Here is a 57,671-nt window from a genome sequence, read left to right on the forward strand (position 1 = left end):
TCACGTTATCGTAAACGCTACCAAAGATAAGGTTGGTATTTTGTCCTACCCAGCCCATACCATTTCGCAAGACACTGGTTGGCCACAACTGGCCGTCAATTTCTTGGTAAAACACTTGTCCAGTACTCGGTAAATACTGACGAGCAATAATCGATAATAGTGTGGTTTTACCGGCACCAGCCGCACCAATAACACCCACTCGCTCACCCGGCTTGATCTCTAGTGAGATGTCCTTCAATACAGGGCTTTGCGTCTCTGGATAAGAGAAGGTCACTTCATCAAGCCTCACCCCACCATCAAAGTCACCCTTGTCTATCACTTGGTGTTTCGACTCTTCCTGAGGCAGCTCCATTATCTGGTTCAAGCCTTCAACCGCCGAACGGGTTTGCTGAAATCTCAACATAAGAAGAGAAAGTTGATTGACCGAACTCGCGGCTCTGCCACTCAACATCACCACAGCAATCAAGCCACCCATGCTCAATAAGCCTTCAGAGATCTGATAAACACCGAAGATGATCAGCGTGATGGTGACAATCTGCTGACTTGATTGAATTGAGTGGGTCACGATATTTGAGTAATGGCGAGACTGAGTCTGCCATTGAGATAGCGAGGAGATCGTCTGCTCCCAACGCTTTTGAGTAACACCTTCAGCGTTGTTCTGCTTGATATCTGGAAGTGTTGTTAAACAATCGAACAGCTGTGCTTGTCTTTGTGTCGACAGACGCGCGGTTTCATCAAACGTCTTTTCTACTTTGCCCTTCATGGCAATGCTGAGCACGATAAGCACCAACATAATAGCGACAGGAATAAACATCATCGCACCACCAAGCCACCCGATAAGTAAAAGGAACAGCAAGGTGAATGGCAGGTCGACTAAGGTCACCAAAGAAATGGAAGTGAAGAAATCTTTTACGCTGTCGAAGTCTTGAAGCTGCCGTGCGAATGCACCTACCGATTGCGGTCGGTTTTCGAGCTTCATTCCAAGGACTTTTGAGAATAGTTGAGAAGACAGCTTATTGTCTATATAGCGCCCTGCCATGTCCGTCACAGAGCTTCGTGAGCTTCTCAATACCCAATCAAAAATAACCACGATACCAACGCCTGCGGCCAGTACCCAAAGCGTGTTAAACGCTTGGTTTGGTACCACACGATCGTATACGTTCATGGTAAACAGCGGAACGACTAGTGCCAATACGTTAATCAAGAACGAAGCGATAAACAGGTCTCGGTACCAAGGTTTCACTTCTTTGACCACACGCCAAAGCCAGCGCGTATTTGATTTACTATCACTGCGCTCATGTGCCTGAACACGGGCGTCATCAAGCGCTTGAGCACCGACTTGCCAAACGTACGATTCGACTTGTGCGACCAACTCTTTTAACGAGATAGTCTGACTAGAATCAGTTTCACAATCTAAAACATCAAAGTCATCACCAGCGCCTTGGGTAACAACTACGGGAGCTCCTGTCGCTGATTTCACAGCAACAACCGGAAACTGACATTGAGTCAGCAACTCTTTTTTTACATGACTCAGAGTCAACCCTGATTTCTCAATCGCTCTTGGGAAAAGGGACTCATTAAGCCTTCCTTGGTCTAAAGGTAGGCCAGACACTACTTTGGACGGGTGGCTACGCACATTAAAATGCTCGCATAACCACTCCACACAACCTAGCCAGCTGTCTTTTTGTTCTACCAATCTAAAACTTCCTTTTATAGACTGTACATCTAACTTACAGCGTTAAATTATTGTCTTCTATCATTTTTTGTAAAATTTGTGCTTCTAATGCACTGCTGCTATCACCCTGATACAAATCGTCATACGTCACATCGGCGAGCAAGATATTTTGTTGGACGTCATCGTCTCCATTGGCCTTGATCGAAATCGTTACGCCTTCCGTTGATTCTTCTAGATCGAGGTACTGTGTCGCACCAATGCCCGTCGCGATACCTAAGCCACCCAGGATTCCTGACAAATCAATCGCATCCGTGTCTGGTGAGGCATCAAAATCTTGAACCACATCGAAGCTCGGCGCATCTGCACTGCCTAAACCTGAAGATTCAAATACAAAGCTATCCGAGCCTGTACCACCAATTAGCAAATCATTGTCATCTGTTGCGGTAATCGTAGAGTCACCTTCCGCCACAAACTCAACCGATACGGTTTGTGGGAGCCCAACCGCTTGGTTATTGCCAATTTCTGCTGATGGTTCAATCGTTAGATCAAATTGATCACCACTGTTGTAGCCCCCGGTAATCGCTAGATTAGGCACATCCGCTAATTCCACGACATACTGACCATCAACCATAGAACCATGCGAGAAAGTTAAACCTGCTGGGATGTCATAAATGGTAATAAAACCTTCTTCTGAATCGGCAGGGTTAACCAGAGAAAGGTCTAAACCAAGAGGAATCGTGCCGCTTGCTTCAGCGACAATTGATGGGTATTCAAGGCTTAGCAACGGAGCATCGGGCTCTGGTGTAATCACCAAGGTCATATCTTGTGAACTTGGTTCGCCAGTATCTGTGACCAAATTACCAAGCACCGTATTTTGGTCAACCGTTTGACCAGTGATCGTAATATCAAGGTTGCCCCAAGCGTCGCCAGCAAAGAACTCTAGCTCATCAACAGAACTTGCTTTAACGAGGATCGTAGCTTGTATAATGCCGCCAACATTAGTGAAAGAGCTTGTTTCAGAACCAATGCGAATTCTATCGAGCCCAGTTAAACCCGAAGGGTCCGAAGTCCCATTCACCGTGACTGTAATTAATAAGAACTCATCACTGTTGGTCTCGAAACTATTCGCATCAAGCGGAATAACAATGCCTTCATCTTCGCTTCCCGTCATCTGTTCAGGTAGGTCGAAGAATTCCACCTTGTCACCGATAGGATTCACCCCTACGGTAAATTCAGATTCGGTATAACGAATTTCTGTGGTACCGATTTCTTGAGTGATGGCCTCAAGCACAAGGTCCATATCACCACTGAAATCTCTTGGCGGCATAATAACTAAGTTAGCCAACTGGCTTGGATCTAATTGCCACTCATAAGTAGGGTTGCCGTTGAAGGTACCGCCATCTGCGCCGTTATTTGGAACCAACTCATATGAGTCCCCCACTTTTATCGCAACGACAGCCCCTTCAGGCACACCTTTTAGTGCCAAAGACATATTTTCAGAGCCATCTTGGTCAATCAGTTCTGCACTGAGTGAGGACAATGAGATATAAGTGTCTTCATCACCAATAATGTCTTGTGTGACCAAATTAGCCTCATCCGCGACTGGCTCAACAGTGATAGTCACCACTGTGGTTTTATCTTGCGTATCGGTTTCAGTAACACAATCAGCCTCATCGGTAATATTGGCTGTCACAGTCAGGGTAATCTCACCACTGTAATGTTCAGGAGGTGTGACTAACACATCACTCAATCGGCTAGGGTCTGTAACCGTCCATGTACCGTTACCATTATCAACCAACAAACCTGTATCTGAAGGACTTTCCGACAGCGTACCGCCGTTTGATACCGTGATGGTCAAAGAGTTAACGGTCTCTTTACCGGTCGCACTATTACCCTCACCAGTGATTAGCTGACCGTCTTCGACACTGTCACCTAACACAAGCTCGAGGTTAAGGTCTGTCGCTGTATCTTCTTTAATTGTAGTGGAGTCAGCTTCCACCGTAATGTCATCAACAACAGGTAGAACTTGAATGCTAATTGTCTGTTCTGTGGTGACGGTCTGACCGTTACATGGCGAGGTCTCAATGGTCTCTATCGTAAAGTCGATACAACCAGCAAAGTCTTCATCCAATCCGGTGAGGGTTAACTTTGACAAGCCATCAGCAGTAATCGAGTAACCAACAATTTCACCTGATGCATCATATTCTGCAATCACACCATCACCAGAAATTTCTACGCCTTCTGGCAGTGAGTCTGCTGGAATATAGAAAGAAATTTCATTGTCAGGGTCGCTCGCCACATCGGTATTTAGCAAGCCCGTTAAGTCGATATCTTCACCTTCGGGAGTCTTAATCTCACCATCAGGTTGAATTGGGCTAGGTGGTCCCACAGGGTCACAAGAGCCTCCACCGCCATCATGCCCAGTGATCTGAATTTGAAATGAGGTATTAATGTACTTCGAGTCTTCGCCATCTATAACACGAGCTCGGACAACGATATCTAAAACCGGCGTATCACTCGGGCTAGAGATTGTCATACCACTCAAGATCTCTTGGGCTAGTTCCTGAATAGAATCACTCGTCAGCCCATTGGCCGAAATAATCCAGTTACCTGAACCATCTTGGGCAGCACCATTAGGGTGATCGATAATCAAAGAATAACCGTCAGGCACATCGATCAAGATGTAATCTAAGTACTCTGAGCCATCTATATCAGCATCAACAAAAGTGACCGCGTCCGATACATTAACTGGAGAGCCATCATCGCTGATGTATATTTGCCCAGAACTTTCTAAACGAGTATCTAATTCAACTCTCGCATCGACAGTGACACTAATTGTACCTGAAATGTCTTTTACATCCGTTGCCCCTGTTGGCGAGGTGTCAGTCACTTCATAGGTAATTGGTATTGTGAACGTGCCACTCAAATCTTCGGTTGCGGTTACCGACAATCTGCCACTGTTTAAAAGGTCTGAAAGGGTTGGCGTTGTGCTATCTAATAGACTCTCTAAATCTAAACCTGAAGCAGGCACTTCAATCACACTGCCATCAAAGTAAAGAGTCAGATCAGCAGGAAGACTATCAATGACATACCCCGTCAAGGACTCACTGCCATCCACATCTTGATTCACCGATGGCTCTAGGTTCAAACCTATTTGGCTGTCTTCGATGCCTTGAGTGCTAACGACTTGACCATCTTCTTGATCAACGACAGGGGCTAGTTCTACCTTTAAGGTCATCGGAAATTCGCCTGAATCACCATCAGGTTCTGTTGATATAGCAATGACTGTGAGCTCTAATTCACCACTGAAGTCAGGTACTGGCTTGAGGTACAAGTCGTTCAGTTGAGCGTTAGAAACTTGGAAGACTGGCCCTGTGACATCATCAATATAAGCAATTGTTAGCGATACTGGCTCTCCCAACGCATCTACCAGCAAAGTGCCCTCAGGGATGTTAGTGAGCAGTATGTTGATCTCTTCTGACACATCGTCGTCCGAAGTTTGGACAACAAAATCCAGTCGGATCAAACCATCTTCATTAAGCACCGATTGATTGCTGATAACTTTAGTATCGCTATCGTATTCCCAGTGCGCATTGCCCCCATCCACAACGATCGGCTCATCTACCACACCTTTAAGGAAAATATTGATGGTTTCAGTGTCGCTAACCGCCGTCACATTAATAGGCGCTAGCGAGTCAATAGTCGATTCATAAGAGACGGCCGTTACCTTAATGTATAGGTCTTCTGTAAATGAACTGATGTCTTCTTTTGGTATTAAATAAGCGGTGCCGTTCTCTATCGCTTCTGCAGATACCAGATAAGTGTTAGGACCAATCAGATCAAATAACCCACCTTGAATTGACCATCCGTCTTTTACTTCAATTTGATAGCTTAAGGATTCGGAGCCATCGGTATCAGTCAGCGCACCACTAATTACGTTCTTCAGGAAAATGTTCTCATCTTCCAAACCTTTGTAATCTTTGACAGATAGAATTGGTTTATCCGCATCAGGAGAGATCTCTACGATGACAGTATGAACATTATCAGCCGTTTTATCGGCAGGATCAGCGAAGGAGTTTCCGGATTCAGTGGCAATTGCAGTAATTTCGAATTCAAATCGACCCGCTAAGTTTTCATCAGCTCTGATTTCCATTTTGTCGATTTGATTCTGAGTGTACTCCTTACCCTCTTTAACGACATTTCCATTCAAGGTGATATTCAGACCATCAGGAATACCACTTATCGTATAAGTCAGCGTTTCCGACGAATCTTGGTCAACGAGTTGAGCGGTAATATCAAGCTTAATAGGGTCGGCGTCATCTTCCACAGATTGATAAGTGAAGACCGAGTCAGACCAATCCGGTGCGTCAGCTACAGGTAAAACAGAAACAGCAATATCAGCGGTGAGCTCTTTTGGTACCGTGTCGGTACTAATGATGGCATTGATTGCCAAAATAACCGTCGACGTAGTATTAGATTCATGAAGCGCAGGGCGATAGGTTAACTGCCCGTTCGGCCCCGTAAACTGACTATCAATCATCGTCAGCTGGCTTCCAGATAAGGTGACCTTGCCGTCAACAACTTGAAGCAATACCCCATCAAGATACAAGCTACCGCCATTTAATGATGCTTCGGAGAACTCGATAGCGGTAACGGTTTCACTTTGGTCAATATCACCCGTTGAGACACTGACGACAATTATCGCATCATTATCTTCTGTGGTTTCTGAGTCTTCATAACGAATGAAACCTTCGTTATCGTCCAGAACAAGCTCTGCGTTACTGGTGACTTCATCGCCATCCGCATCTCGGACCAAGTAATCAATGTCATCAACGATCTTAGGATCATCTGGATCCGTCGTTACGTTAGGATTCGTAGTGAGCTGGTAGCTACCATCAGGTGAAAGCGTAAACTGTCCATAAGTCGATCCACCATCATAATCATTAATCAAGTTGATCGTGATTGGCGTGCCTGCATTATCAAACGTATAAGTAACATTACGATAAGTGAAGCTAACGATTTCTGCACCGTCGGCGCCAGCAAACTCTTCGGTTAAGAATTGCCCAGTAAGGTTATCACCCTCAACCATTTCAATAGAACCATCTCGAGCAGTTGGAACATCATCTTTTACGTTGACAGAATAAGTAGCAGGATCTGAGCTGTCTCCATCCGCATCGTTCACCACCAACTCGAAATTAAGCGCTAAGTTATTCTCGCCATTATTACCATATGCGTGATCTAGTGGTGCATAGAGATCAAACTCAGTGGTCCCGTCAGTATTAAAGCGAATCCTAAATACGTTATTGCCGTCAGTATCTTGCCCGTAATACCAACCATCAGAATCAACAGCTTGGAGGGAGATCGCTTTCCCAGCGCTAGTGTAGCTTAGTGCATCAAATGCTGCGGTGTTGACCGTGACAGAAACAACATCATCAGAGCCTTCAATAATACCTAAAGAAGGACTGCTATCTTCGACTCCAATTTGCTGACCATCTCCCAGCAAACCATCTTCATCGACTGAGATGCTTCCAGTCACCAAAATTTCAGGATCTTTACCGTCATAGATTTTAATATCAGACTCTTGCGTGTCTCTCGAACCATCGGAATCAATGGTGACGATAGAAGCTGGAATCGTCAGTTCGGTGTCTTTAGAACCTGAGCCATGATCAATGGACTGATACAGTTCAATAACGACGTCAACGCTTGTTGAACCATTGGCTTCAAGGCTGAAGCTATCTGGTAATTTGATTCTGAAAACAGCATCGCCATTACCAAGAACTGCATCAAAGGTACCATTACCGTTATCACGCCAAGTCAGCGCCTCACCATTGCTGGTTACCGCTACACCATCGCTATCAAGAACAGCTTGGCCCGTGGTCACATCCAGACCTAAGAAAACCAGAGGGTCATTGCCCGCGGTAACGGCTAAGCTCACGTTTGCTGTTGACCCAACTCCCGATGGAGTACTATCAGCAACAGGAATTTCACTCAATTCAACCATTCCAGAACCGATCGTTGGCTCGCCGCCATCAGTCACTGATACATTCAAGGTTAACTTGGTTTCATCGTTGTCATCATCTCTGGCGGTAACAACAAATGGAAGTTCGTCTGTAATGTTATCTTGGTCGAGTCCCTTAAAGAGTTCAAAAGTATAAGTAACATCAGTATCCGCCTCACCAGAAGGAGAGGTAAAGCTCAAGGTGAATGCTTTATTGTCAGCACTTTCAGAGCCAACATAGCCAATAAGTTCACTTCCATCCGCAGAGACCACATAAATGATCTGTACACCGCCACTAAATAACTGCGGCTGATCTGCAGCATCGAAAAAGACTGACTCGACAAAATCACTCCCGACGTTGAGATTAAAAATACCAGTATCAGAGACACTGCCACTAATAAGATCAGATTCGTCCACAGCAGCATTGCCAGTTGAAGTTAATACCGGATCAACCCCATCCTGGATAATCCAATCAAATTGCCCTTGCTCTAAAGCAGTACCATCTAAATCTTCCCCATCAATAGTAAGTGGTAAAGTAATAGAATCGTTGCTGATCAGGTGGTTTATAGGCTGCTCTAACACTAAAGTGACATCTGCTAGAACATCAATCCCACTGGCAACTGCGCTCAACGATAGCGTGAATATCGTTTCACCATTTGCTTGTGCGGTAATCGTTTTACCATCATTGGCTAACGTGTAAGTTAGAGGAAACTCCTCATCCCCAGTCGTCAAGCCCAGGGCATTTAACTGCACTAAGGTATTGGCATTAAATACAATCGAGGCGGGATCTGGATTGTCTGAACCTGCGGAAACAGTAAACTGACCGACGACAGTTTGTACACCGTCCGAAACATCCGTTTCAGTGGTAGTCGCACCTCCGTCTACTATTTGTCCCGCATCACCATCGAAAATATCGATAACCGCGGTGCCGTGACCAGAGTCCCCACTATTATCGCCAGCTACATAATCAAATGTAATACTCTGATCGATTGTATGATCCAGGTTCCTATCTGCGACAAAGTTCCAATGACCATTTGCAAATACTGTCAAAACCCCTTTCGCAGTATCAAATGAAACTGGAGAGCTTCCCGAAATATTTTTGACAACCCCATTGACCTCGACACTCGTGATAGTTAATGCTCCATCAAGGTCAAAATCATTGTCTAACACATTCCCCGACGTCGTCTTTCCTTCAACTACGTCGTAAGACTCGCCAAATATCAGAGGCTCGGAGTCTTTAATAACAATAGGCAAATGACCAATAACGAGCTCAGTGGTGCCGTCAGCATCTGTCTGTAACCCCTCAATTAACAGAGCCGTCTGAATTGAATCGAGCCCAGCCTGCTGGTCAATCGCCTTGTAAAAATTGATAATTACATCACTGCCAGAGATTGAGGCATCGAAGACTCTTACCCCATCGCTTCTCACTCCCATCAGACCCTGTTGGCCAGCGAAGACTGTAACTTCGATTGATCGTCCTTGGGATGTTAGAGACTCTAGGAGACCTTGTTCTTGGCTTAAAGAAAAATCAGCAAACTCAATCCGTATATCCGACGACTGGCTTTCATTCCCGAAGATCCCGACAATAGTTTCCGAAAACACCACAGATTCAGGAAGAATAATCGTTGGCATGTCATCGACGGCTTCGTTGCCGACGGTATTGAAAACTTTTGCGTCAATCGTCCATTCTGCAGATGAATCTAGGGCAGAAATATCAATATTTTCCACCAGCCAGTTACCCGCAGAATCAACAACACCTTCAAAGACTAGTGTCTGAGTCCCATCGCTTACTTCAATGTAAACCGGGAGCCCTTCTGCAACATTGGTTGTACCCTGCATGGTGGTAAGTTGGCCACTACGAAATGCCAAAATACTAAAGCCATCTAACGTATCAATATCAATAACTGGCGAAACAGTATCAATAACAATGACCCCTGCACTATTTACTGCATTCGCTGGGTTACCTGCGATATCAATAGTGTCAGCCTCAATAGAAATACTGCCATCTGCAAAGCTCGTTAAATCGACGCCTTCGACAGACCAAGCACCACTCACAACCGTTGCCGTTAGAACGATCACGTTGGTGGTGCTGTCTGAAATTCGGATGTTGACCGTTTGGCCATCCTCAACATTTTGTACCGTACCAAAGAATTTGGCAGATTGGATTTCGAAACTATTGAGAACACCATCGCCGCCATCATCAACACTTGCAGTGATGCTCGCCAGCGTATCTTTGACAATGGTGTCCGTCGCTGTGGTTGGGTTTCCGGCGATATCGATGGTGTTAGCAATCACCGACAGCTCCCCTTCCGCAAAACTTGAATAGTCTTGAAGGGTGAGAGTCCATGTACCACCCGATACAGTCGTTGTGTATTCTTGGGTGAGGCCTTGGCTATCAGTAATGGAAATGCTTATCGTCTGACCGTCTTCAACATTGGCAACGGTGCCGACTAGCGCTCCGTTGGCAATTTCGAACTGGTTGTAAAACTCATCACCAAAACCATCAAAATCGACATCGATTGTGGCTAGGGTGTCTTTGATTGTTGAGTCATTAGCTGCAATGCTATTGCCAAACTCATCAGCAATCACCGCATCGACCTTGAGATCACCCTCAGTTAATGAAGAGAGATCAACGCCGTTTACCACATAGGTTTCATCGATTGTGGTTGCCGTTGTGGTTACCGTATTACCATTAATGTCAGTGATCGTTAGAAGAACGGTACGCCCGTCTCGAACATCAACAGCGGTCCCCGTTATCGTGACTGAAGGTACTTCGAACTGGTTTTCGTACCCATCACCGCCATCTAAAATATCAACGGTTAATACAGCACTCGGTAAAAGTATGTCGAGGTTGCCTTCATTCGATGTTGTGTCGTCTTCAAAGTATTCTGTTGGTCGAGTATCAAAACCGGCTTCTGCCAGGGTTTCGTCTAGTGTAGATCGGACATAGGCGATAAAAGAGGCACTAGCGCTAGGTTGGTCGTTTGAAGCACTCGGCTGTTCTGGCGAGCTTTCAATGTTGTTTACAAGCTGTGTCACCACCTTTTCCAACTGTTGTTCTACAGCTTCTATTTGTGGTTCTGTCAGAGGTTGAGTCTGGTCCAAGTTTTGAGATTGAATACTCACCATTTGCACGCCATCGACCTTCGCTTGCGCAGCAGGTAATGGCTGCCAAGTACCGTCAGGAAATACCTGCCAAATTACCCCGCCAACTTCGATATATAAAATAGGATCCATCCTAAACCTCTTCCTTACACAACGCTGACATGAGAGCATCAATGCGCTCAATAAAAGACTAAAAAATCAGCAAAAACACTCTAATAAATACTAGCAAACAACAAATCTTTAACAGTTAATTAATTACCATTGATACGCTGTAAAGTAAACCGATATGCTGTGACTTTCATTCAGTTATATCTAACGTCACAAAATACATTCAGTGAATGTGTCATAATGTTGAAATTACTGGTTAATTTTCAAGGAATGTCATGACGGCAACGAACTACCTCAACCAACTGAATCACAAGTATCTTGCAACTCACAAAACCAAAGAAGACTTCTTTTGGGATACCTACATGGGCATCAGTGACGATCATGATGGCTCAACCCTCGCTCAAACTCAGTGGACCGAGTTTCTGAGCTCTGCTGAACAGATAAAGGCTATCGAAACCCAACTCAGTACCATCGACCAAATTCAAGATCCTCAAGAAAAAGAGAGCACCTTAACTGGGCTAAATGGTTGGTTAGCTACGTTCAAATCACATGCTATCGAATCGCAAGATTCACAAGCGCTAAAGGCCGACCTCATCAAGTTTGAAGGGGAATTGTTTGAGAAAAAGCAAAACCACGTGATGACTTACGTAAATGAAGTGGGACAAGAAACAGAAGGTTCGCTTCCTGTCCTAGGTTCAGCGGTGAGAAGTAACAGTAGTGAGCAAGTTAGACGTTCAGCACACCAAGCCTTATTGGGGCTAGAACAATGGCTACTTGTGAACGGCTTTATTGAACTCATCAAAAAACGTAATAAGTTTGCCCAATCTCTGGGGTTCAAAACGTTTTTCGATTATTCCGTCGTAAAAACGGAGCAGATGACCACTGAGCAACTGTTTGCGATTTTGGACGACTTTGAGGCACGTACCCGAGATAGTCACCAAAAAAGTCTCACCAACTTGGCTGCGCAAAAGGGTCAAAGCGCGCTCGAAGGCCATAACTTCACCTACTCTTTTGCTGGTGACGTGATGAATGACCTCGACCCTTACGTCCCTTTCTCAAAGTCATTGAGACGCTGGGTTGAATCTTTTGGCCGATTAAATATCGAATATTCTCAAGCCACACTGAAGTTGGATCTACTTGATCGTAAAGGCAAGTACCCAAATGGTTTTTGTCATGGACCTATTCCTTCGTTCTATGACCAAGACACTTGGGTGCCAGCTCAAGTCAACTTCACAAGTAACGCTAAGCCCGATCAAGTCGGAAGCGGCTATGATGGAATCAACACTCTGTTTCATGAGGGCGGACACGCGGCACACTTTGCCAACGTCAAAATGAACGCGCCGTGTTTCTCTCAAGAGTTTGCACCGACCTCAATGGCTTACGCGGAAACTCAGTCTATGTTCTGCGATAGCCTTTTAAATGATGCCGATTGGCTAAAACAATACGCAATCAATGATGAAGGTCAGCCAGTACCTGATGAGCTGATTAAAGCGATGATTGACAGCAAGCAGCCATTCAGAGCCTACCAAGAACGCAGTATTCTTGTGGTGCCTTACTTTGAACGAGCGCTGTATGAGATGGCTGAAGAAGATCTTACGCCTGAGAAGATCACAGAGCTCGCTCGTCGTAGCGAAAAAAGCATACTCGGTTTGGATTGCAGCCCACGTCCATTAATGGCGATCCCGCATCTGTTATCAGACGAAGCCTCTTGTGCATACCAAGGTTACTTATTGGCTCACATGGCGGTGTATCAAACGCGAGCTTACTTTACTGACAAGTTTGGTTACTTAACAGATAACCCTGAGATCGGCCCTTTATTGGCTAAGCACTATTGGTATAAAGGCAATAGTGTTAATCACAATGGAACAATAGAAAGCCTGACTGGAGAGGGTTTCAATGCCAAATACCTTGCTGATGAGTGTAACTTAACACCAGATCAAGCATGGGCAATTGAAGAGAAAAAGATCAAACAACTGGCTTCTCGTGAACGTGCACAAATCACCGATTTAAATGCGAAAATATCGATCGTCGACGGCGCAACTGAATTAGCGAATAATGAAGAGTCGAATGAACAAATGTGTGATGATTTTGAGCGTTTTATTGTTGAAAAATACGGACGATAATCAACGTTTCCAATTCACTATCACTCGTTGATTAAACCTTAGAAAGTAAAAAGGACGATATTAATCGTCCTTTTTATTTTCAATATTGGCATTACGCCGTAGCGCACGCCGAGCGTGTTTCGGTATCAAATTCAATATCAACCGATTCAACGCTTCTCAAAGACTTTCTATGAATGCCATATACTTGTCCAGTCAAAACAATATAAAACTTTTCAGTTTTCAGTAAGTTCCATGCTTCATCTAAAGATTCTGCGTAGACTTTGTTTTGTGAGTCTTGTGGACGAGTACCAGCAGCTCTTCCATGTTTACGTGCCAATTCGAACAATCCATTTCGATTAGGCTTGCACGTAAACAGAGTCTCATTGCCATAAATGACACCCTTGCCAGATATGCTCTTAACCATTTTGTTTCTCCAGATAATAATCCACTCGTAACGCTTGAGTGGCATACCACATGTCGAACAGTGGATGCTTAAGCTGCGCAAAGAAGAGAATATGGTGTAAAGACCGGGCAGCAATTACACCATGACGTTCAGTCTCAATATTCGAGTTTTAAAGTCTTAGGCTCTCAAGCGCGCCTAAGCCTCGACACTACTCTTAGAAGTAGTAGTAAGCAGCTGCGAATACGTGTGTTTCTTCGTCGTATTGCGTGTTACCAATTGAGCGTGCACCTTCGATATCTTGTTTAATATCAATACCCATGTCTGCGTTATCAGCAATACGGTACATAGCTGCAACGTTGATGTACGAAGAGTCGACATCTGATAGGTTATCTTCTTCGTTAGTATTGAAAGCGTAACCGGCTGCAATCGTTAGGTCATCAGACAATGTGTAACCGCCAGAGAAGTAGAAGCCTGTATTCTTCATCTCATCGTTTTGATCGATCCAAGAGTTAAGACCTAGCTTCATTGAACCTAACTTCATGCTGCCAGTTACTGTGTATACTTCGTAATCTTTCTCATCGTCACGAGCTTCGTAACCCGCGTATACGCTAAATACTTCTTGCTCGATACCGATGTAGCCGTTAACGCCTTTATCTGCGTCGTTATGGTCATCATCAGTCTCAAAGTAAGAGATTGCGTAAGCAATACTGTTAGTTGCGCCTTGGAACTTAACGACGTTGAATGCATCAGAAGCGTCGCCAGCAGAAGCACCAAACTCGTAAGTGTTATCACCAGCTCCGTCAATTTTATCTAGTGCCGTATCGTTTTCCCAACCGAATGAAGCGATACCGTAACCAGTGTCGAAACCTAACCACGCTTTATCAACATCTGTCGCTGGGCCTGTATCAATGCCATTCACCCAACCAGATGTTGCTGCGTCTTTCGCTGCAACGTTATTGTCAGTTGTGTAGTTCAGCATCATGTCTGTTTCGAAGTAACCAACAAAACGGTTGTTACGGTAGCTTACCGCCAGTGTTAGACCAGTCGCCCAGTCATCGTAAAATGCTTTTGAACCGGTGTCGTAGTAACCACCAACACCGAAAGAACCTGCTACTGAGAATTGATCTTTGTGCATAGAATCAAAAGCAAACATCTCTTCATTCTGGCTATTTTGGCTGCTTGTGTTTACAGCGAATGCTGAAGTTGAAATGCTTGCAATCGCAAGTGCTACTAATGTTTTTTTCATGATTACCACTACCTATATATTGATTCGGCCTTGTTAGTCCGGCCTTTTGGAGTGGCGCTATTGTTCAAAAATTACAGTTATTGATATACCGTAAAATTACTGAAATTTTATAGCTAAGATGAATTTGATTAAATAATTATATGTTGATATCGCTTTTATATTGAGAAATGTAAGCCGAGCGTAAAACCGATATCGGTAGTGTTATCCATATTGCGAATGTTCTCAACCATCAAGGCTTCTAAAGCAAGGCGGTACAAACGATAGCGATACCCCACAACCACCTCGTTGGAAGATTCAGAAAAGTCCGGGCACTGGTCGCCCATATACTGGCCTGCGTATAAGAGGACTTAAGCTCAATCGTACCCGCTCTATTTGGCTGAGCGTACGAAGCTGTGTAGAGAGCACGTTCGAGTGAATTGGAGATTGTGCGTAAACAAATATTGGGGAGGCGAATGCATCTGAAAAAGTCAGTACACAGAGAATTAGCGTCAATATTGCTCGCAGTATGCTCACTGTAACTAGCCGAAAAGAAATACCCGATTTTATTAAAAACACTGTTCAATTGATGCAGTAAATATACTGCTTATTGTCGCGCAACATAGAACTAAGAGTTATAAAAAGAATAAAATTAGAACCTATAATGTATATAAGAATCTTATCTTGCACTGCAAAGCTTGAACGAATATCTTCTGTGCCATTGAGTAAATGAATATGTTGATAAAGGTAAAACGTGTCCGCTGTTAACCTAAGTTTTGAACAACTATTAATGAAGCAATCCACTACGCTCATCAATAGTGATCCGAACAACTTTCATGCGACTTGGGCTGAGGCAAGTTTCGATGTACTTAATTGGTTTGGAATTGACCGCTTGACACTTTATCCCAACTCAATGGTATTGCTAGAAGATGGAAAAACGTGTTCCGTGTCCAAAGCACACATTCCACCAATTAATAAACAAAATTATGTTGGTGGAAATTACCTCGATTACTTAAAGCTTTTAAAAACCAGTGAAACTTATCTCGCTTTTACTAAGAGCGAACTCGTTTCAAGTAAAAATTACGTTCTAAAAAAGCTCTACAACGAAGGCGGAAGGTGGCACTGTATCATTCCTTTGCAGTTATTTAACCAACGTTGGGGCGCCCTTTCATTTACTAACTTTAATGATAACAATACAACTTTCGAGCTCGAAGACATTGAACGCTTAAAGCTAGTCTGTGAAATATGGCTTTGTTACTGGCAACATTCAACATTGGCGCGAACGTTAAAACAGAATGAAAACCTATTAGAAGATGATAGTGATAAATTGCTACTGCTCACTAAGAGGCAAACCAAAGTTTTGGCACTTATCGCTCAAGGCCTCAGTGCCAAAGAGTGTGCAGAGCAATTGCATTTGAGCTCAAGAACGATTGAGTCGCACAAGTATCGGATGCTCGGTCTATTGAATTTAAACAATCACAATGAGCTTGTTCAGTTCGCTTTACGTAATGGGTTAGGTATTGCTGAAAATGAAAACACCATTCGATAGCCCTGTTTATCCTTATGATTCAGCACGTAACCTACTCGTTACCTTCACTCAACGCGAACTTTATCTCATCAGATGAAAAACCTTTACGACTGAGCATCGCATAAGCCTTAGAGCGCTCTTTGTGGTCGTTAAGATCGTAAGACTTTTTCTGCAGCTGTTCTAAACAAGACGAGTAGAAGTCCAGTTGCTCTTCGTTGATTAATCGATCGATTAACGCAGATAGCTCGCTAGTGTCGATTTGTCGTTGTTTCAGCTCTTGCTGAATGGCAGTCAACCCCTTCCCTTTTCGTGCGTATTTCAACACTTCTTTCTCCAAATCAGCTTTCTCGGCCTTGATCTGAATATTACTCTTAAGCTCATGAGCTTGTGGATGCTGATCGATCGCGATTTTGACTTGTTGATAGCTGAAGCCACGTTTTTGCAGTGTCGCTACAAGCTTTTCACGGCTCATGGTAAAGCCTGAATAGTAATGATTGATTCGATCGATCAATATCATTTGTTCATCGATGTTTTTATCAGCAGATACCTTATGAATCGCATCGGAAATGACCGAGTCGGTTAGCCCTTTCTTCTTCAACTTTTCAATAATGTATCGCGAGCCAAATTCACCAAAGAAAGCTTGCTCGACAAATTGCTCTGCAAAATCCTGATCAGACTTTAGATACCCGTAACCTTTCAAGTTCCTTAAGGTTTCGTCAATCCAATCTTGATTGTCCGTTTTCACTTTCAGTTTCGCAGTCAACTCACTTTCTGTCATATCCCTCTGGGTTAAGTGCCACATGGCAGAGTTCATGACGCTTTCGATTCGTCGAGCTTTTCTTACTGTTGTTTTTTTTGTGTTAGGGTTTTGCTGTGAATCATCCATTCGATTTCAACTATCCAGACTGAGCCAGCCCCATGATAACGTAATTCTCAGTTGGGTGAAGGGAGATAAGAGAACGAAAATAAGATACGCCAACAAAAAATGGACGCCTATTCAGCGTCCATTTAATTACCACGTTAATCAATGAGTGATTAGCTCTCTTCGTGATTGTATACATGCACATCACGTTGAGGGAATGGAATAGTGATGCCCTCTTCGTCGAAGCGTTTCTTCACGGTTTCCGTCACATCCCAATACACATCCCAGTAATCGTCGGTCTTAACCCATGGTCTTACCACGAAATCGACAGAAGATGTATTTAAGGTATGCAGCTTGATCATGTGCTCTGGTTTTTTTAGCACTAGAGGGTGCGCAACAATGATTTCGTTTAATACTGCTTTCGCCTTATCAATGTCATCAGAATAGCCAATGCCAAATACCATATCGACACGTCGCACACGCTCTGCAGTGATGTTGTTGATCACATCACCCCAAATTTTATTATTTGGAATCACTAGGCGCTGGTTATCGATAGTCTGTACTGTGGTTGATACAAGGCTCATGTCTTTTACCGTGCCTTGAACACCAGCCACTTTCACCATGTCACCCACATCGTACGGGCGGTAGATCAAGATCATCAAACCAGAAGCAAAGTTAGATAGCGTATCTTGCAATGCGAAACCAATGATCACACCGGCAACACCGAAACCGGTTAGTAGTGGTGCTAGCTCTATCCCGATTTGCGACAGCGCGATAAGCAAACCGATAAACACGACTGCTTTCGAGGCAATTGATACAAAGAAGTCCTGCATCAATACACTGAAGTCCATTTTCGAATGCGACACACTCTTACGAACGGTTTTGCGCGCAACGTTCGACAGTAGACGCGTTACATACAAAATACCTAGGAACAGAGCCAGTTTAACAACGAATGATGGCGTGTTCTCGAATGCCCAAGCACTGAATGAACGAAGCCAACCATCTAAAAGCTCCAATGCAACATCAACGTCTAACACATCAGCATTAATGTCTCCCGTTGTCGCCAGCAACACTCGCTTGTATGAGGTCACATCGACGCCAAACGGTTCCATCAGAGAAATTGTCTCTTCTAAGCTGGCCACCATCACGCTCGTGCGTTCACTAAAGCGTTCAAGCTCCTTCTTAATAGTCACTTTCTCTTCTTCGTTAACAAAAGATAAGCGAGCTTCTAAATCTTGTCGCTGCGTATCTGTGTAGAGAATCGCGTTTGTTAAGTATTTAGAACGAGAAACTAGCGCCTTTTTAAGCGTATCTTCCGATGCTGTAACATCGACACCACGCTCTTTTGACCATGCTAATGTTTTAGCGAGCTGCTGGTAGTAGGTGTCCATCATTCCGATTCGTTTCTGAATGCGTAATTCAAGACGCTTCTTAACATCACCTTCAGCCGAACGGTTTTCTTTACTCATTGAAACGATTTTATCTTCGTTCAATGTCAGTAGCTTTTGTAAAAGTTCAACCTGCTGAGCCAGAACGGCATCCAGCCCTTCTTTCTTGTCTGAAGAGAGTTGTGTAAAAATCTCCTCACGTAGCCCTTGGTTTTTGCGTCTCAAAATATCTTCAAGAAAGGGTTTCTCAGCATCATGCGCCGTCTCTAATGTTGCCAGATCGAGCATAAGTTGATCTTGTACTTGTGTTATCTTATCGACACTTTGCGCGAAACTTCCGAACGCGACAAACGTCAACATTAACAATAGACAACGCCAAACCTTCATCATATTAATTCCTATTACTGTCTAAATTGACCCTATAAATAGTAGTAAAAAGAAGATGGATAACAAGCATTTAAACGTATGTTGTGTTAAAACTTCGCAAAATATCAGCCCGTATCTAATATTTGAGAGTTCCAATCCCTCTCCATGACCTGTAGAGTACGCATCCAACAAAGAATAACGACTGAGATCGGCTTTAGGCGCATGCTTTAAAACGCCTTATTACCCGGTATTGGTTACAGCAAGAGAATGAAAAAATGAACAACGAACTTGATGTAATTAAAACGCTTGAAGAACTAGAACAATTCCTAATTTCAGTAGAAGCTGGCGGTTTAGGCCTAGAAGGTGTTGAAGGCGTTGGTATGGCGACCAATAACTCTGACGGTCGTCACTTTGTTGCTGTATTCAATAGCAGCCACCAAGTTCTACTTGCTCGTTGGATCACTGACGAAGTATTTGAAAACGGCAAAGACCTAGTGCGTAACGGCCCACGCCGCAGTCACTAAAACGGCTAAGCAGGAAGTTAGAATACTAAGCTTCTGCAGCCACAGATAAGAATTGAACAGGCCCAATCAGATTCCAGGTGAATGATTGGGCTTTTTTTGTACCCGAAATCATCGCAAACGTTTATTAGCGACACCGTAAAAGAAATATTAAAAAAGATCAGATTCTTATGAACTTAACTCAAATCGCGGTGCCTTAACGTCTAGGTTTGGTGATGATACACCTTTGGGCTTTGACAGTTTTATGACTTGTAGCACGAAGCAAAGTTATCTAAGCTAGCCGCCGTGAAATGAGCTGTTTGATAACTCTGTGATTAAAAATAGTTCGTCAATTTAAAGACCAAGACCCGATACTAACTGACTCTATTACTGATTGATTTGCTAAGCACACCTAGTTTCTTTTTATCTCAACAAAACCGCCAACAAAAGCAATCGCTTTGGGCGCTTTTCCTTACCGGACTGGTTATCATAACTTGTCTGGCGAGTACGCTGTCTGCAAATAAAGTTACGTTTTCCAACTATTCTGTTAGTCAATCAACACGCCTTGGCACTGAAAGCAGTGATCCGCAAACCTCTATGGCTTCGTCCGAAAAAATGTCTGAGCTTTATTCCAGCGTATTCGGTTCTCAAGCATCTAAACCACTGTCTGCGCCAACTTCGAGCGCCTGTGACCTGAGCTCTAAAATGCTCACCTTCGCAACACCTAAAACTGGCTGGCTGATCCCTTTTATTCTTCTGATCGCTGTAGCATTCAGCCTTCCACCTCACATATCGAGATTATCTAGAGACAATCATCGCTCTGCTCGACCAACAAAGCACCGCTTACACTTAAAGCACTGTATATTTAGAGAATAAATAACCGGGCCATTACACCCTTTTATTTATTTTTTGGAGATACATTTGTGTACAACACACTTCTAACCAAGTTTGCCGATTGTTTGGCATTCTGCATGCGTACATGCGCGAAAACTATAGTCACTGCACTACTGCTAATGACGTCATTCACCGCTCTGGCACAAACGACCGGCTGGCTAAGCGTGCCTGAGCACCCGCCTGTAAAAATGCGCATGATGTCGACTGGTGAGCAGTCGGATGACGGTTCTAAGGTTCAAACCGTTCTTGATGTCGAGCTCGACGGTGATTGGAAAACCTATTGGCGTAGCCCTGGAGAGGGTGGCATACCGCCGAGCTGGGACTGGTCTGATTCAACTAACATCAAGTCTGTGGAATGGCATTGGCCGATTCCTAAGTATTACGAACAACTCGATGTTATGACGCTAGGCTACAAGCATCATGTGAGTTTTCCGATCACGCTGACATTGAAAGACAACACGCAACCAGCACTATTCAGGGCGTCACTCACCTTTCCGTCTTGTACCAATATCTGTGTCTTAACCGACTACGACATTGAACTGCCGATCGATCCTCATTCCTTACAACTTGATGAGCAAGCCATGTTCTTGTTCAACCAAGGCATGAGTCAGTCCCCACGTGAAGCCAACCGCACCTCAGTCAATGGACTATTTTGGGATAAAAGCAAGCAACAACTGGTAACGCAACTAACTAGCAAAGAAGGTTGGGATAAACCACAAGTGCTTATCGATGGACAAGAGGTTATTGATGACTTTTTCGCTCAACCAAAGATCCATATTACCGATAATACTCTCACGGCTGTTTTCGATGTCAGTAATTGGCTTGGTGAAGTCGACTTAACGGATCGCACGGTGAGTGTCACAGTATCGGACACGAACTTTGCCGAGGAGATGACTGCGCAAGTGGGCTCAGACCCGATAGCTTATCAAGAGAGCAGTAACGGCTTTATCGCGATGATCGGTTTTGCCTTAATTGGTGGCTTGATCTTGAATATTATGCCGTGTGTTTTACCTGTATTAGGGATGAAACTAAACAGCATCATTCAAAACCAAGGTGCATCAAATCGTCATATCCGACTTTCGTTCTTTGCTTCTGCTGCCGGTGTTATTACTTCATTTGCGTTGCTCGCTCTTGGTATGACGCTCTTAAAAGTAGGTGGTAATGCGATTGGCTGGGGAATTCAATTCCAGAACGTTTGGTTTATCGGTTTCATGCTCATCATCACCTTGCTGTTCTCAATTAACCTATTGGGTTTATTTGAGTTCCGACTGCCTTCAGGTTTAAACACCTGGGTGGCAACCAAAGGGGATGATTCACATTCAGGCCACTTCGTTCAAGGCATGTTTGCCACACTCTTAGCAACACCGTGTAGCGCACCATTCCTAGGAACGGCTGTCGCTTATGCGCTTGGTGCTAGCTACCAAGAATTATGGGCTATCTTCATCGCTCTCGGTATCGGTATGAGTGCACCTTGGCTGGTTTTTGCTGCCTTCCCACGTCTAACCAAGCTAATGCCTAAGCCTGGCCCTTGGATGTTCACAGTTAAGTTGATTTTCGGCTTAATGATGTTCGCTACCAGCCTATGGTTAACGAGTCTACTGAGCCCATTCATTGGAAAATTCCCAACGATCGTGCTTTCCGTTTTGATCCTAACAACAGTATTGATTTGGATTGGCAAGAAGCTCGGCACTAAGGTACTCGCTCCTATCTTGGCTACCACCACAATAGTATTTGGTGCAGCGCTTATCGTAGGCAGCGTCACTGCGGATAACTGGGCAACTCCGATTGTGGATGACTTACCTTGGCAGAAGTTAGATGCTAAACAAATTCCTCAGTTAGTTGAGGAAGGTAAAACGGTTTTTGTCGATGTGACAGCAGAGTGGTGTATCACCTGTAAAGCAAACAAGATCGGTGTGATTCTCCAAGATCCGGTGTACAGCCACCTACAGCAAGAAGACATTGTTTTAATGAAAGGCGATTGGACCACTCCAAGCGAAAGTGTCACCTCATACCTGCAAAGTAATGGGCGATTCGGTGTTCCATTTAACATCGTTTACGGCCCAAGTTACCCAAGCGGTATCCCTCTTCCCGTGATCCTCAATAGTGAAACCGTTGTTCAAGCCATCGATGCAGCGAGGTAGTTGATGAAGACTCAAAATAGTGCAAAGAAACCAGACACGACGGAAGACGACTCTGTGAAAAGCGAAACCAAAAAGCCAAGTCGCCTCAAAAAATGGGGCAAGGAACTCGTTTCAATGATACTGATCGTTGGTGTGGTTTCATTTGCGATGGATTTTTATCACAGCAGAAGTATGCCTCAAGGAGACGCGGTTCCAATCGTTGGACAGTCAATCCAAGGCGAAGGTATTGATGTTATTGAGCTAAGCAAAAACGGTAAGCCTGTCATCGTCTATTTTTGGGCAACTTGGTGTGGTGCCTGCAAATTTGTAAGCCCGACCATAAATAGCTTCAATGACTCCCATCAAGTGGTCTCTGTAGCGCTTTCATCAGGCCCCAACGAACGAGTTCAGCGCTTCATGGACGCCAAAGAGTATGACTTCCCGGTGATCAATGATCTTTCAGGACATATCAGTAGAGACTGGGGAATCAATGTCACCCCAAGTATCGTCATCATCAAAGACGGAAAGATTAGCAGTATCGCAACAGGCGTGACTTCTCCAATCGGACTTTGGCTAAGAACTTACTTTGCATAACTTATCTGTAAAACAGGCCATTGGGTCAATTTAAACCGACTAAAGAACATGAGCGCGAGCGCAACCCAATAGGCGCTCGCCATTACAAGAATTTGAGATTATTAACATGAAAAAACTTCTGATTAGCACACTGATTTTAGGCTCACTAATGAGCACAAGCGCTTTCGCAGAACTAAGCAAAGAACAAACACAGCAACTTGAGGAAATTAACCAATTCCTCAAAGAGAACCCTTCTACAATTTCGGGTCTACACACCAGCTTAGAGCAGTATGTTGCAGGACAAGCACAAGCAAAGAAAGCCCAAGCAGAAAGCCATGATTGGCTGTATAACAACGATGCCCATCCAATTACTGGAAACCCGGATGGTAAGTCGGTGATCATTAACTTCACCGACTACAACTGCCCATTCTGTAAGCGTTTAGAAAAAGGCTTGGTTCAATTAGCTTCAGAAGACAGTGATATCAAGATCATCAATGTTTACCTCTCGTTCAAGCAGCAACAAGTGAGCGGTCTTAATACCAATGCGGCGTTATATGCGATGAAAGTTTGGAAGGATAAACCAGAAGCTTTCCCGGAAGTTGATCGACTATTGATGGCGAAAAGTGGTATCCACACCAAGTCATCACTGCAAGCTGTCGCGAAAAAAACGGGAACAGAAGCACAATTAGAAACTACACCTGATCAAAGCCAAACACTGCTAACCAACCACCAAACGTTTAGTGCACTTGGTTTAACAGGCACACCAACATTGATGATGAATGGGCAAACCTTACCAGGGTATGTTCCTTACGATCGCTTAAAAGAAATTGTGGATGAGGCTTTTTAATCACGCTAATAGGTAAAGATAAAGCCACCCATTAAAAGCCCCAAAGGCCTACTTGTTTAACTCACAGTAGGCTTTTTTGTTTATAAGTATTTGATCGTAGCGGTTAGAGGTCATGACTGTAAGGTCATCATTTTGAAATAGAAAAACACTCTAAGTGTCACCGTCTCGCAATGGATTCTTAATCTATTCTCGTTAGCCTAAAAGCAGTTCTGTCGAAGAGTGCGAAGACGTGTTAACTCGAGACAACTGTCCTTTGACCGAGCTTAGCTCGGTCTTTTTTTAGGTGTTTCAAAGGTGATAGAGCAAGTGCCTAAAGGTGAAAGTCGATAGGAGCTAACTCAATAAACGACAGACAAGCGCACCTGGTTCTCTCAACGCATCCACGTTATAGCTAAGGACACGTCCAGCAGACGGCGCGTGATAACGACGGCACTCATTACCAAACGCATCATATTGAACAGCCAACAAGTCATCCTTATCTACACTTTGTAGAAGTTCAACTTGAGACAGCACAAATCCACCAATATCAGCACGAATCGACACCACGTTGTTGCCTTCAACCCAATCCATGCCAGGTAACTGCTTGTTTATCTGGTCACAGGCTTGATCAGATTCAAACATGTCATAGTAAGAGAGCATATTAAATACGCCGTCAACCGCTCTTTGAATCATATCGGGCTGAGTAAACTTACCCATCCCTACTTCAACCGTAATACTTGGAATTCCACTTCGATTCCAAACCGTTTCAAGAATGCCAGGATCGCCGGGATCATTGAGCACGCAGTCTGGCTGCATCAGTCTCGCCATCTCTAAACATTGGTCAATTCTGTAATCTGCAAATACATATAGCGGATATACCGCACCACGAGTTTGGGTATGTAGGTCGACGGCGAAAGTAGCATTGTGCTTGAGTAAACGCTCCCATAAAGAAGCAACAAAGCGCTCGGCTGCCAAGCCATGTGGGTCTCCGGGGAAAAGTCGATTAAGGTTGGCAGGGCAAGAACCTGGGTCCGAAGAGATGAAGTCTCGGCTATGATTCAGTAAACCTGATAGATTCACCGTTGGTACAACCGTCACGGTCCCTGTTAGGTCCTTCCCAAATAAGTCTCGGATAATTTGCTGGGCAGCCAGCACGCCATTGAGCTCATCACCATGAATACCAGCGGTGATCATTAACTTAGGGCCATCTTTGCTACCTTTAAAAACAGAGACCGGCATATTTTTTGGTTGTCCTAATCCATCGCTGGTGACTTGAAACCAAAACTGATGCTCTCCAATCGGCAAGTCTTCAACATTCAAAGAGCCAATAACCTGCCTACCTTGTAAAACATCGCCTAAGTACTCTGTTCTCATCCAACTTCTCCATGCTTTTGAACAAAATCTATTCTGTTGCCAGTTTTTGCATCATAGAGGATATCGTAACCAGTACAAGCAGTTAATCAGTCCTAGAAGCGCCACTCTAGCCAAAAACGCTTTCGAACTTATCACTAAGTCTTTCTAATCATGACTTCCCCTGACGTACCTCTTGAAGCACAAATTGTATAACTATTCACTAATTACTCAGTCTAATGAAATAAAAGTGCAATAAAATCAACACTTAAAAAAGTTCCCCATTCACGAAAATGTAATTTTATAGAAATCAAAGTTTAATTTAGCTGCTCTAAATTAACCTCATCTCGAAACGGAGAGCACATTGCTCACGGATTTTAAAATATAAGGTAAGTGATTATGAAAAAGGCAGTTCTGGCTTCTGCAGTGGTAGCAGCACTAGTTTCAGGTTCATCTCTAGCAGCAACAGTTTATAGCTCTGACGGTACTGAGCTTAAGATTGGCGGTCGTGCGGAATTCCGTGGCGACTTCATCGGTTCAGGTGGTGCCGAAGTTGAAGGTACAATGGAAGATAAAACTCGTTTCCGTTTAAACCTTGGCGGTAAAACAGAACTTACCGATACTGTTACTGCATTCGGTTTCTACGAAGCAGAGCAAAGCACTGGCGATAGCGAGTTTGATAACCGTTACATGTACGCTGGTGTGGATTTCGATGGACAAGCAGTCTCAGTAGGTCGCCAAGACATGGCTTCAGTCATCGTATCTGACTTTACAGATATCACTGAGTTCTCTGGTGTTCAACAAGTAATCGATGCAGCTTCGGATAAAGAAGATAGCGTATTTGCATACCGCGGTGGCTTTGATGCTCTTCAGTTAGAAGCAACTTACCAAGCAAACAGTGCAAAAGACACTGATGGCTACGGCATCTCTGGTGTTTATTCATTGCCAATCGGTCTAGACCTTGGTCTTGCATACTCTGGTCAGGATCTAGGTGCGGGTAACGGAAGCGCAAACCAAATCCTTGCAGGCCTAGCATATTCACTAGATAACCTTTACCTAGCAGCCACTTACTCAACAGGTGACTTAAACGACAAAGCCGTTGGCCCTATCGCTGAGTCATTCACTGCAATGGAATTCGCAGCACAATATAAAATCACTAAGCAGGTTTCTGCTGCAGCAGTATACACATACCAAGAAAATGAAGCGGCAAACGGTTCTACAGCCGACTCTGTTGATGGTATCGAGCTTGTTGGCTACTACAAACTAAACAGCAACTTCCGTACATATCTTTCTTACTACATCAATGGCTTAGATGAAGTGAAAGACGTAACTACAGGACTAACAACTGAAGGTGAAGATACGCTTCGCCTAGGTGTTCGCTACGACTTCTAATCTAAATTTACTTTAGGTAGACACTAAAAAGGTTGGGCAATTGCTCAACCTTTTTCATATTCGAATATTCTGACCAACTTCATCAATGCTTTTTTCTGGTTAAGTGGTGCTAAATCCGTATCATAGGCAAACCACATCAAATAATTAGAAACATCATGTCACAACACCATCCGATCCAAGGCGCTAGCTGGATGCTTACTGCAGGCTTAGCCTTTGCCGTAATTAACAGCCTGACTCAAATTGCTAGCATTCATTTCGGACTGACTTCTACTACCGTTGCCGTCATTCAATACGCCATCGCTTTATTAGCCATTCTTCCCTACTTGAAAACACTAGGCATTCGCCGTGCACTCAAGACCGACAACCTCAAACTGCACGTGTTCCGTGTCTTTTTATCGGTCATTGGTATCCAGCTTTGGATATGGGCGCTCGCTTACCCTGTGCCAATTTGGCAAGGTATCGCACTGCTGATGACCTCTCCGTTGTTTGCGACGATAGGATCGGGACTGTTCTTAAAAGAAAAAGTTGGTGCTGCACGCTGGGGAGCAACATTAGCGGGCTTCATTGGTGCAATGATCATTCTAGAGCCATGGGCAGAAGACTTTAGTTGGGCAACCTTATTACCTGTTGGCGCTGCATTCTTCTGGGCATGCTACTCGCTGATGGTGAAGAAACTGTCATCACAAGATAGCCCATCAACCATGGTGGTTTATCTGCTGCTGTTGATTACACCGTTCAACATCATGTTAGCCGTGCCTGACTGGCAAACACCAAGTGGCAGTACCATTTGGGGTATTCTGGCCGTTATTGGTGTTTTAACCGCCCTCGCACAATGGGCCATTGTAAAAGCCTATTCAGTAGCTGATGCATCCTTTGTCCAACCGTTTGACCATGCAAAATTACCTCTAAATGTTCTGGCTGGATGGCTAGTATTCAGTTGGGTACCGTCGGGGCGTCTCTGGTTAGGTGCGGCAATCATTATTGCGTCTGTTGCCTTCATTACCCACTGGGAAACAAAAAAACCAGCTAAAGCGAAGAAAATTTAGAAGGTTTGAAATAAATAGTTCTGCTGTCCGTTCTATATTGATAAGAGAATTTGAAGCGAGGTCGTAACCATGAAGAAACCAATCAAGATTACACTATACCGTTGGGCAGGCAGCTGGGGTCCATTTAAAGTAAACATCCCATGTGGAGAATGTACCCTTACCAAAGACATTCTGAAGGACACCTTTGAGAATGAACTGGCAGATGTCGATGTCGAACTAGAAGTGAAAGATTGGTTGTCTCACTGGTGGGAGCCTTTAAAACTCGGTGCATGGCACGCCCCTATCTTAGTTGTGGAAGGTAAGGTAGTCAGCCAAGGTGAAGCGCTTAACCGTGGTGTGCTCGTACAATCGGTAATCCAAGAGTGGACGAAACGAGATAGCCTAAAAGGCAATATTGTTTACGGCAAAGCAACCTGCCCATACTGCGTAAAAGCAAAGAAAATGTTGGATGAAGCGGGTGTCGAGTATACTTACCATGACGTGGTTAAAGATAGTGCAGCTCTATATCGAATGATTCCTGAGGTGAAAGCACACATCGGTCAAAAAACGCCAGTAACCGTGCCTCAGATTTGGCTTGATGGTAAGTACATCGGCGGGGCTGATAACTTGGAAGCGTGGATGAAGGAAAACGGTCTAGACAGCATTCCAAATAACGTCGTCGATTTATCTAACCAATCAACAGGCTAATCTTCCTCAAAGAATTTCAGTCACCCATTAATGTTTTTTGTGTCCATCCACAATAGACAAAGCGATAAAATCACCTATCGTATATACGAAAAAGGCCTTAAACTTCAAAGAGTTTAAGGCCTTTTAAAATTCCGTTTTGAAAAATGCTTACTTAGCCATTTTCTTCATCATTCGCTTGATGAATGATGCTTTTTTCGGCTTTGACTTGCCGTACATTGCTTCGTGCATCATATTTTTTGCTGCCATTTGACCAAGGTATGCGTGGCCTAGTTCGTAGTTCATGCTTATCTCCGCACATAATCAACTTTCTTGTGCGCGGATTTTACACTTAACACTTACAAAAACAAGATCTAAATCACACTTTATTGCAAGTTGATAACTTTATTTCAGAACGCCTTTCTTGGTTTAAGAGGTGGCTTGGGACATTAACAAAAAAGCAGCCACTTGGGCTGCTTTTTAACATGTTTCGCTTAATAGCATCGGCTTTTCAAGCTACAACCATTACTTACACTTGTTAGCTACGCTTTGGCTGTCGGTAAGTTTTACCAGCAATTTGATAAGTCTCTTTTTGCTTTAGTTCGAACATTGTTTCAAAGAACCAAGCGGCAAATTTGATCAAGTCATCGCCTTCGTTCATCACATGCTCGATGTACTCTTGCTCTTCGCCTTGTTCATTTTCTTGAAGCGTCACGTGGTAAATGCGCTTTTCGCCTTCCACTTCAGCTAGCGCAAATTGACCAGTCAGTGATGCGGCAGCCTCAGCGACTTCAGTATCCTCATTGGATTTTAATAGCTCAAGTGCCTGTGGCAGGCCATCTAGTGCGCAGATAGCTTTACCAGTACTTCAAATTCATTTTGCTGCATTTTTTATTACCTATTAAATGGACGCCGGTATTGTAGAAAACCATCTATCCAAATACAACGTCTTAAAGGTCGTATACACAAACATCAACACAGGAAACTAACTGTATTCGACTTCGGTATCGCTAAGCTTCTTTTTCATTCGTGTTGAAGACCACAACACCGAGCCCATACCCGCGCCGATCACCAGGTAAAACACACCAAGTTGTAGATGAGTCGTTACCCAACTCTCAACCAAGTACCCGCCTAACAGACCCGCTAAACACATTTGAATAGACCCAGATAATGCAGATACCGCACCCGCTTGTTTTTTATGTGGTTCCAACAACATACTAATAGAAAGAGGGAATGAGATGCCCTGTGCAATGGTCAGCCAAGTAAACGCCCATACTAAGTTAAAGATGGTTAATTCATGTGTCAGCAACCAAGCTCCAGACGCCAAAATGATCAAGATTGCAAAGCTCATTAAATGAGGCGTACTAAAACGACGATTCAAAACATTCAATGCCACACTGCCAATCAGCAAACCCGCCGAAGGAACAATCATCAAAGAGCCGTATTCCGCAGCTGTCAATCCTAATTGCTCCTGCATTAAGAATGGGAACAAGGATAACGATACCAAACTCGCCATGTAACTCATCCAGTTGTAACTAGCGCTACTTAACACTTGTCGATTGGTTATCAAACTTCCGTAGTTCTTAACGACTTGGCTCACTTGGAAACGACTCTTACCGTAGGGCAGCGTCTCGTGAAGAACAAAGTAACCCAAAGTGAATATCGCGAGTAGATAGAGTAAAACAAACAAGAACACCGCTTCCCAGCCAAGGTGGAATGATATCCAGCCACCGAACACAGGCGCTATGATCGGCATGATTGAAGCGGTAATCGAAATATAAGACAACGCTTTAGTAAGCTGAGCGCCATCATAACTATCGCGGAGGACGCTACGCCCGAGCACCGAGGCACTACCTGCCCCTAAGCCTTGTAACAAACGACCTACTTCTAGTGCTGTCATGTTGTCAGAAAAGACCACACAAACAACAGTACCAATCAAATAAACACCCTGACCTAACAAGAAGATAGGTCTTCGTCCAACTGCATCTGACATCGGTCCGTAAAATAGTTGAGATAAGCCAAAGCCCACTAAAAATAATGTGACGAGCAGCTGTACATCAACTTGAGTGACACTTAAGTCAGCAGCAATCAGCGGCAGTGATGGCAGATAAATACTGACACCCACTTGCCCAGTAGCAATGATCATCATTGCCAACAGTAATGGTGTTTTTTTAAAGGTCGATTGGCTCAAAAAATTTCCTTTTCGTTTGTTATTTGTTCAAAGATGAGTTTACATTCAGAGCCAGCAATTGATAATTAACCAAATTGGAATTTGATTAAGTCCCAACAGGAAAGAATATGGATTGGATACTTAACGTAAAAAGTTATGTAAAAGTGGTGGAAGAAGGCAGTTTTAATGGTGCTGCACGTAAGCTTAATACCACCAGCTCTGCGATCAGTAAGCGGGTGAACTGGCTTGAAGAGCGTATCGGAACTCAGCTACTTAAGCGTACGACTCGCTCGATTAGCCAAACCGAAGCAGGCGCACTCTTTTACCAACGAGCCAAAGATCAGCTCGATAACTGGCAGTCGATCATTGATGAGACCCGCTCGGTTAACCAGACCCCCGCAGGCCTATTAAAAATTGGGGCAACCATAGCGGTTGGGTCTAAATTTCTGGTCCAACACATGGACGATTTCTTAGAGAAGTATCCAGACATAAAAGTACAGCTGATTACCACCACTTCAGGGCAGCTGCCTGAACTTGGCTTAGATCTGGTAATAAGTCGTGAGCTCGAGCAACTCAACTCGTTAAGCTTTAAAAAAACACCTTTGTTCGAGCACAAAGCGGGTTTCTATGCAGCTCCAAGCTACTTGGCGAAACACGGCTACCCAAGCTGTGAACAAGATTTGGAACAACACAATTCGCTAATTTGGGGGGAGCGCCCTACTCGTGAGGTTACCTTAACGAAAGGGCAAAGAATTACATTGAATGGAAACTTTGCGACAACCAACCCTGAGGCTCTATTTCACGCGGCCAAGCGAGGCATGGGCGTGTTATTGACCATCAAAGCCATGATCAAAGAAGATCTAAAACAAGGGACATTAGTTCCAGTATTGCCAAATATCACCGCTGATGAGGTGATGGTTTACGCTTACTACCCTAAGCTTGATTACTCGCATACACGAACCAAACTGTTTTTGGATCACCTTAAAGATAGGCTAGACAAAGAACGTAGCACTCAGATTTTGTGAATCTAATCACAAATAAATTTGAAAAAATATGCATCGAGGACAATAATAAACAAGACACATATCACAATTGTACGCGGTGATTCTGGTTAACTATGGATGGTGACTATGACTCAACATACACAGAACGGCATAATAAACACAGAGCGCATTGGTCGCTTATTGAAGTTGGAAGGTGTCGACCTTCTTGAGTCTGCTGTGCTCACCTTACACCAAACCTTTGATACGCAGTACACCAGCATCATTGAGAAGAAGTACTTTCCAGACCAAATCGTTCCTCTCGTCATCGCGCACTCTGATCATGTTTTACACGATAAGATAAATGCACGTCACGGACATATCTACCAGCAGGCTGTTAATCAAAAACACCCGGACTGTTCGTTTGCTCAATATGTTGTTCAGTCTCTACCTACATCGGCCTTTCGGCAGGAGATCACTTCACAAAACTCTATCGCGATCCCGACTCGTACTCAGAGTGGTGAAGTGATGGGCGTACTATTTTCAACTTTCACGTCACCACTTAGTCCAACTCAGCAACAAGAGGTCATCAAACATCATCAGCTATTCGCTGACATCATTATCCATACATTAAGGGAGATGTGGTTCAACGACCGTTCTGAGCAACTGGTGAATCAACTTAGCTATGAAGTCTCGCACGACAGCTTAACAGGCTTACTCAACCGTAGCTGCTTGTCAGATACGCTAGAGTCAATCACTCAGCAAAGCGTGACGCCCTTTTCTGTTGCCTTACTCGATATCAACAGCTTTAAAGCTATCAACGACCAGCACGGAAACTATATTGGTGACAAAGTGCTACAGTTCGTTGCTGAGACGTTGCGCCGCACCTTACCTGAGAACAACCTTACATTTCGTACCGCAGGCAACGAGTTTGCTTTCATCACCTACCACTCAGACCCAATCGCCATTTGTGAGCAAATACTAGCGAAAATCAAACACGGCTACTCAAGCGTCGACATCAAGATCGATTTTGAGGTCAGTATTGGTATTGCCCGCTCAGAAGGAGACAACAAGGATGTCGAGCAGATCATCTTCAACACCAGCTTAGCTTTAAAAGAGTGTAAACAAAGCCCCGATACCCATATTCAATGTTATGACACCCATCTAAGGTTTCGCTACCAAAGAAAGGCGGAGCTCATTGCCGCACTGCGAAGTGAACTTGAAAACCCTATTTCCAATAACCTAACGCCAGATGGCAATGGCATGTACGTGGTTGCCCAGCCTATCGTCGGCCAGGGGGAAAAACGTTGGGAATACTTTGAGGTGCTGACACGCTGGAAAACCGCTCAGCATGGCGATATTTCTCCAGTGGAGTTTATTCAAGTAGCAGAAGAGTCTGGATTGATTGTTGAATTGGGTGAACGTATCATCGAGTTAGTGTGCCGTGCAAAGAAAACGTTAGAGCAAGGGCTAGGCTATAAAATCAAGCTCGGGATAAACTGCTCTGCCCACGAGCTTACCGACTCTAAACGTTATATCTCTTACCTTACTCGAACCATTGAGCAACATCACTTTGCAGCAAACGAGTTTGTTATCGAGCTAACCGAGACCGTATTGCTATCACCGACACAAGAGACAAAAGCCGCACTTAACTACCTCAGAGAGCAAGGTTTTACTATCGCTTTGGACGATTTCGGTACTGGCTACTCCAGTCTGAACTACATTCACAGCTATCCGATCGACTGCATTAAGATTGATGCTACTTTTATTCGCAATTTGCTGACTAACTCCACCTCTGAGAGCGTCGTTTGGTTGATTGTCCAACTGGCGCATCGACTGGATGTGTCACTCGTGGCTGAGGGTGTTGAGAAACGGGAACAGTTAGAAAAGTTGCACGCAATGGGTTGCGACAAGATCCAAGGATATCTCTACTCTCCACCAATGAGACCAGAAGCGATTGTCAGCTACGTGACACATTCTGAGCCACTCGCTTGAGCATACCTAGCGTAGAAAAAGCCCCTAGCCTTGAGAACAAAAAAGCCGCGATACATAGCCTTATAATTCAAAATTAGGCTCAATATCGCGGCTATTTCAATAGTGTGGTCTTAAAAAACTTACTAATGACGACTAAACGTCATTCATTAACTCTTGTTTGATTGCGCTTCTAATTCTTGCTGTAGCAAGGCATCCGCTTCGTCTCTCGCCGCGATAAACGTTGATTTTTCCTTTTTAGGCACAGAATCTGCCATTGGAATGTTCGCCTTCATCGCATCGACTGGACGACCGCGCTCAATCAATTCGTAATGCAGATGTGCGCCCGTCACACGTCCTGTTTTACCAGATAAACCAATACGTTGGCCACGAGATACTGTTTGACCTTTACGAACTAGAATCTTGCTTAAGTGCAGGTAACGCGTTTTATACGTACTACCGTGTTGAATCACTACGTAGTTACCTGCATAAGGGTGTTTACGCGTCATGATCACTTTGCCGTCGCCCGTTGCCTGAACTGGCGTACCAATCGGCGTTGCGAAGTCAGTACCGTTGTGAGGTGAAATTCGGCCTGTCACAGGGTGCAAACGCTTAGGGTTGAATTGAGAGCTTTGACGCCAGCTGCTGCTTACCGGATAACGCTGGAAAGCACGTTGCAAGCTATCACCGCTTGCATCGTAGTACTGCCCATCAGTATGTAAGTACGCAGAAACAACGCGGTTCTTGTTGATGATCTTAATCGCTTCAATTTCGCGCTTGCCAGTGGCAACACCATCGACAAACTGTGCTTTCTGCAGCACTTCAAACTTATCGCCAGCACGTAGGTCGCGGCTAAAGTTCAGCTTATCTTTTAGCAGCGTAACAATGTGGTCGATCTCAAGGCTATTCAAGCCAAGTTTGTTTGCTGAAACAGAGAAGCTGCCTTGAATGTCACCCACTAAAGGTTTTTGCTTCCACTCACCAGGAATCGAGATGTCTTCAAATTCATAAGAGCCATCTTCAAGCAGACGATAAACTACCTTGTCGGCAACGCTGAATTGAAGTTCCATTTTAGAAAGATCGCCAGTCGCTTCATCACGCCAAAAACGTAACGTATTACCAGGGCGAAGCGTGTCGAGTGCAAGGAAGTTTAAGTCGGTTTCCATCACACTCATCATCGATTTGTAAGAGAAACCAAGCTGAGTGAAAATGCTACTTAAGTTGTCACCAGTTTGAATTTGATACTCAAACGTTGGCGGTTCAATAACCACAACAGGAGAAGGTGACAAGATAGACTCAATCACAGTTGAGTCAGGTAAATTTAAATCGATCGTTTTGGTCAGATTCGATTGTGACGATTGCAAAGCAACACCAATTGCTGCAATAAGTGGCAGTCCTAAAATCGCAACTTTTTTTACAGGTGAAAGCTCAGCAAACGGAGAGGAAAATATTTTTGAATACACGGTAAACAGGTCTTTCTACGACATAAAGGCATAGGATATGCTTTTCAAACGCATAAATCATCAATGCATTGTCATAATATGACGCGAATCTTGCTCAGTATCGCTAAGTCATTGAGTTGCCGTGACTGAAACCGTGCTTATCTTAAAATAAGATTAACCGCTAAATTTGAAAATAAAAAAGCAGAAACGGCTAGCTTCTGCTTTATATTGATTTACGTTATTCCGTTTCGATCAATTAATAACCGGAGCGAATTCGTTGATGGTTCCAGCGAATAGCCTAGTGTACTTCGGCGACTCTACCAACCAACGTTTGGTAAAAATACTAATTTCAAAAATGAGCGATTAAGCACTCACCGTCGACACTAAACAGTTGTCTTCACCAAACTCATTTGGGATGTAACGATCGGCATTAGCATCGTTCACCCATTGCTGGTCGTCAACAAGGTAGCGGAATTGAAACTCGCCATCTTTAGGCAGGCGAGTTTTGAATTTGTAAACCTTCCCCTTCGCCAACTTTTTCATTGGTGTTGCTTTCCAATCAAGAAAATCAGCAACAATGGATACAGAATTCGCTTCTTGAGCCTCTAGCTCAAAAGTCACTTCCACTTCATCTTTCGTTTTAAAAAAACGTTTATTAATCATTCGCAAGCTCCATTTGTAAAGTAAGCAGACACAAAGCTATGAGTGTCTAAATTTCATTCATCTACCTAAGATAATATGTAATTTGGCTCACATAAACAACAGATCCTCACATTAACGAAAACGTTATTGCTTACCAATTGATTGCGTATCAAAAGAAAAACTCATTAACACCTTTTCAGATGGGGCTTCTACAAAAGATTGTTCCGCAGAATGCTGAGTAAAACCGATAAAACCTTCCCCGTTTTGTTTACCTTTTGCTTGAGTGACGTCCGGCTGAGCAACCTCTAAAGTTTGAATTTGTACGCGATCACCAAGGAAAAGTTGGTCAACCAATACCACACGGCTACGCTGTTGATCATGCTTAAATAAACCTAAGTAATAGAAGACCCCGCTGCCTTGGTTAGATACCCACATTGGCGCAACGAAAATGTTGGTATCTCCCAATTCAACACCCAACAACTTTTGAGTATCCACCGTCACCACACCTCGCTCCACGCCCGAGTCGTAGCGACCAGAGGCCAACGACTTAGCTTCATTGACTTCATTAATAAAGGCGTAAGCGTTCGTTTCAGGTACTTTGATTGTCCATGGGTTGGTCGTCTTCAAATCAAACACGGTTTCAACAACCGTGTCATAACTCACTTGAGAAGAAGGGAACTTCGCCAAGATCTCTTCATCAGTTAAACTGAAGCGGTATACGCCCGCCACCACCACGACAACCAACATCACAATTGGAATCAGTAAGATCAGGGGAATTGGTAAGATTTTCTTTTTCATGAGCAATTTTATTCTTTTGTTTTCATCCTGTTGTGCAGACCATAAAGGGCTTTAGTATAATTATCAATACAGGGCTAATCAGAACTGGAGCACGGATGGATATCAATCATAGTAAAGATAAAAATATCAGAAGTTGCGAATGTCGCTGCGGTGCGGTCAATCTCGTGTGTAGAGGAGAGCCTCAACGAACCTCTGTCTGCCACTGCTATGAGTGTCAAAAACGAACCGGCAGTGTTTTTGGTGTACAAGCTCGATTTCTAACAGAGCAAATTTCCTTGAGTGGAGAGGTAACCTCTTTTTCACGCATAAGCGATACTGGCAATGAAGTTACTTATCAATTCTGCCCTAAATGTGGCACTACTATGCTGCTCCAATCCGTTGCTGCCGCTGACTTTTACATCATCCCGCTTGGATTGTTTAAAGAACAAGACTTTCCGTTACCGAGCTTTTCTGTCTACGAAGAACGTAAACACGGTTGGGTCAAATTTGACCATCAAATGAGCCACTATAATTAGTAGCTTTCATCTGCCCAATATTGCGATTACATTTGCAAAGAAACTAACTGCAATAGTGTTGCCTAAGATCAAATATCCAAGCCCCACAGCGCTAGCGTATCTTTTCGCTAGCGTTATAATTTGCCCCTCTTTTTCAACCCAAGGTGAACAACATGATTTCTAAGCTACCACGTTGGGTTGAATACGGGGCTCTCCTACTAGCAGCCCTTGCTGGCAGCGTGAATGCTATCGGACTACTTGGCTTTCAACACCAAGCTATTTCGCACATTTCAGGTACAGTCTCTTTATTGGGGAGTAGCTTGCTCACTCCAACCTCTGCTTCAGTACATCTATTACTCGTCATCATGAGCTTTATGCTGGGCGCTGCTTTCAGTGGTTTTTTCATTGAAAACCAGGCTCTAAAATTAGGCCGTCGATACGGCGTTGCTCTGTGCATTGAGGGTGGCCTACTATTTTTAGCATTATGGGCACTGCTACAAGGCTACACATCCGGTCAGTACTTTGCTTCCGCGGCATGTGGCCTGCAAAACGCAATGATCACTACCTACAGCGGCGCCATTATCCGTACCACACACATGAGTGGGATCATCACGGATCTTGGGATCATGATTGGCGCGCGCCTCAAAGGTATGCCCTTTGACCGCCGTAAAGCCAAACTTCTGATGTTCATCGTCATGGGTTTTCTATTTGGCGGCTTAACGGGTGCTTGCTTATTCCAGCGCTTTGAAATTCTCGCTCTGGCTTTCCCTGCCTCTTTTGCCTTTTTTATTGCGTTTAGCTACTGGCTCTACCTGTCCTATCGAACTGATACACCAGTGAATTTATAAAAAACTGGCAATATATCCTCAAATTACGTAACATCCGCAACACTTTATTCTAAACTCTTAATGAGTTGCAGAATAACCATTGTGAATACTTAGCGATATTTGATGAATAGTATTGCAAGCGATATTAATACTGGGTAATCTTGCACCCAATGAGAAAATACGGACGTTTAGTGAATAAAAATGCCAAGGATGTGGCTTTTTTACGTGTAGAAATTCGAGAACAATAACATGTCTAACAACACGAATACTGCTCAAACAGAGAAATCTAAAGGCAGTTTCTGGGTTTTCTTAATCCCATCATTGATTGGTTTATTCCTTTTCATGGCACCAATCAGCTATCAAGGCGATCTCACCATCCCTGTAGCGATCTTAGCCAAGTCAATTCAAGCGGTTTTCGGTGAGTACCTAGTCTCTATCATCACTGCAATCGTCGCTTTCATGTCTGTAGCTTCCGTTTTAAGCACCATTTTCAAGCCTACATTCATTACATCGAATTCATTTTTAAACGGCCTTTTCAACCCATCTCCACTGTGGTTGTTGGTTCGTTTGATTGGTGGTGCTGCGGCATTCATGGCGTTCTTCCAAGTAGGTCCAGAGTTTATTTGGGAAGAAAACACCGGTGGTTTAGTGTTAGAAGGCCTGCTGCCTACACTGTTCTCAGTATTTATCTTTGCGGGTTTGCTACTGCCTCTTCTACTTAACTTCGGTTTACTAGAGCTGTTTGGCACCCTGTTAAGTAAAATCATGCGCCCAATCTTCAACCTACCAGGTCGTAGTGCTATCGACTGTATGGCTTCTTGGTTAGGTGATGGCAGCGTTGGTATCCTGCTGACAAGCAAACAGTACGAGAAGAAGTTCTACACTCAGCGTGAAGCTGCGGTTGTAGGTACGACTTTCTCAGCGGTATCTATCACGTTCAGTCTTGTGGTTATTGCTCAAGTAGAGCTAGAGCACCTGTTCTTACCTTTCTATGCAGCAATCTGTCTAGCGGGTATCGTTGCGGCGGTAATCATCCCTCGCCTACCACCTTTGAGCATGAAGAAAGATACTTTCATCGATGGCAGCAAGCCAGAGAAAGACGCAGATGCAATCCCTGCAGGTCACTCAACGTTCTCTTGGGGCCTTGAGCTAGCAGTAAACAAAGCATCACAAGTGAAGTCGGCTAAGTCTGTGTTTGGCGAAGGCGTTCGTAACGCTGTTGATATGGTCTTTGGTGTACTGCCTGTGGTTATGGGTCTTGGTACCATGGCATTGGTGATTGCGGAATACACTTCTGTGTTCTCATTCTTAGGTCAACCTTTCATTCCGTTCCTTGAGCTATTAGGTGTTCCTGAAGCGGTTGCAGCATCAGAAACCATCGTGGTTGGTTTTGCAGACATGTTCATCCCAGCGATCCTTGCAGCGTCTATCGATAACGAAATGACTCGCTTTGTAATTGCAGCAATGTCGGTAACTCAACTGATTTACATGTCTGAAGTAGGCGCTCTGCTTCTAGGTAGTAAGATCCCAGTGAACATCTTGGAACTGTTTATTATCTTTATTCTGCGTACTCTAATCACGCTTCCAGTGATCGCTGGTGTAGCTCACCTAATATTCTAAATTAGATGCTACTTATATAAGTAAATAATCAGACAGAATTATAAGCCTCACTTTTGTGGGGCTTTTTATTTGCACAAAATATATACACAGCGTTATTTGAATTTTAATCAATATATAAATTCTGCATATCATTTAATTTCATATTGTTTATTCACATCGCCTCTCGTTAATAGAAAACTGAACGCATAATCTGCAAATTAATACATTCTTAATTCTCCCTTAAACCCCGTCTATCTTCATTCCCCAACTCGTTGAACCCAATAATAAAAGTAACAAATATGTGATTTAGTGAATTTTGTATTGTTTGGGTTGTTGTATTTTTGTAGTCTATTTTGTGAAATTACATTCAAGTAAATTTCAATCTTGTCGATATATATAATTAGAAAAACACGATTAACTTTAGTCTTCGCAAAGCCTGTGAGAAGGGGAAAACTCAATGAAATTTAGCCATAAGGTGGTTGCTGCATCATCAGCCTTGCTGCTAGTGACAGTATCATTGCTTTCAATACAACAACTTTACACCGTTAGAAGTGCTGTAGAGAACCACGTCAATGCGAGTCTTAATGAGATGGTCTCGGGCGTAAAAAATACCGTCGTATCCGAGATGAATGCCAAGAAAGCTTTGGCGCAATCGACGACTGAAGTCATCGAGATAAACCCTCAAGACCGCACCTACGTTAAAACTATTCTAGAAAAACCAAAACTGAAAAACAGCTTTCTAGCGGTTGGTTTTGGTTATGAAGCAAACGGTTTCGTTATCGAGAATGATGACGGTTGGGAAGCAGGTCCGGATTACGACCCTCGAATTCGCCCTTGGTATATTGATGCTAAATCCCAAAACAGTTTAGTTGTTACCGCTCCTTATGTGGACGCATCAAGTAAGAAAGTCATTATCTCAGTAGGTACGCCAGTTAAAGACAACGGCCGCTTTACTGCAGGTATGTTCTACGACCTAGAACTGACCAACCTTGCGACCTTGGTTAACCAAGTAAACCTATTCGATGCCGGTTACCTATTCCTTGTGACTGCTGATGGCACAACGATTGCCCATCCAAACGCTGGGAATAACGGCGAAAAGCTTTCAAGCTACATGCCACAAGCAACCATTCGCGAAGGCTCTCAAGAGATCGAAGTCGACGGTAAGATGTTCCTAGTTAACTTCACTCATATCCCAAGTGAAGATTGGTACATTGGTGCCATCCTTGATGAAGAGATCGCTTACCAAACGGTCGAAGACTTGAAAAACAGCTCAATGATCTATTCTTTGATCGCTGTGATTCTTAGTATCGTTGCACTCACGGTTCTGATTCGTGTGCTAATGCGTCCACTCGATGCTCTTAACCAAGCGATTCAAGACGTGGCTAGTGGCCAAGGTGACCTAACTAAGCGTCTAGATACCAATACAGATAAAGAGTTCTCTGACCTAGCGAAAGGCTTCAATACCTTTACTGAAAACCTACAAAATCAAATCATTCAATCGAAAGCGATTGGTGTGGAGATTAAACGTGGTACTGAAATCACAGTAAAAGGTGCTGGAGAATCAGCAAGCGCGATGAACACGCAACTGCAAGAGCTAGAACAGCTAGCGACCGCAATGAACGAAATGGCAGTAACGGCAACAGAAGTAGCCAACAATGCTCAAGGCGCAGCGGCAGCAGCTCGTGAAGCCGACGACGCAACACTAGACGGTACTTCTGTAGTAAGTGAAACCACTCAAGCGATTGATAACCTATCTGAGCGTATCGACCAAGCAGTCGCTGAAGTACAAGTTCTAGAATCAGCAACAGCTAACATCGAGACAATTCTTAAAGTTATCAACGATATTGCTGACCAAACCAATCTACTGGCACTGAACGCGGCAATTGAAGCAGCACGTGCGGGTGAGTCTGGTCGTGGTTTCGCAGTCGTCGCCGATGAAGTTCGAACTCTAGCGCAGCGTACTCAAGAGTCGACAACTGAAATCCGAAACATGATTGAACAGCTACAAGCCGGTGCTAGCTCAGTATCTAACGCGATGAATCAAAGTAAAGATACTGCCACTGATGCCGTTGAACGTGCTCAGCAAGCAAACTCTTCACTGGACCGTATCCGTGACGCGATTCAGCGTATCTCTGATATGAACATTCAAATTGCTTCAGCAGCAGAAGAGCAGAGCTTAGTAGCGGAAGAGATCAACAACAACACAGTTAAGATCAAAGACCTTTCAACACAAGTGTCGACTGCTGCTCAAGAAGCGAATACCGCGATGCAAGTACAAACCGACAATGTTCGCCAGCAAGACGAGCTATTGAATAAGTTTACGGTGTAATTACTTTTGACTGCTAGGAACTAGGTTCTTAGCTTCAAATAAAAAGGCCCGCTACTCACTCGAGTATGCGGGCCTTTCTTTTGGTCTTTTCATCTTCTGCCTGAACTATTGATCTTTATGAGGCTCAGATTAGTTGGTTATCAACATCATGCATTGATTAGGCTCAACCTTGATCGTAACGGTGTTATCAACACACTCAATCACATCACCGGACAATAAATCCGTTACAGGCCCAGTCCAAGTCAGCGAAGCCGTTTTGCTGCGCTTCGACTTGTTGATCACAACAATGCCTTTGTCTCCACGAACAAACACCATCAAATCATCATTTGCTTCAACCACACGCATCGCTTCACCATGAACATGATTATGGAATTGAATCATGCTTTTCATGTAAGGCGCTTGCCAGTCGTTAAGCCAACGAGGCTGACCATTCTGATCCAAGATACCGCTTGTGCTTAATTCACTGTAAACCAGTGGCACACCGCCATCTCGACCAAGAATGAAGGCATGAGCCAAACGCTCGTCCACTTCATCCATTACATGCTCCAAAAACACCTCGTTGTTTGGAATGTCATGGGTTACTGCAAAGGTTATCGCTCTCATGTTCGACAAAGCTTGCCCAAAACAGTACGGGTTAATCAAAGATTTAAAGCTGCCCTGCTCTTCAAAGGCTTTGAAGATAGTATTGAACAGTGGGAAATCGTAAGCTCCTAAACGAGTGTGCTTTAGGTAAGGCTCCAGAAACAGTTGGTACTCTTCCTCTGTCGCGCCACCATCGGTGATGATCTCACCGAAGATGTGCATTTCTTCGCAGATATCATCCGTCCACACTTTGCGCAAGTGTGACAGTGTCATGTGCTTTGCAGCATCAATGCGGAAACCTTTCACACCAATCGCTTTCATAGCTTTTAGGTAAGCTCGCTGCTGCTCAACCACATTGTCGTTGTCTAACAGGGTTGGTAAGCCCGGATCGCTGGCTCCGCCAGTAATACGTCCATTCTGCACTTCCCATGTGTCTTTCCAGTTTTTGATTCCAAACGCTTCTACGAAGTCATTTTCATTAAATAACGACTCAGAAAGATCACCAAACAAACGGATAGATTCATAGTATTCAGGGTCTTTTTGGTAAGACGCCATATCTTGTTCATTTGGATAGGTCAGATCACTGCGGATGTCAGACTCGTTTGCCATGTGGTTGAACACCACGTCCACATAGGTACGCAGCCCATGTTGCTTTAACGTGTCTACCATCGCTTTAAAATCTTGTGTGTCACCCAACTGATTATCAATCACACGATAATCTTGTGGCTGATAACGTTGCCACCATTGAGTGCCAGACGCTCTATCGGCGCCCTTAGGGCCGCGCAACGACTTCATCGCTGGTGAAACTAAAACTGATTTATAACCCAACTCTTGGATCAGTGGGGCGTTCTTCATTACGTCAGCGTAGCACCAGTCAAAGGCATGCAAAATAACATCTGTCGCTGGGTTGCTTAACATAGCTGAACTCTCCATGTGGTTCTCCTAACAAACTCGTTTACAGCTTTGTAGGGCGTGTTGACCTTTCGTGGTTAAATTTCGTTCGAGATAAAAGCGTTTTAATCGCGGCGAGGGGGAAGTAGCCTAGTCATTCTAAGCAAATCTCCCTCAACAAAGAGTAAAACGCTTTTAGCCGAACCCTTCGGGCAGCGTTTGCTGGTCATTTCTACTACGTTATCGGCTTCTCATGTAGGCTAGCTACACATCAAAGCCTCTGCCTTGTACAAATACCCAGCAACTCGCTGCAAAAATCAGCTCGAAAGATCAACACGCCCTAGATAAAGGCAAAGGCTAAAAGGCAAAGCTGTTTAAATGTCCTCAAGAATGGCATTTATTATATGAGTTACTCATTAAAAACCCTCCTCCTCCCACCGATTAGTCACGGCGGATAGTTGAGGGCGTAGCAACAATTATCGCATAACGTCTGGGATGAATACTCAGCCATTATTCACTGATAAGTTACAAAAAAGGAGCGTATATACGCTCCTTTCTATTCCATCTAACACATATCTTACACTAGGTTCTATAAAGAACCTTAACCACGTGCCAGCCGAATTTCGTTTTAACCAGATGTGGGACCAGCGTCTCGCCAGAAAAACAAACCTTATCAAACTGAGGCACCATTTGACCTTTTTGGAACTCGCCTAAATCGCCGCCCTTTTTGCCCGATGGGCACGTTGAGTGCTTCTTCGCTAATGTTTGAAATTTAGCACCTTTTTTTAGCTGCTTGATGATGTCTTCTGCTTGTTCTTTGTGCTTCACCAAAATATGAAGCGCTGCTGCTGTTCTTGCCATGATAACTCTCAGTTTGTTGCTGTCTGCTTGCCGACTTGCATTCGTCGACAGCGAGTATTTAGCGTGATTTTAACCCAAGAAACACCATTCTTCACTCTATAACCAAAAACAACCGCCTTAAAGCCCCTAAAAACAGTAGAGTTACTTGCCGCGACTGCTATTTCCCTTTAAATTATTCTTTATAAATTAAGCGTGTAGTAAATAGGAGCCAATTATGGCCAAACCGATCAGTAAAGCGAGTCAGTCACAGGGAATGTTGATGTTCAAATTGTCCCTCACTCAAAGTTTTGCGATTGGCACGCTTAAAGTCAGGGAAATCGTGCCTTTTCAACCGATGACCCAAATTCCCTACTCTCACCACCATGTGATTGGCACCGTGACCATTCGCGACCTTACGGTTCCAGTGATTGATATGTCTGCAGCGATTGGCTTTCGCCCGATCACTCCCGCTGAATACAATGATTGTGTACTCATCGTGACCGACTGCTTAAGAACGGTCGTAGCATTCTTAGTTCGCTCAATCGATAAAATCATTGAATGTGATTGGAAGAGTATTGAATCGCCACCTGCGAGTGTCGGTCGTAATGTATTTGTGACGGGCATTACTCGTTTTGAAGATCGTATCGTGCAAATGCTCGATGTCGAACTACTGCTATCTAAGATCTACCCAGATTACGAGAACGCGCATATTCCAATGCTGACCGATGTAGAAAGGGAGCGCCTCAAGGCACTAAACATCTTATTGGTGGATGACTCTTTGATTGCGCGTAAGCAGCTATCTGACGCTCTCGACAGCATCAACATTCCTTATAGCATCTGTAATAACGGTTTGGATGCGATTGACCTAATGCGACGCCAAGCTAGCGTGGGTAAAGCGATTGACCTTCTTGTCAGTGACATTGAAATGCCGGGATTGGATGGGTACGAACTTGCATTTGAAGTACAAAACGACAGTGCATTGAGTCATGCTTACTGTATTTTGCATACCTCACTATCGAGTGAGATCTGTGTTGATCGTGCGAATCAGGTGGGTGCCCATGAAGCGCTTGAAAAGTTCAATGCGGGTGAGTTAATCGAAGCCATGCTACGCGGCGCAAAGGTCTTAAACGACGCCTCTACGGCTGCTTAGGGCTCTTCACGAAGCTAAACCAACATCAAGTTCAATGGTTTAGCTTCTTCAATTCTTAGTTTTTCATCTCTCAACAAAAATAGAGCTCGTAGCTAGTCTTTCTTTTTAGGCATCGAATAGCTCTTACTCACGAATTCCACTTCCTCTACCTCATTGACATGATTGGTGAAAGAAGCCAATGCATACAGTGTGTTCGCGACTAAGTTAGCGTATTTAAAAAGAATCGGATCCGGTGACTTTTTGCTTTCATGGTGCTCAATGCTCACCAAAGCGCGCACAACTTTCTTAGCCTGGCAACGACACAAATGAAGCTCGCTCGATACTCGATTTCCACCAGGTAATACAAACCCTTTGAAGCCACCTTCTAGCTGCTCACGGATATGGTGGTAATCTTGCTTAAGCTCGACCAGTTCGAATTCAGTAATCGCTAATTTCCCACGCACTGATCCATTTAAATGATAGATGTTCGGCTGTAGGCGTTGCAGGATCTCGCGAACTTGTGGTTCTAATTCCAATGAAAGAACCAATCCAACTCGGCAACAAAGCTCGTCCGACAGAATCTCAAAATCACAGATAGGACTGTCTTCATAAATAAACGGGTAACAGAACTCGTCCCAATCTCGACTTACTGGTTTCACGTAGCGATCCTTACACATAAATATTAATCAAACGCCAATATACCAAACTGTTTGATTTAGTCTGCTTTTTCTCACATCAACGCCCAGTGTGTTTACAACGATTTTTAGACGTAAAAAAGCCCTCACATTGGAGGGCTTCTTAAATAACCAGTTACATGAGGTTACTCGTTAGATACTTTTTTGTGGCCTTCTTGCAAGTGAACGAAATCTACTAGATCGTCACCCGATACTTGATATGCCTGACCAAAGCCTTTAACGAACAAGCCGTTCTCTGCTTTAAGATTGAACAGAGAGAAATCTTGAAGCTGGCTCAAACCATCGATGATCTCGCCGAAACGCTCTTGCATCTGGCCGATCACTTGAGTCCAAAGCTCTGTTTCACGCTCGACAACACTTGCTTGTGCATCAAACGTTAAACGCTTACGTGCGTAAAGCTGCTTTGAGCTCTCTTCATCTTCAATCATCATCAAAGAAACTTGTGGGTTCGCTTTCAAGTTACGAGCGTGACGAGCAATATCAGAAATTAGAACAAAGTAACCCTCTTGGTTTTGAACGAAGGGCGCGTAGCTCACGTTCGGGCGGCCCTCTTCATCAACCGTTGCCAGTTGAAGGGTACGACGCTCTTGGCGAAACTCTTTGATTTCTGGACCTAGGCGACCTTGTAGACGTTCTTGTTTTACTTGTTGTTCCATGGGTAATTCCTTACTTCGCTTTCTCTGATTTATTATGTTTGCTCGAGGTTGAGCGATCATTAGCAAACTAAACGATCCTCGAGCATTGATGTCTTATTAACTGCTGCTGATTTTTCTTAAGCTTGTTCTTTTAGTGCTTTGAACCGTTCTACTTGGTCGGCGATAAGCTCACGCTTTTCATTGCGGCCTAGGTAAATCTTGAAAATATTCTCACCCGTTTCACTGAAGAAACCAAAGTAATGGCTTTCACGACCCATGAACGCTTTGCTCACCAAACCGATCTGTTTGATGTTGTCGAGTTTCAGGTGACCATGAAGCTCGCCTTCTTTGCCCATAAGGTTGTAGTAACCACGCGCTACTTTGCCTTTCGGGAACGGCGCTTTTACTTCGAAGATTGAGCCGAATGAATGCACGATTGTGGTCACAGGGCCCCAACCCACTAAACCTTCTAGAATTTCTTGAGCACGGCTACCATCTAGCATCACTGCCATGTCGTTTGGAAAAGCAGCAACCACTTCTACCTCTGAAACACCGAGCTTCTCAGCAATCGCTGTAGGAAGCAGTTTTGGCTCTTCTTCTAGAATGCGAGCGACACGTTGTTCTAGAGTTTCTGTCATTTCTAATGTTGTATCTGTCATTGGATATATTTCCGTATAAACGAGTAATTTACGTAAGTTTTAAATTAAAAATTCGATATTAAGCGTGCTTCAAGCTTGCATGCGGGTGAACGCCCGAACCTGATGCTTTCTGCGCTGGGTGCATCGCTTGATATTCAGCGTTAAGCACTTGAATTACACTCTGAGCTAGGCTTACTGCCCAGAAGCTGCCAGCGATTGTGAGAGTCAGGTAGTCTTCAGATAGCTCAACTAAACCATTCTGTTCCCAGTGTTCGAACAGCGGTTTTAAATAGTCGAACGTCTCTTGTCCCATAAAGCTTGGTAGCGTACTCCGTCTAACAACACCAGAATCGAAACCTGCCTTTAACGTTGAGAACATCGGTTCCAAAGCACTCTGTTTAGTCATCATGGCAATAGGTAATTGGCCTTGCTTAATTGACTCCATGTAGCTGTCTAAAGTTCGATGTTGCATCACGCCGTGACCACCGATATTGCCACCGGCACCACAACCAATAGGCAAAACCTCTGCATAGGTTTTCGCTAAACTGTTGTAAATGCTGCGTTCACGGTTGTCGCGAGTCCAGTGATTTACGCTCAGCTGTTTAACTTTGTGCTTAGCCATAAACTCAACGCCCGCTAAATACATGCTTGCCTTATCGGGTGTGTTGGCCGGTGGCGGGATCTTTCCTTTCTCAACGAGGTTAAGCATAGGAGCACTGCCCCCAACAATCAGTTGGTAAAGGTCAATACCGTGTGCTCCCGTCGACATGTAGTCTTCCAGATCTTGTTGGAACACCTCCATCGATTGGTAAGGTAATCCATACAACAGGTCGAGAACGATCGGCGCTTGCTCAGTACGACTCAAAGAGCTGATACGCTCTAGAACCACTTCACGGTCATCTAAACGTTTCGCGCTGCGTCGTACTTTGGTGTTGAAACTCTGAATACCAAATGAGAAACGGTTGAAGCCACCTTCAAGTGCACTATCGAACATGTCATCACCGAATCGGTTGATGCGCCCCTCTAAAGTCATTTCAACATCATTGGCGAGTGGGAAGTGTTGGCGAATAGCCTTGCCTAATAGCTCGACTTGTTTAGGCGACAAATCGGTTGGAGTTCCCCCTCCGATATAAACGGCATGAAACAGCCCAGACTGTGCCCATGGTGTTTTGGCTTTTTGCTTGAGCTCGACCATCAATGCATCGAAATACTCGTCTACCAATTTGCGACTTGCCGCATTTTGGAAAAAATTACAGAAAGTACAACGCACACGACAAAAAGGTATATGGATATACAAGCAACGCTTATCCTGTTTTTTCCCTTCACTCAGCATTAATTCATCAAAGAGCTCCAACTTCTTGCTCGGATCAACCGGAATTGAGCTTCCTCCGGCGTGTGCAGAATGCTTTTTGGCAAACGCAAAACGAAGCGGATCAGGGCTAGAAACGCCCAAGATTGATTCGTCAAATTTATAAATATTAAGACTCATATAATCTCTCTAAACACTTACATAGCAAAGTCTGGAAGACTATTCGCTAAAAACTGAGAGAATCATAAATAGGCGCAAATGATAATGCAATTGATAATTGATCTTATTTAGATTCTAAGCAATAATCTGCTACAGAATTTAGATTTGGTAAAGGATTGAAAGTGAACGTTCCTAGGTATGTTATTGCAGGCGGCGCATCGTTAGTGATTCATGCGGCACTATTGTTTGTCGCTCAAGAATCCAAAGTATTTGCGATGCCTGCAGGTAGCCAATCGAACACGGTATCGATCAACTTCACTCCAAAGAGCATGCCTTCTCAAGCTCAACAAAAAACCGTCACCGAACCGGTTGAACCAGAACCAATCAAAGAACCTGTTTCAAAGGCTGAGCCTAAACCAGCGGAGCCAAAAGCCGCTGAACCCAAGCAAGCTAAACCAACACCTAAGAAAAAGGCGATCACCAACAAGCCACAGCAAAAAAAAGTAGAAAAAAAGATCGTTGAAAAGAAAGTCGAGAAGAAACTGGTTCAAAAGAAACATGTGACTGAGAAAAAGGTCGTGAAGAAAGAACGACCAAAAACAGAATCAACACCACAACCTGAAAAGTTAGCCGACAAGAAAGTCGATAAGAATATGGACGAGTCTGCCAACCAGCCTCAGGAAGTAAACCAAGGCGTCTCAAACCAAGAGCCAGTGTTGGTCACGAAGCCATCCTTTGCTGCTCGCCCTACACCGCCAAACTACCCTCGCCAAGCACGACGTCGTGGTATTGAGGGTGTAGCTACTTACGAGATCTGGCTAGACGCTGAAGGTAAACAAGTTAAACAAGCATTAGTAAATTCATCAGGCGCACTGATGCTCGATAACGCCGCATTAGAAGCCATTAAACAATGGAAGTTCTCACCTCACACTGTCAACGGCCGAGCAATCGCTCACCGTGTACAAATACCTGTTCGTTTTAGGTTGGATTAATCATGCAACAAATCAGTTACTTACAAGATCAACTTGGCTTAATGACTTGGCCTTTACTTATCTGTTCAGCACTCACGGCAATGATCATCGCTGAGCGAATCTTCCAAGTCATGCTCAGTATTGGTGTTGGCAAGCGCGCTATTCGCCGCGAGCTCAACCAAATATCACCAACCAACAGCCAAGAAATTGAAGCGCTTGCTCAGTCGATTTCAGGTAAACGACCGCTATTGTACAAGGGCGTGTCAATGTTGCTTGCTCACCACTCTTTCTCAAAAGGGTTACGTGAAGATGCTGCGGGGATCTGGCTACAAGAAAAACGCCACCAATTGCACGCAGGCCTAAGATTGCTTGGCTTAATCGGCGTGATTAGCCCACTGATAGGGCTGCTGGGCACGGTACTTGGCCTTATTGAAATGTTCAAAGGTGTTGCCGCGACTACAGGCAGCATCACACCAAATGATCTAGCAGACGGCCTTGGATTAGCAATGAGAACGACCGCTGCCGGCTTAATGATCGCACTGCCTGCTATTTCAGGTGCACAACTATTGGGCCTTTGGGCTGACCGAGTGCTTGCTCAACTAGAACACACTCTGAATTACGTAAATGTATGGCTAGAAGGCATGTCTATTCAAACAAACCAGTCTGGCGATGTAAATCATACGTCTGCAAGCCAAGCCTCTGTAGGTAATGTGAGCCAAGCATGATTAAAACGCCAAACTCATCCCATACGCAGAGCCTAACTCCAGACTTAACGCCGCTGCTCGACATCATTTTTATCGTGATGGTTTTTCTACTGCTTACGGCATCGGTAAAGCTGGAATCACTCGAAGTTGACCTACCAAGTTCGGACGTCAAAAACGTTTCAGAGGTCCACAAAGATTCGATTAGCGTCAATATCTTAGACCATGAACCTTACTGGGCTATCAACGGAAAAGAATACATTGACTGGGAAAACTTCAAGATTGCCTTGTTAGAAGAGACAGGCTCAACAGATAAAAAGCCGATCATCATTGGCGCGGATAAAGCCGCCAACGTGGAGAACCTAGTGAAACTGCTGTCTTTCCTTCAAGAGAATGGAATTCCTGCAACTCAATTACTCACTGACGATGGCTAGAGCGACACGCGATATTCAGAAGATTTGGCTCCTAGTAACTAAGACCAAGTAGTCGGATCTGAACCTCTCTATTGATTAGAACTCACATGCGAACGGACTGCTCACTGAGTTTCTTCGCGATACAAAAAGATATAAAGAACTTATTATGAATAACTTAAACGTGCTCAATAAATTAAAGACCAAGACACACCTCCTTTCAGTGGCCGCTATGAGCCTGGCATTGACTGCGCCAACCGCAATGGCTAACGACATTGAACAACCGCGAATCATCAGTGCTGGCAGCGCCGTTACAGAATTAGTTTTAGCGCTTGGCGCAGAAGAACAATTGGTTGGCATTGATGTGACCAGTCGTTTCCCTCAATCTGAAAAACTGCCTAAGATCGGCTACCACAGAAACCTGTCTGCGGAAGGTTTGCTTGCTCTAGAGCCCACCACACTGATTGGTTCTGATGAGATGGGACCGGACAACGCGATCTCTCAACTGAAATCTGCGGGCGTCGATGTCGAAATCGTGAACACCGAGGCTAACGTTGAAGGGCTACTAAAACGTATCGACCAAATCGCAAAGATCACACACACCGAAGATCACTCACAACAAGTCAAAGCCGATGTGAATCAAAAGATTGCTGCACTAAAAGCAAATCAAGTACCGAAGAATGAAGCAAAGAAAGTACTGTTCCTATTGCTGCACGAAGGTCGCCCTGCGAACGTTGCTGGCGGTGAAACATCACCAAATACGATCATTGAGTTGGCTGGCGGTATCAACCCAGCCGCTCAAAGCCTTACATCTTATAAACCACTATCAATGGAATCGCTTGTCGAGATGCAACCTGATGTCATTTTAGTGAGCGGCCGCAGTTACCAAAAAATGGGCGGCGCTGATGCGATTCTTAAGTCGTTACCTATGTTAGCGGCAACCCCTGCAGGTATGAACAAGCAAATCATCACTGTAAATGGCAGCGCTTTAGTGGGCGGACTTGGTCTGGAAAGCCTTTCAGAAGCAAAGCGACTAAACGCACTTATCTATCCGCTATAACTCGACTACCTATTCCAACTATTGCTGTAGCCTAGCTCCATCACCAACCCTATAGAACCATGTTGATGATGAGCTTTCTGGCTAGCAATAGACATAGAGGCCCTTTATGTTGCTACGATCCGTCCCCCTAAAAACAACGATGTTAGGCCTAGGTGCAACCCTAGCCTTTGTCGCGCTGTACTCAATCACTGTTGGGCCAATGAATATTAGTTTAATGGACAGCGCAACAAGCTTAATTCGTCCAAACAATGACTTAGCGCCTCACATCAATTTAGTCATTCAAGAAATTCGACTACCTAGAACCATACTATGCATGCTAATTGGTGCCATTCTCGCACTATGCGGTGCTGTCATGCAGGGGCTATTTCGTAACCCACTTGCAGAACCTGGCATCATCGGTGTGTCTGCGGGCGCAGCATTAGGTGCAGCATTGGCGATTGTTTTGTTTTCTGAGCTTTCACTTCAATACCCGGCATTCATGAACTTTGCCGCAGTGCCTGTATTTGCCTTTTTGGGTGGCGCTCTAACCACATTGCTGGTTTACAAACTTGGTACTGGCAAATTCGGCACCTCAGTGACTATCATGCTATTGGCAGGTGTGGCGATCAGCGCACTTTCAGGTGCAGGGATTGGCTTCTTAAACTTCATCGCAGATGATCAAATGCTACGTGATCTGTCGCTATGGTCGATGGGTTCTCTGGCAGGTGCCAAGTGGTCGGGTATCTTGCTCGCTGCTGTCACCCTCGTTGGGCTATTCGTCGTTTTCTACCGCCAAGCAATGTCTTTGAATGCCCTACTCCTTGGTGAATCAGAAGCGCAACACCTAGGCATTCCAGTTCAAAAACTGAAACGACAGCTGATTCTACTGACGGCAGCAGGTGTGGGTATCACAGTAAGCCTGTCTGGCATGATTGGATTTATCGGACTGGTTATCCCACATTTAGGCCGCATGCTGGCGGGTCCTGATCATCGAGTTCTGCTTCCTCTGTCAGCGGTTCTAGGCGCATTGCTACTAACGGCTGCAGACATGTTCTCACGCGTTGCTCTTGCCCCAGCAGAACTACCAGTAGGTATTGTCACTGCGATTATTGGCGCGCCCTTCTTCTTGTACCTACTATTCCAACAGAAAGGGAGAATCCTTTAATGTTTCCTGCAGCGTTAAAAGCGACCGATATTGAAGTAAAGTTCGGCAGCAAAAAGATACTAGATAGTGTATCCATAGAGATTGAAGCAGGAAAGGTAACCACACTGCTGGGCCCAAATGGAGCAGGCAAAAGCACACTGCTCAAAGCCTTATGCCAAGAGATATCCAGTACCGGCGACATTCAATATTTTGGGCATGCTAAAGACAAATGGCCTTCACATAAGTTGGCGAAACATCTCGCTATGCTTCCTCAACACAGCACGTTGACCTTCCCATTTCTGGCACACGAAGTTGTTGAGCTTGGTGGCATTCCACTGCAAGAGTCAAACAAGACGCTGACCAACATCGCGAATCAAAAGATGGACATCGCCGATGTATCCCACTTAGGAGAGAGGCTCTACCCTTCTCTGTCTGGCGGTGAAAAGCAGAGAGTTCACTTGGCTCGAGTACTCACTCAGCTCCACCACTCAGGCGATCAATGCATCTTAATGCTTGATGAACCCACCTCTGCATTGGATCTTGCCCACCAGCACAACACGCTAAAGATCGCGAGAGAACTTGCAGACAATCATAATGCAGCCGTTATCGTGGTGTTGCACGATCTAAACTTAGCCGCTCAGTATTCCGACCGATTGGTGGTATTGAAAGATGGCAATTTAGTGTGTGATGGCAGCCCTTGGGAAGCGCTCAAGCCGTCAATGATTGAAGATGTTTATGGATATAAAAGCATCGTAGAAAAGCACCCGACGATGAGCTTTCCTCAGGTACACCCCGCACAATAAACTCGATTTAGATCCTGCTCATTTTGAGCACCCTCTCCTAATAACAATTAAGTCACTATAAGCCTCGATTTTATCGAGGCTGTTTTATTGGCTCATAGCTTCTCTCTCGCCTTAAACTCAATTTTATTAGCAACCATAGCAATGAACTCCAAAACGCCTCACTAAGAGCGCTTGAGGCTCTATAAGTGAACATTATCAATTAGGGTTGCTTAGCTTTTCACAGTAAGGGCGAAGGAAGGGCATGAATGTAAACGGTTAAAAAGAAAAGAAATAACGACCTTGGATACAAAGAAATCAGATAAAGAAAGCGCGGTGAGTACGATGGAAAAAGAACAAGAGTACAAACGATAGGCACAAAAAAAGCTCCCGTAGGAGCTTCTTTCAGAATGCGTTGATTATTGGCTCATACGAATCAATGATTTACCAATCAACCACTCAAGTTCTTTACCGCTTGTATCGCCAAACTGAGTCTCGGTCAGCTTGTAAAGACGATCAATACCGTTCGCCGCAAATTCGTGCGCGCTTTCAGCAGTAACGATATGATGGAAAAGTAAACGTAAGATTGCTAGGAACTCCGCGTCTTCAAGCGCTTTAACCCAGCTAGCTGAAAATGCATCAAGACCATTTTCGAAATCAATGTGCTCCATGAACATCTTAAAGATTCGACCGTCTAGAGCAGCTGTGAAATCTGTTTTCTTTGGAAAGTGGTGGCTTATACCTGTACGAGAAACGCCCGTTTGCTGACTCAACGTCGTGTATGACATCTTGTCGTAACCCAACCTTAGTAACTGGTCTACAACGGCATCCATGATCTTCTGGATTGTGATTTCTGTATCTTCTTTACTACGCTTTGGCATATTCAGGCTCTTCTCTTTGTAAATCCATCTAACTCAATCAAATGAAGTCAGAATGAAAATTGTTATCAGCATTATGTGAGCAAGGCATTTTTTCGCAAGTATTTCCATTAAAATACCCGCCAGTACTTCGCATAAACAACTTTACAGTGCTGCCTCTTTGGGCACTTTGTCTAATTATTCTTCGAAAGTAACCTTACCGCTCTAAGTGGTTAATCTAAAATAACTACTTAGAATATCAAATACCCAACAATAAATTCATTGTATAAATACCTATCAAGCAATAGATAGTCTTATAAAATTAGTCACGACGCAACTAACTGAATGATATTCTAACAAATTAATGACACTGCTTTTCAACAAAACATGAGATAGATCACATACATATTTGTCGGCGCAAATGTACATATTCATTTAATCCCACAACAAACAACATAGCATACCAGTACAAATTAGTTCAAAGATTTTAATTTTTGTAGATACAGTTCAAATTGCTCGTTAGAATAACCTCAGATTTTGTAAGAGGATTATTTATGAGCCAAGATATTGGTAACAACGACGTATGTGAAGCTTGCGGCTGCGCGGGCGAAATCGGGTTCATCATCAAAGAAGGCGACGATGTTGCTGAGGTAACGGTTTACGGTAACTCAAAAGCCCTAATTGAAACTGAATTTGCAAAGTACGTAGAGCTAGCAAAGCAAGTATCTAGCAATGTTGAGTATGAAGCGTCAGAAATGACCGAAGAAAGTACTGAATTGCATGCACGCTTCAAGTTCGAAGTAAGCGCAGAAAAGATTATTTTCGAACTTAAGACTCGCTCTCTAGCGCGTTAATATAAGCATTTAAGCTCTTATATAAAGACGAGTAAAATTACTCGTCTTTTTTTATTTGTATCCAAGCAAGTGCCCCATTCGTTTCAAAATCGTTTTCCGCAGCACACTGAATCACAACACCAGAGACTTCGAGTACCGCTCCAATACTGTATGCCTTGTCATCGTAATAACAAACTCGTTGCTGTTGACCGCTTTGAGTAACGACCACCGCAGCCTTCCCCGGCGTTGAAATTACTTTATTCGCATTGGCAGGCATTGAGCAAAACATTGCACTTGCTACCAAGACGCTCTTAATTATTTGTATATTTACTCTAGTCATCCATTTACCTGCCATTGTCGCTGAATTTCTGATTAGCCAAACGATTTCTATTTTATCTACCGCCAAATGGGTAAAACACTGTGCGAGAATAATTTTTCCATTATAGTGTTAACGTCTATCGTAATAAGAAGCCTGTTATGCTCAGAATAATTGCACTTATTATTGGTTCTTTAACCATAACAAATGTCAGTGCAGAACCAATCGATCACTATCAAATATTGAACCATCTGGACAATTACGGAAACTTATATCTCCGAAATAAGCCTTACACAGCGCTTCCAACCGGTTTAGTGGTCGATGGTAATCTTAATATCGAAAACACCCCGATCACACGTTTACCTAAAGGGCTTGATGTTAACGGCAGCCTCAAGGCTTCTAATAGTCAGCTAACCAGAGTAGCAAGTGGTGTAAAAATCAAAGGCTACGCCGACTTCATGGGGAGCAAAATCACCAGCTGGCCTAAAGGCGTAAGAGTCGGCGGGTTCATTAATTTCACTGACACTCCATTGCAAAGGCTGCCCAACGGCCTGCGAGTGAGAGGCGACCTCAGTGTGATTCGCACCCCTTTAACCGAACTGCCGAATGGCATTGTGATTGATGGTGACCTGTATATCGGCGGCTCAGCAATTACTGCATTCCCAGAAACGATGACGGTGAAAGGCAATATCTATTTAGGTGGCAACACCGTCACGACTTGGCCAACAAATTTAGAACTTGGCGGTGCAGTGGCGCGCTAGCCTTGCCTGTGGCTTAGCCTCTTACCATCAAAAAGTATAAGTAAAAAACAAAAAAGGAGCTCAAGGCTCCTTTTTCAATTCAATCAATTAAGCGAAATCTTCGTTAACCAATGTTCTTCACTGGGTTCGCGTAGCTGTCGATCAAGTACTGACGCGCACCTTTTGGCAACGTTGCTAGCTTGTCTTCGAACTCTTTCTTAACCGTAGCTGTGATCGAGTCATCTTCTTTCTCTGCCGCCAGCAGGTTTACAGGGAACAGCTTGTAGTTATCATGGATCTGACGGTCAATCTCTTCAGCCAATGCTTCTGGAGTCTCAAAGTCTTGATCGATAACCTGACCAAATCCAACGTGGATGCGCCCTTTATTGCCCACGATACCTTGGATAATGCTCTCGATATCTTCAAATTCGCCTTTTTCGTAACTGCCGTTTACATCTTTTTCAAACAGCTCGATCGCTTTAGCCATATCACAAGGATCATTCTCATATGAGATAGAGACAGGGACAATCTTCAGTGACTTCACGTATTCAGGGAACGCCAGCTTCTGCTTACGTCCTTCAACATGAAACATTTTAAGGATGGCAGGATCAGTGAAGTCATTACCGTCTTTTGCACGGCCTTCTTTCTGAGCGATCCAGATAGAGTTACCAGTATCTAAAGAGTGCTTAATGTAAGAAGAGAGCTGGCCTAACGCTTTCATCATTTCACGCGGCCCTTTAAGCGAGCGCTTAACGATAAAGCTCTTATTCAAGCGCATCAACTCTGTCGCACACGGCTTCTTCAGAAGGTTATCACCGATCGCAATGCGACAAGTTTGGTGATTCTGTTGATGTAATGCGTAGTTCACCAACGCTGGATCCATAGCAATGTCACGATGGTTTGATACAAACAAGTATGCTTGATTCACATCCAATGACTCTAAGCCTGTGTACGTCACACCGTTTGTGGTGTTCGCTAGCGTGTCACGTAAGTACTTTTTCACTTCAATCTGAATGGATTCAACGCTAGTCAGCTTGCTCCACTTCATTTTTAAGTAAACACGTAGAATTGGGCTCATTAATGCTTGGAACCAAGCTGCGTGATTTGAAAAACGGTAGTTCAGAATCGCACTGATGAACTCTTCATCATTAATAAGACGGTTTAGTGCCGCTGGAATTTCATCATCGCCGTAAGGACGAATATCAACATATGGATCGGTTGGAGAGGTCATTTTTTCATTCATATAATAAAAAGCTGGCTCATTCTACGCGTTGTTTTGACTTCTCGCAGCTACAGAGCCCATACTTTTGACAAGGTCAGACCAGAAACAGTGAAAATCCCCTGTTATTGTTGGCATTCTTTAAGATTAACGGTAATCTTGACGCCCCAAAATTAAGGTACTATCTATGAACTTCGCTATTGAATATACATCGGCTTACTTTTCACACTTGGTGATCACACCACGCAAGAAAGTACTAAAACATAGCCTTGTATCGGTTCAAAGTGGCTTGGTTTTGATCAAACTGGGTAAGCAAGAGTACGCTGTTGAACCTGGCCAAAGCGTTTGGATTCCCTTTGACTGCTTAACTTCGTTGACTTACTTCCCAAACACTCAAGTTAGCCGTGTCGA

Annotated in this window: 46 protein-coding genes and 2 pseudogenes (1 of these 48 running past the window's edge); 25 read left to right on the top strand and 23 right to left on the bottom strand. The window is 44.1% G+C overall.

What is annotated here, in order from left to right; genetic code table 11:
* Positions 1–1,696: ABC transporter transmembrane domain-containing protein (locus tag OH460_RS23365; RefSeq protein ID WP_269999716.1), on the bottom strand; the 1,696-nt coding region annotated here is incomplete at its 3' end.
* Positions 1,697–1,730: 34 nt separating this feature from the next.
* A complete protein-coding gene (locus tag OH460_RS23370; RefSeq protein WP_269999717.1) occupies positions 1,731–10,910 on the bottom strand; it encodes a T1SS-143 repeat domain-containing protein in 9,180 nt (3,059 codons plus the stop codon).
* Between the two features lie 251 nt (positions 10,911–11,161).
* On the opposite strand from OH460_RS23370, the gene OH460_RS23375 reads away from it, so the two are divergent.
* Positions 11,162–13,009, top strand: a complete 1,848-nt coding sequence (locus OH460_RS23375) for a M3 family metallopeptidase (protein WP_269999718.1) — start codon at positions 11,162–11,164, stop codon at positions 13,007–13,009.
* A 91-nt stretch (positions 13,010–13,100) separates the two neighbouring features.
* Here the strand turns inward: OH460_RS23375 and OH460_RS23380 are convergent, their stop codons facing one another.
* The 3 genes and pseudogenes from OH460_RS23380 to OH460_RS23390 all read right to left on the bottom strand — a co-directional run.
* Entirely contained in the window at positions 13,101–13,412 is a 312-nt protein-coding gene (locus OH460_RS23380; protein ID WP_116871321.1) for a hypothetical protein, read from the bottom strand.
* A 193-nt stretch (positions 13,413–13,605) separates the two neighbouring features.
* Positions 13,606–14,637 (bottom strand): porin, encoded by a 1,032-nt coding sequence (locus OH460_RS23385; protein WP_269999719.1) that lies wholly within the window; start codon positions 14,635–14,637, stop codon positions 13,606–13,608.
* A 155-nt stretch (positions 14,638–14,792) separates the two neighbouring features.
* Positions 14,793–14,945: pseudogene (locus OH460_RS23390) on the bottom strand (DUF3187 family protein); the annotation flags it as partial.
* Positions 14,946–15,367: 422 nt separating this feature from the next.
* On the opposite strand from OH460_RS23390, the gene OH460_RS23395 reads away from it, so the two are divergent.
* A complete protein-coding gene (locus tag OH460_RS23395) occupies positions 15,368–16,162 on the top strand; it encodes a response regulator transcription factor (protein WP_269999720.1) in 795 nt (264 codons plus the stop codon).
* 31 nt (positions 16,163–16,193) lie between these two features.
* Here the strand turns inward: OH460_RS23395 and OH460_RS23400 are convergent, their stop codons facing one another.
* Both OH460_RS23400 and OH460_RS23405 read right to left on the bottom strand, forming a co-directional pair.
* The gene (locus tag OH460_RS23400; protein WP_061032233.1) at positions 16,194–17,027 is read right to left on the bottom strand and encodes a RecX family transcriptional regulator; all 834 of its coding nucleotides are present in this window, start codon (positions 17,025–17,027) and stop codon (positions 16,194–16,196) included.
* Positions 17,028–17,176: 149 nt separating this feature from the next.
* Complete coding sequence (locus OH460_RS23405; protein ID WP_269999721.1) at positions 17,177–18,781, bottom strand: mechanosensitive ion channel family protein; 1,605 nt, start codon at positions 18,779–18,781, stop codon at positions 17,177–17,179.
* Between the two features lie 251 nt (positions 18,782–19,032).
* On the opposite strand from OH460_RS23405, the gene OH460_RS23410 reads away from it, so the two are divergent.
* From OH460_RS23410 to OH460_RS23425, 4 genes are all read left to right on the top strand, one after another.
* Entirely contained in the window at positions 19,033–19,281 is a 249-nt protein-coding gene (locus OH460_RS23410) for a hypothetical protein (RefSeq protein ID WP_008215629.1), read from the top strand.
* 947 nt (positions 19,282–20,228) lie between these two features.
* Positions 20,229–22,292, top strand: a complete 2,064-nt coding sequence (locus OH460_RS23415) for a protein-disulfide reductase DsbD family protein (protein ID WP_269999744.1) — start codon at positions 20,229–20,231, stop codon at positions 22,290–22,292.
* Between the two features lie 3 nt (positions 22,293–22,295).
* Positions 22,296–22,865 carry a protein disulfide oxidoreductase gene (locus tag OH460_RS23420; RefSeq protein ID WP_269999722.1) on the top strand — a complete coding sequence of 190 codons (570 nt, stop codon included), beginning with the start codon at positions 22,296–22,298 and terminating at the stop codon, positions 22,863–22,865.
* A gap of 106 nt (positions 22,866–22,971) precedes the next feature.
* On the top strand, positions 22,972–23,691 hold the full coding sequence (locus OH460_RS23425) for a DsbA family protein (protein ID WP_269999723.1): 720 nt from the start codon (positions 22,972–22,974) through the stop codon (positions 23,689–23,691).
* 333 nt (positions 23,692–24,024) lie between these two features.
* Here the strand turns inward: OH460_RS23425 and OH460_RS23430 are convergent, their stop codons facing one another.
* Positions 24,025–25,044, bottom strand: a complete 1,020-nt coding sequence (locus tag OH460_RS23430; RefSeq protein WP_269999724.1) for a succinylglutamate desuccinylase/aspartoacylase family protein — start codon at positions 25,042–25,044, stop codon at positions 24,025–24,027.
* A 375-nt stretch (positions 25,045–25,419) separates the two neighbouring features.
* On the opposite strand from OH460_RS23430, the gene OH460_RS23435 reads away from it, so the two are divergent.
* The 3 genes from OH460_RS23435 to OH460_RS23445 all read left to right on the top strand — a co-directional run bounded on the left by OH460_RS23435 (position 25,420) and on the right by OH460_RS23445 (position 28,145).
* Entirely contained in the window at positions 25,420–26,412 is a 993-nt protein-coding gene (locus OH460_RS23435) for a porin (RefSeq protein ID WP_269999725.1), read from the top strand.
* 155 nt (positions 26,413–26,567) lie between these two features.
* A complete protein-coding gene (locus OH460_RS23440; RefSeq protein ID WP_269999726.1) occupies positions 26,568–27,458 on the top strand; it encodes a DMT family transporter in 891 nt (296 codons plus the stop codon).
* A 69-nt stretch (positions 27,459–27,527) separates the two neighbouring features.
* Positions 27,528–28,145, top strand: coding sequence for a glutaredoxin domain-containing protein (locus tag OH460_RS23445; RefSeq protein ID WP_128164883.1), 618 nt, complete (start codon positions 27,528–27,530; stop codon positions 28,143–28,145).
* A gap of 147 nt (positions 28,146–28,292) precedes the next feature.
* Here OH460_RS23445 and OH460_RS23450 read toward each other — a convergent pair whose 3' ends face one another.
* From OH460_RS23450 to OH460_RS23460, 3 genes and pseudogenes are all read right to left on the bottom strand, one after another.
* Entirely contained in the window at positions 28,293–28,427 is a 135-nt protein-coding gene (locus OH460_RS23450) for a hypothetical protein (protein ID WP_004737777.1), read from the bottom strand.
* Between the two features lie 232 nt (positions 28,428–28,659).
* A pseudogene (locus OH460_RS23455) lies at positions 28,660–29,009 on the bottom strand (hypothetical protein).
* A gap of 97 nt (positions 29,010–29,106) precedes the next feature.
* Entirely contained in the window at positions 29,107–30,312 is a 1,206-nt protein-coding gene (locus OH460_RS23460; RefSeq protein ID WP_269999727.1) for a multidrug effflux MFS transporter, read from the bottom strand.
* A 107-nt stretch (positions 30,313–30,419) separates the two neighbouring features.
* On the opposite strand from OH460_RS23460, the gene OH460_RS23465 reads away from it, so the two are divergent.
* A complete protein-coding gene (locus OH460_RS23465; protein WP_004737774.1) occupies positions 30,420–31,316 on the top strand; it encodes a LysR family transcriptional regulator in 897 nt (298 codons plus the stop codon).
* Positions 31,317–31,421: 105 nt separating this feature from the next.
* Positions 31,422–33,266 (top strand): putative bifunctional diguanylate cyclase/phosphodiesterase, encoded by a 1,845-nt coding sequence (locus OH460_RS23470; protein WP_061032224.1) that lies wholly within the window; start codon positions 31,422–31,424, stop codon positions 33,264–33,266.
* Between the two features lie 146 nt (positions 33,267–33,412).
* Here OH460_RS23470 and OH460_RS23475 read toward each other — a convergent pair whose 3' ends face one another.
* The 3 genes from OH460_RS23475 to OH460_RS23485 form a co-directional block, all read right to left on the bottom strand.
* Positions 33,413–34,705, bottom strand: coding sequence for a peptidoglycan DD-metalloendopeptidase family protein (locus tag OH460_RS23475; RefSeq protein ID WP_269999728.1), 1,293 nt, complete (start codon positions 34,703–34,705; stop codon positions 33,413–33,415).
* Positions 34,706–35,047: 342 nt separating this feature from the next.
* Positions 35,048–35,347 carry an isoamylase early set domain-containing protein gene (locus OH460_RS23480; RefSeq protein ID WP_004737771.1) on the bottom strand — a complete coding sequence of 100 codons (300 nt, stop codon included), beginning with the start codon at positions 35,345–35,347 and terminating at the stop codon, positions 35,048–35,050.
* Between the two features lie 123 nt (positions 35,348–35,470).
* Positions 35,471–36,124 carry a hypothetical protein gene (locus OH460_RS23485; protein ID WP_061032222.1) on the bottom strand — a complete coding sequence of 218 codons (654 nt, stop codon included), beginning with the start codon at positions 36,122–36,124 and terminating at the stop codon, positions 35,471–35,473.
* A 32-nt stretch (positions 36,125–36,156) separates the two neighbouring features.
* Here OH460_RS23485 and OH460_RS23490 point away from each other — a divergent pair, with 32 nt between their 5' ends.
* From OH460_RS23490 to OH460_RS23505, 4 genes are all read left to right on the top strand, one after another.
* A complete protein-coding gene (locus OH460_RS23490) occupies positions 36,157–36,639 on the top strand; it encodes a GFA family protein (RefSeq protein WP_171730540.1) in 483 nt (160 codons plus the stop codon).
* A gap of 152 nt (positions 36,640–36,791) precedes the next feature.
* Positions 36,792–37,466, top strand: a complete 675-nt coding sequence (locus OH460_RS23495; RefSeq protein WP_102426303.1) for a YoaK family protein — start codon at positions 36,792–36,794, stop codon at positions 37,464–37,466.
* A gap of 228 nt (positions 37,467–37,694) precedes the next feature.
* Positions 37,695–39,065, top strand: coding sequence for a YjiH family protein (locus OH460_RS23500; protein ID WP_269999729.1), 1,371 nt, complete (start codon positions 37,695–37,697; stop codon positions 39,063–39,065).
* 436 nt (positions 39,066–39,501) lie between these two features.
* Complete coding sequence (locus tag OH460_RS23505) at positions 39,502–41,373, top strand: methyl-accepting chemotaxis protein (RefSeq protein ID WP_269999730.1); 1,872 nt, start codon at positions 39,502–39,504, stop codon at positions 41,371–41,373.
* 129 nt (positions 41,374–41,502) lie between these two features.
* Here OH460_RS23505 and OH460_RS23510 read toward each other — a convergent pair whose 3' ends face one another.
* The gene (locus OH460_RS23510; protein ID WP_061032219.1) at positions 41,503–42,888 is read right to left on the bottom strand and encodes an alpha-amylase family glycosyl hydrolase; all 1,386 of its coding nucleotides are present in this window, start codon (positions 42,886–42,888) and stop codon (positions 41,503–41,505) included.
* A 540-nt stretch (positions 42,889–43,428) separates the two neighbouring features.
* Positions 43,429–43,758, bottom strand: a complete 330-nt coding sequence (gene ppiC / locus OH460_RS23515) for a peptidylprolyl isomerase PpiC (RefSeq protein ID WP_081090320.1) — start codon at positions 43,756–43,758, stop codon at positions 43,429–43,431.
* Positions 43,759–43,921: 163 nt separating this feature from the next.
* On the opposite strand from ppiC, the gene OH460_RS23520 reads away from it, so the two are divergent.
* Entirely contained in the window at positions 43,922–44,836 is a 915-nt protein-coding gene (locus OH460_RS23520) for a chemotaxis protein (protein WP_017630084.1), read from the top strand.
* A gap of 92 nt (positions 44,837–44,928) precedes the next feature.
* On the opposite strand, the gene OH460_RS23525 is transcribed toward OH460_RS23520, so the two are convergent.
* The 4 genes from OH460_RS23525 to hutW form a co-directional block, all read right to left on the bottom strand.
* Positions 44,929–45,474: an ATP:cob(I)alamin adenosyltransferase gene (locus OH460_RS23525; protein WP_269999731.1), complete on the bottom strand. Its 546-nt coding sequence runs from the start codon at positions 45,472–45,474 to the stop codon at positions 44,929–44,931.
* Between the two features lie 161 nt (positions 45,475–45,635).
* Complete coding sequence (gene hutZ, locus OH460_RS23530) at positions 45,636–46,166, bottom strand: heme utilization protein HutZ (RefSeq protein WP_004731858.1); 531 nt, start codon at positions 46,164–46,166, stop codon at positions 45,636–45,638.
* A gap of 116 nt (positions 46,167–46,282) precedes the next feature.
* Positions 46,283–46,804, bottom strand: a complete 522-nt coding sequence (gene hutX, locus OH460_RS23535; protein ID WP_269999732.1) for a heme utilization cystosolic carrier protein HutX — start codon at positions 46,802–46,804, stop codon at positions 46,283–46,285.
* A gap of 58 nt (positions 46,805–46,862) precedes the next feature.
* Positions 46,863–48,272 (bottom strand): heme anaerobic degradation radical SAM methyltransferase ChuW/HutW, encoded by a 1,410-nt coding sequence (gene hutW / locus OH460_RS23540; RefSeq protein ID WP_269999733.1) that lies wholly within the window; start codon positions 48,270–48,272, stop codon positions 46,863–46,865.
* A gap of 161 nt (positions 48,273–48,433) precedes the next feature.
* On the opposite strand from hutW, the gene OH460_RS23545 reads away from it, so the two are divergent.
* The 6 genes from OH460_RS23545 (at position 48,434) to OH460_RS23570 (ending at position 53,319) form a co-directional block, all read left to right on the top strand.
* Positions 48,434–49,243 carry an energy transducer TonB gene (locus tag OH460_RS23545; RefSeq protein ID WP_269999734.1) on the top strand — a complete coding sequence of 270 codons (810 nt, stop codon included), beginning with the start codon at positions 48,434–48,436 and terminating at the stop codon, positions 49,241–49,243.
* A 2-nt stretch (positions 49,244–49,245) separates the two neighbouring features.
* Positions 49,246–49,947 (top strand): MotA/TolQ/ExbB proton channel family protein, encoded by a 702-nt coding sequence (locus OH460_RS23550; RefSeq protein WP_269999735.1) that lies wholly within the window; start codon positions 49,246–49,248, stop codon positions 49,945–49,947.
* Positions 49,944–50,357, top strand: a complete 414-nt coding sequence (locus tag OH460_RS23555; protein WP_102425006.1) for an ExbD/TolR family protein — start codon at positions 49,944–49,946, stop codon at positions 50,355–50,357. Before OH460_RS23550 ends, OH460_RS23555 begins: the two co-directional genes overlap by 4 nt.
* 145 nt (positions 50,358–50,502) lie before the next feature.
* The gene (locus OH460_RS23560) at positions 50,503–51,393 is read left to right on the top strand and encodes a heme/hemin ABC transporter substrate-binding protein (RefSeq protein ID WP_269999736.1); all 891 of its coding nucleotides are present in this window, start codon (positions 50,503–50,505) and stop codon (positions 51,391–51,393) included.
* Positions 51,394–51,499: 106 nt separating this feature from the next.
* Complete coding sequence (locus OH460_RS23565; protein ID WP_269999737.1) at positions 51,500–52,537, top strand: FecCD family ABC transporter permease; 1,038 nt, start codon at positions 51,500–51,502, stop codon at positions 52,535–52,537.
* A complete protein-coding gene (locus OH460_RS23570; RefSeq protein WP_102425009.1) occupies positions 52,537–53,319 on the top strand; it encodes a heme ABC transporter ATP-binding protein in 783 nt (260 codons plus the stop codon). Before OH460_RS23565 ends, OH460_RS23570 begins: the two co-directional genes overlap by 1 nt.
* 395 nt (positions 53,320–53,714) lie before the next feature.
* On the opposite strand, the gene OH460_RS23575 is transcribed toward OH460_RS23570, so the two are convergent.
* Positions 53,715–54,176, bottom strand: a complete 462-nt coding sequence (locus OH460_RS23575; protein ID WP_061032208.1) for a TetR/AcrR family transcriptional regulator — start codon at positions 54,174–54,176, stop codon at positions 53,715–53,717.
* A 530-nt stretch (positions 54,177–54,706) separates the two neighbouring features.
* Here OH460_RS23575 and OH460_RS23580 point away from each other — a divergent pair.
* On the top strand, positions 54,707–55,006 hold the full coding sequence (locus OH460_RS23580; RefSeq protein ID WP_061032207.1) for a YfcZ/YiiS family protein: 300 nt from the start codon (positions 54,707–54,709) through the stop codon (positions 55,004–55,006).
* 37 nt (positions 55,007–55,043) lie between these two features.
* Here OH460_RS23580 and OH460_RS23585 read toward each other — a convergent pair whose 3' ends face one another.
* Positions 55,044–55,340, bottom strand: a complete 297-nt coding sequence (locus tag OH460_RS23585; RefSeq protein WP_061032397.1) for a YnjH family protein — start codon at positions 55,338–55,340, stop codon at positions 55,044–55,046.
* 122 nt (positions 55,341–55,462) lie between these two features.
* Here OH460_RS23585 and OH460_RS23590 point away from each other — a divergent pair, with 122 nt between their 5' ends.
* Positions 55,463–56,062: a hypothetical protein gene (locus OH460_RS23590; protein ID WP_008215701.1), complete on the top strand. Its 600-nt coding sequence runs from the start codon at positions 55,463–55,465 to the stop codon at positions 56,060–56,062.
* A 103-nt stretch (positions 56,063–56,165) separates the two neighbouring features.
* Here the strand turns inward: OH460_RS23590 and OH460_RS23595 are convergent, their stop codons facing one another.
* Entirely contained in the window at positions 56,166–57,272 is a 1,107-nt protein-coding gene (locus OH460_RS23595; protein ID WP_269999738.1) for a 1-acyl-sn-glycerol-3-phosphate acyltransferase, read from the bottom strand.
* Between the two features lie 175 nt (positions 57,273–57,447).
* On the opposite strand from OH460_RS23595, the gene OH460_RS23600 reads away from it, so the two are divergent.
* Positions 57,448–57,671 carry the 5' end (the start) of an AraC family transcriptional regulator gene (locus tag OH460_RS23600; protein ID WP_269999739.1) on the top strand. 403 nt of this gene lie beyond the right edge of the window, so the window shows 224 of its 627 coding nt (coding positions 1–224); it begins with the start codon at positions 57,448–57,450; its stop codon lies beyond the right edge, outside the window.

Source organism: Vibrio sp. Makdt (genome assembly GCF_027587015.1).
Lineage (GTDB): Bacteria > Pseudomonadota > Gammaproteobacteria > Enterobacterales > Vibrionaceae > Vibrio > Vibrio chagasii_B.

Coding starts and splice junctions, on each gene's coding strand:
- OH460_RS23470 (WP_061032224.1), top strand. CDS start 31,422: ATGACTCAACATACACAGAACGGCATAATAAACACAGAGCGCATTGGT.
- OH460_RS23575 (WP_061032208.1), bottom strand. CDS start 54,176: ATGCCAAAGCGTAGTAAAGAAGATACAGAAATCACAATCCAGAAGATC.
- OH460_RS23485 (WP_061032222.1), bottom strand. CDS start 36,124: ATGAAAAAGAAAATCTTACCAATTCCCCTGATCTTACTGATTCCAATT.
- OH460_RS23520 (WP_017630084.1), top strand. CDS start 43,922: ATGGCCAAACCGATCAGTAAAGCGAGTCAGTCACAGGGAATGTTGATG.
- OH460_RS23415 (WP_269999744.1), top strand. CDS start 20,229: ATGCGTACATGCGCGAAAACTATAGTCACTGCACTACTGCTAATGACG.
- OH460_RS23430 (WP_269999724.1), bottom strand. CDS start 25,044: ATGAGAACAGAGTACTTAGGCGATGTTTTACAAGGTAGGCAGGTTATT.
- OH460_RS23555 (WP_102425006.1), top strand. CDS start 49,944: ATGATTAAAACGCCAAACTCATCCCATACGCAGAGCCTAACTCCAGAC.
- OH460_RS23425 (WP_269999723.1), top strand. CDS start 22,972: ATGAAAAAACTTCTGATTAGCACACTGATTTTAGGCTCACTAATGAGC.
- OH460_RS23420 (WP_269999722.1), top strand. CDS start 22,296: ATGAAGACTCAAAATAGTGCAAAGAAACCAGACACGACGGAAGACGAC.
- OH460_RS23510 (WP_061032219.1), bottom strand. CDS start 42,888: ATGGAGAGTTCAGCTATGTTAAGCAACCCAGCGACAGATGTTATTTTG.
- OH460_RS23445 (WP_128164883.1), top strand. CDS start 27,528: ATGAAGAAACCAATCAAGATTACACTATACCGTTGGGCAGGCAGCTGG.
- OH460_RS23560 (WP_269999736.1), top strand. CDS start 50,503: ATGAATAACTTAAACGTGCTCAATAAATTAAAGACCAAGACACACCTC.
- OH460_RS23370 (WP_269999717.1), bottom strand. CDS start 10,910: ATGGATCCTATTTTATATATCGAAGTTGGCGGGGTAATTTGGCAGGTA.
- OH460_RS23440 (WP_269999726.1), top strand. CDS start 26,568: ATGTCACAACACCATCCGATCCAAGGCGCTAGCTGGATGCTTACTGCA.
- OH460_RS23590 (WP_008215701.1), top strand. CDS start 55,463: ATGCTCAGAATAATTGCACTTATTATTGGTTCTTTAACCATAACAAAT.
- OH460_RS23435 (WP_269999725.1), top strand. CDS start 25,420: ATGAAAAAGGCAGTTCTGGCTTCTGCAGTGGTAGCAGCACTAGTTTCA.
- OH460_RS23495 (WP_102426303.1), top strand. CDS start 36,792: ATGATTTCTAAGCTACCACGTTGGGTTGAATACGGGGCTCTCCTACTA.
- OH460_RS23410 (WP_008215629.1), top strand. CDS start 19,033: ATGAACAACGAACTTGATGTAATTAAAACGCTTGAAGAACTAGAACAA.
- OH460_RS23595 (WP_269999738.1), bottom strand. CDS start 57,272: ATGACCTCTCCAACCGATCCATATGTTGATATTCGTCCTTACGGCGAT.
- OH460_RS23500 (WP_269999729.1), top strand. CDS start 37,695: ATGTCTAACAACACGAATACTGCTCAAACAGAGAAATCTAAAGGCAGT.
- OH460_RS23505 (WP_269999730.1), top strand. CDS start 39,502: ATGAAATTTAGCCATAAGGTGGTTGCTGCATCATCAGCCTTGCTGCTA.
- OH460_RS23550 (WP_269999735.1), top strand. CDS start 49,246: ATGCAACAAATCAGTTACTTACAAGATCAACTTGGCTTAATGACTTGG.
- OH460_RS23465 (WP_004737774.1), top strand. CDS start 30,420: ATGGATTGGATACTTAACGTAAAAAGTTATGTAAAAGTGGTGGAAGAA.
- OH460_RS23400 (WP_061032233.1), bottom strand. CDS start 17,027: ATGGATGATTCACAGCAAAACCCTAACACAAAAAAAACAACAGTAAGA.
- OH460_RS23405 (WP_269999721.1), bottom strand. CDS start 18,781: ATGATGAAGGTTTGGCGTTGTCTATTGTTAATGTTGACGTTTGTCGCG.
- hutX (WP_269999732.1), bottom strand. CDS start 46,804: ATGACAGATACAACATTAGAAATGACAGAAACTCTAGAACAACGTGTC.
- hutZ (WP_004731858.1), bottom strand. CDS start 46,166: ATGGAACAACAAGTAAAACAAGAACGTCTACAAGGTCGCCTAGGTCCA.
- OH460_RS23480 (WP_004737771.1), bottom strand. CDS start 35,347: ATGATTAATAAACGTTTTTTTAAAACGAAAGATGAAGTGGAAGTGACT.
- OH460_RS23380 (WP_116871321.1), bottom strand. CDS start 13,412: ATGGTTAAGAGCATATCTGGCAAGGGTGTCATTTATGGCAATGAGACT.
- OH460_RS23450 (WP_004737777.1), bottom strand. CDS start 28,427: ATGAACTACGAACTAGGCCACGCATACCTTGGTCAAATGGCAGCAAAA.
- OH460_RS23375 (WP_269999718.1), top strand. CDS start 11,162: ATGACGGCAACGAACTACCTCAACCAACTGAATCACAAGTATCTTGCA.
- OH460_RS23565 (WP_269999737.1), top strand. CDS start 51,500: ATGTTGCTACGATCCGTCCCCCTAAAAACAACGATGTTAGGCCTAGGT.
- hutW (WP_269999733.1), bottom strand. CDS start 48,272: ATGAGTCTTAATATTTATAAATTTGACGAATCAATCTTGGGCGTTTCT.
- OH460_RS23570 (WP_102425009.1), top strand. CDS start 52,537: ATGTTTCCTGCAGCGTTAAAAGCGACCGATATTGAAGTAAAGTTCGGC.
- OH460_RS23585 (WP_061032397.1), bottom strand. CDS start 55,340: ATGGCAGGTAAATGGATGACTAGAGTAAATATACAAATAATTAAGAGC.
- OH460_RS23580 (WP_061032207.1), top strand. CDS start 54,707: ATGAGCCAAGATATTGGTAACAACGACGTATGTGAAGCTTGCGGCTGC.
- OH460_RS23385 (WP_269999719.1), bottom strand. CDS start 14,637: ATGAAAAAAACATTAGTAGCACTTGCGATTGCAAGCATTTCAACTTCA.